Raw genomic sequence first — 57,671 nt, 5'->3', positions numbered from 1 at the left:
CCAGATCGACTACGACCGTGAAATGGCGCTGATCGCGACGGTCGACAACGAAGACGGCGTCGCGCAGACGCTCGGCGTGGTGCGCGCGGTGGCCGATCCCGACAACGAGACGGCCGAGTTCGCGGTGACGGTGCGCTCGGACCAGAAGGGGCGGCGCCTCGGCCAGCTGCTGATGCAGCGGATCATCGCGTATGCGCGGGCGCGCGATACGCACTGGCTGGTCGGTGAAGCGTTGCGCGAGAACGCCGCGATGATCGCGCTCGCGAAGGCCAGCGGCTTCACGATCACGCGGACCGACGATCCCGGCGTGGTGGGCTTCCGCATGGCGCTCGACGAAACGGCGGGGGCGGACCCGAAGTCCTCCGCGCAGAACCCGCCGGCGCGTTGAGCGGCTTACGTCGCGGGCCGCTCAACGCACGGCTTCATCGCCTCACGCCGCCAGCTTCTGCGTCGCCTCGTCGACTTGCGCGCGCGTAACCGACAACTCGTCGAGCCACTCCTGCGCATACACGGCGCCGGTTTCGCGTTCGAGCCGTGCGATCGTCGCGGCGCAGCGGATCGCGTCCTTCTGCGTCGAAATGAACGATTTCACGGACTCGCCGCCCTTGAACGCGTCGAACAGCGGCACGCGAATTTCGTCGGGCAGCGCACGGGTGGTCCATTGATACGGCTTGCCGTTGAACGTCAGCGACGGCGGCAGCACGCGCTCCTTGCGCGCGGCCGGAATCAGGCCGTAGGTACGCGCCGCTTCGCCGATCTGCTCGGGCGAAAACAGCTCGTCGGGCGTGATGTCGAACTGCTGGATGAAGGTCTCGATGCTTTGCATCGCGGCGGCGCGGTCGTCGCGGCGCTTCTGCGCGTGAGCGACGATGTCGCGCAGTTCGTCGGCTTCTTCGGCGGTGATCGTGAAGCTCGACTGCTTCTGCTGGAGTTCGGAAAAACGCTGGAATTCGGAGTCGGTCAGAAGTTTGGCCATTGCTCAATCGATGCGCGCGCATGAGCCCGTCATGCGGCGTTATTTTGGAAGGGCCGCCATTCTAAACCATGTGCGCGTGCGCGCCGCCGCGCGAGCCGTCGCCGCCCGCCTTGCCGCGCGACTTGCCGCGCAACTCGCCCATTACGCGGCCTGCTCGCGGAACATCGACAGCGCCTGCACCGTGTCGCGCAGAAGCGTGGTGGCTGCTTCGAGCGTCGGCGCGACATATTCGTCGATCCGCCGCAGATACGGGCAGGTGAGCACGGCGATCGCCTGTCCCGACGGCGCGAGGATCGGAAACGTCACGTCCGTGACGCCGAAGGTCTGCTGGCTGTCCTTCTGCCAGAAGCCCGCCGCGCGGATGCGCTCGCATGCCTGCTCCAGCGCGTCGCGATCGAGCGTGACTTCGCCTTTTACCTTCGTGTGCTCGGCAAGCATCTGCTGACGCTGCTCGAGGCTCTGGAACGCGAGCATCACGCGGCCCGAACCGGTGTCGATCAGACCGACCCGCGAGCCGAGCCGCACCGACATGCCCCACGTGCCCGGACCGTCGATCTGGGCGATCACCAGCAGGTTGCCACGGTCGTAGACGACGAGGTGGCACGACTGCTCGGCCGCGTCGGCGAAACGCTGCATCAGCGGCAGCGCTTCGGCGATCAGCCGGTTCATCGGCGGATGACGGTGCGCGAGCGCGAACAGCTTCAGGCTCAGCGAGTAGCGGTCGCCGGCCGCCGAGCGCACCACGTATTGGCGCGCGACGAGGCGTTCGAGCATCCGGTACATCTCGCTCGCGTTGCGGCCCAGCTGCCGCGTGATCTCGGCGCGCGTGAGTCCTTCCTTCTGCTCGGACAGCAGTTCGAGAATGTCGAGGCCTTTGTCCAGCGCGGGGGCGCGGTAGCGGTCGTCGTCTTTGTCTTCGGCGTCCATCATGAGGGGCGGGATATTGTCTGGAGTTCTTATTATCTGGCGCGCGCGGGCGAGTGCGTAGCGTTTCGCGAACTGATTGCCCGTTGTCCAGGGAAAACCCCGGGCATCCGTTGCGCACGGTTTTCTTGACTTGCAAAAATTCGAATATGAATAATACGTTTATTGGTGAATCATTGCACGTGCGAGCAGTGCGCGCCGCGTTTGCGGTATAGCCGGCCCGTCGCATGGTAAAAAGACCAGACTTTGGAGACAAGCTCATGTCGGCATCGATCGGATCGAGGATCGGGCAGCGGCGCCGTATCGGCCGCGGCTCGTTGCAGGTGAGCGGACTGGGGCTCGGCACGGCGCCGCTCGGCGGCCTGTATCGCGACCTGTCCGACGAGGAAGCCCATGCGACCATCGCCGCCGCCTGGGACGCGGGCGTGCGCTACTTCGACACCGCGCCGCACTACGGCAACACCAAGGCCGAGCATCGGCTCGGCGCCGCGCTGCGCCACTATCCGCGCGGCGAGTATGTGCTGTCGACCAAGGTCGGCCGCCGCTTCGTGCCGCGCACGTCGCCTTTCGACGACCGCGAAGGCTGGCAGAATCCGCTGCCGTTCGAAGCCATCTACGACTACACGCACGACGGCATCCTGCGGTCGTTCGAGGACAGCCAGCAGCGCCTCGGCATCATCGATATCGACATGCTGCTCGTGCACGACATCGGCCGCCTCACGCACGGCGACCAGCATCCGCACTACTGGCGGCAATTGACCGAAGGCGGCGGCTTCCGCGCACTGGAACGGCTGCGCTCGACGGGCGCGATCAAGGCGGTCGGGCTCGGCGTCAACGAAGGCGCGGTGATCCTCGACGCGATGGCCGAGTGCGATATCGATTGCGCGCTGCTCGCGGGGCGTTATACGCTGCTCGAGCAGACCACCCTCGACGACCTGCTGCCCGCCTGCGAGGCGCGCGGCGTCAGCATTCTGCTCGGCGGCGCGTTCAATTCGGGGATTCTGGCGCGCGGCGTCGAAGGCGATCTGAAGTTCAATTACGGCGCCGCGCCGCCCGAGGTGATCGAACGCGTCGCGCGGCTGGAGGCGGTGTGCCGCGCGCATCACGTGCCGCTCGCCGCCGCCGCGTTGCAGTTTCCGTATGCGCATCCGGCGGTCGCCACCGTGCTGACCGGCGCGCGCAGTGCCGACGAATTGCGCGAGAACGTCGCGTCGTTCGAGCAGCCGATCCCCGCGGCCTTGTGGTCCGCATTGCGCGAGGCCGGCCTGCTCGACCCCCGCGCGCCCGCGCCCGAGGACTGATCCGACCATGCCGATCGACGCTCACCAGCACTACTGGGACCCCGCGCGGGGCGACTACGAGTGGCTGACGCCGGAGCTGAAAATCCTCTACCGACCGTTCGGGCCAGGCGATCTGAAGCCGTTGCGCGAACAGGCCGGCATCGAGCGGACGGTGGTCGTGCAGGCCGCGCCGACGCTCGATGAAACCCGCTATCTGCTCGACATCGCGCGGCACGAGCCGTCGATCGCGGGCGTGGTTGGCTGGGTGCCGCTGCTGTTGCCGAACGCGCCCGATCTGATCGAGGCGCTTGCGCGCGAGCCGAAGTTCAAGGGCGTGCGGCCGATGCTGCAGGACCTGCCCGACGACGGCTGGATCGCGAACCCCGACCTCGTGCCGGCGATCGACGCGCTGATCGCGCACGACCTCGCGTTCGACGCGCTGATCTACGCGCGTCACGTGCAATACGCCGAGATCTTTGCTCAGCGTTTTCCGGCGCTGCGCATCGTGGTCGATCATGGCGCGAAGCCGCCGATCCGCTATGGCCAGGCGGGCTACCAGGTGTGGCGCGACGCGATCACGCGGCTCGCAGCATTCCCGCACGTGCACTGCAAGCTGTCCGGTCTCGCGACTGAGGCGTCGCCCGGCTGGACCGAAGAGACGCTTCGGCCCTACGTCGAGCATCTGCTGAACACGTTTGGCCCCGCGCGGCTGATGTGGGGCAGCGACTGGCCGGTGCTCGAACTGAACGGCGATTATCTGCTGTGGCATTCGGTGGCGACCACGTTGCTCGCGTCGTTGAGCGACGCCGAGCGCGACGCCGTGTTCGGCGAGAACGCCGCCGCGTTTTACCGGCTTTGATTTCGTTAGCAGCCCATTCAACTGGAGTCGTAGATGACACAAAGACTGGCCGGCAAAACGGCCCTGATCACCGCGGCGGGACAAGGCATCGGTCTCGCCACCGCCGAACTGTTCGCGCGCGAAGGCGCACGCGTGATCGCCACCGATATCCGTATCGACGGACTCGCCGGCAAGCCGGTCGAGGCGCGCAAGCTCGACGTGCTCGACGGCGCGGCGATCAAGGCGCTCGCCGCGGAAGTCGGCACGATCGACGTGCTGTTCAACTGCGCGGGCTTCGTGCACGCGGGCAGTATTCTCGAATGCAGCGAGGAGGATTGGGAGTTCGCGTTCGACCTCAACGCGAAGGCCATGTACCGTATGATCCGCGCGTTCTTGCCGGCCATGCTCGAGAAGGGCGGCGGCTCGATCATCAACATGTCGTCGGCGGCGTCGAGCGTGAAGGGCGTGCCGAACCGCTTTGCGTACGGCGCGTCGAAGGCCGCGGTGGTCGGGCTGACCAAGTCCGTCGCTGCGGATTTCGTCACGCGTGGTGTACGCTGTAACGCGATTTGCCCGGGCACGGTGTCCTCGCCGTCGCTCGAACAGCGAATCGCCGCGCAGGCACAGGCCCAGGGCGCGTCGCTCGATGCGGTGCAGGCCGCCTTCGTCGCGCGTCAGCCGATGGGCCGCATCGGCAAGCCGGAGGAGATCGCCGCGCTCGCGCTGTATCTCGCGTCCGACGAGTCGTCGTTCACGACGGGCCAACTCCATGTGATCGACGGTGGATGGTCGAACTGATTCTGATTGATTGACGAACCGAACACTACTGAACGTAAAGGGAAGTGCAACGATGAAACTGCTTCGTTATGGGCCGAAAGGCCAGGAAAAGCCGGGCCTGCTCGACGCGCAAGGCAAGATTCGCGATCTGTCGAAGGTGGTCGGCGATATCGACGGCGCTGTGCTCGGCGATGAAAGCCTCGCGAAACTGCGCGCGGTGGATCCGGCTACGCTGCCGGTCGTCGAAGGCAATCCGCGCGTCGGACCGTGCGTCGGCAAGATCGGCAAGTTCATCTGCATCGGCCTGAACTACGCGGATCACGCGGCGGAATCGAATCTGCCGGTGCCGGCCGAACCGGTCATTTTCAACAAGTGGACGAGCGCGATCAGCGGCCCGAACGACGACATCGAAATCCCGCGCGGCTCGAAGAAGACGGATTGGGAAGTGGAACTCGGCGTGGTGATCGGCAAGGCGGCGAAGTACGTGGACGAAGCGAACGCGCTCGAGCACGTGGCCGGTTATTGCGTCATCAACGACGTGTCGGAGCGCGAATGGCAGATCGAGCGCGGCGGCACGTGGGACAAGGGCAAGGGCTTCGACACGTTCGGCCCGATCGGCCCGTGGGTCGTTACGCGCGATGAAGTCGCCGATCCGCAGAACCTGAGCCTGTGGCTCGAAGTGGACGGTCATCGCTACCAGAACGGCAGCACGAAGACGATGATCTTCAGCGTCGCGAAGGTGGTGTCGTATGTGTCGCAGTGCATGAGCCTGCAGCCGGGCGACGTGATCTCGACCGGCACGCCGCCGGGCGTGGGCATGGGCGTGAAGCCGAACCCGGTGTTTCTGAAGCCGGGGCAGACGGTGCGTCTGGGTATCGAAGGACTGGGCGAGCAGACGCAGAAGACTTACGCGGCGGAGTAAGCGCGCTTTCTCTTCCCGTCATATCGCCGTGAGATGCAAAGCCGTTCCTGTTACGCGCAGGAGCGGCTTTTTTCATGCTACGCGGCCTTAATTTCCCCCCTCCTGCTCGCCATTCTCCCCAATCCTGTTCACGGTCCCCTGCGCAACCGCCACCAGCTTCTCGCGATTGCCTTCCATCACGAACACGCTGCACTGGCAGGTCGCCTGATGCCTGCCCGCATAGACGACGTTCGCGCGCGCGATCAGCGTGCCCTTCATCGCCGGGCGCAGATAGTTGATCTTGTACTCACCGGTCACGACTCGCGGACCGAGCGACAGCGCGCCCGCGAACGTCAACGCATTGTCGGCGAGATAGCTGATGACGCCGCCATGCACGAAGCCGTGCTGCTGCCGCAGTTCGTCGCGAATCGGCAGACACAGGGTGAGCTCGTCGCTGCCGGCGTGCATCAGCTCTGCGCCTAGCAGCATGCTGAACGGCTGGGCGTGCAGTGCGGCGCGCGCCCGGTCGAGTAGGTCGGTCATCGTGGTTCCTTCGTGCAGGGTCGGTGTTGTGCATCGGTGCAACAGAGCATCCGCGCGACGCGCGCCACGCGGTCCCTACCCACTCTAGGAAGTGCCGCTGCACTGCGCAAGGTGATTCCTCGCGACGAGCGGCGCATTGTTGCGCAAAACATCCTCAATCGCGACGATCGCCGATGAAACCTGCACGTAGAGCGCTTTTTGCGGGAATTGGTCTCAAGCCGTCAAACGGCCTGCCGTTAACCCTGGTGTAACCCCCCGTCATCCTTTGTTCCCAGGTGTCCACGATGTTCAGCAAGATCAAGGTCGCATCCGGCCTGCTATGTGTTCTGGCCGCGTTCTGCGTCTTTCAACTCGTCACGGTAGGGTTGGGCTTCTGGTCGCTGACCCGCACGCACGACGACGTTGGCGATCTGTCGAACATCGCGCTGAAGCAGGTCGACTCGGTCAACCAGACGACGCAGCGCCTGATGGACGCGCGCATCAACCTGTCGCGCGCCGGCACGCGCATGGTGCGCGGCGGCACCGAGCCCACCGACATCGTGCAGCACGCTCGCGAACAGCTCGTTGCCGCCGATCAGTCTTTCGCGGCCTTCATGAGCGCGCAGAAGACCAGCGACGAAAACAGCGCGCGCGCCACCGCGCTCGCCGAACGTTATAAGACGCTGCACGACGCGCTCGCGGAGCTCGTACAGTATCTCGACTCGAACAATATCCAGGCCTTCCTCGATCAGCCTACGCAGTCGTTTCAGGATGCCTATCTGACGGAAGTGCACAACTTCGTGCAGTTCGGCGACGCCGCGAGCCGCGCGTCGCTCGATTCGATCGATGCTCGCGTCGCGGCATTTCGCATCGTCAGCGTGGTGATTCTGCTCGTGCTGGTCGCCGGCACGCTCGCTGTCTATACGGCGCTGCGCCGCGGCGTCGTGGCACCGCTCGAGGAAGCGGGCCGCCATTTCGAACGCATCGCGCAAGGTCGTCTCGATCAGCCGATCGCCTCACGCGGCAGCAACGAAATCGGTCGCCTGTTCTCGGGCCTCGCGACGATGCAGGCGAGCGTCGCCCGCACCGTCAAGAGCGTGCGCGAATCCGCCGACTCGATCCATCTTGGTGCCAACGAAATCGCGACCGGCAACGCCGATCTGTCGGCGCGCACCGAAAACCAGGCGGCATCGCTCGAGGAAACGGCGTCGAGCATGGAAGAACTCACGGCGACCGTCCGGCAGAACGCCGACCATGCGCGCGAAGCCAACGCGCTGGCCGAGACCGCGCTCGACGCGACGTCGCGCGGCAGCGAAGTCGTCAACCAGGTGGTCGACAAGATGCGCGGCATCGCGCAGAGCTCGGACAAGATCGCAGAGATCATCTCGGTGATCGACGGCATCGCGTTCCAGACCAACATCCTCGCGCTGAATGCGGCCGTCGAGGCGGCGCGCGCGGGCGAGCAGGGTCGCGGCTTCGCGGTCGTGGCCGGCGAAGTGCGCGGGCTCGCGCAACGCAGCGCGCAGTCGGCGAAGGAAATCAAGACGCTGATCAGCGAGTCGGTCGCGGAGATTCAGGGCGGCTCGACGCTCGTCGAGCGTGCCGGTGAAGCGATGAGCCATGTGTCGGCATCGATCTCGCGCGTCACGCAGATGATGGCCGAAATCAGCGCGTCGTCGCTCGAGCAGAGCACCGGCATCGAGCAGGTGAACCAGGCGGTCGTGCAGATGGACGAGATGACCCAGCAGAACGCGGCGCTCGTGGAGCAGGCCGCGGCGGCGGCCGCTTCGCTGCATCAGCAGACCGAGCAGTTGAAACAGGCCGTTTCCGTGTTCGAAATTTCTGAAAGTGTGTTGCGCACGCAACAGCACGGGGCAGTGTTCGCAGCCAACGCGGAATTGGCATTATCCGGAATGCATGCGCTTTAAGGCGCTGACGCTTAAAAACGACGCAGAAAATAGAAAATGGCCCGCATAAAGCGAGCCATTTTGCATTAGACGCAGGGGCCTCTAGAGGCGCCTATCGTGACGTCCAAGTCTGTCTCAAAGTACCTGTGGTACTTAGATCGACTGGATGTTCGCAGCCTGCTTGCCCTTCGGGCCTTGCTTGACTTCGAACGACACTTTCTGGTTTTCCTGCAGGGACTTGAAGCCCGAAGACTGGATTTCCGAGAAGTGTGCAAACAGGTCTTCGCCGCCGTCGTCCGGGGTGATGAAGCCGAAGCCCTTTGCATCGTTAAACCACTTAACAGTACCTGTTGCCATTTTTAATCCAAATAAATGTTGTGTATTGCATCGCGACCGCAATTGCTCCAATGCAACGGCGAGCGCGAGGGGAGAGTTGTATCACGTCTTTATGACAGACGCCAATCAACCTGCATCCGGGTATTCCCCGGTTTTGATGTTTTTTCGCGCTTTGAGAAGGTCAGACGAGAACTTTTTTGCGCTTGGGGTTTACCAGCGGCATTAAATTCCTCCCGCGACGCGGCGGCGGACATTCGTCCATCCGTGCTGCTCTTTATTGAGATGATCAAGCGCTCAACGTCATCTATCGTTGTCCAAATTCGGCCAAGTTCACGCTCTCGTGTCGGCGTCCACGGGCAGCGCCGCATAGGCTGTGGCTAGATGATACGGCGTGGTTGACGGCATGTCGGCGCGCGCGATCTCGCCGCTCGACGTCTTGCATTCGAACCAACCGTGTTCATGCAAAAAGCATCGATGAAAACACGCGATCTGTTGCGGCAGCGCCGCACGCACGGCCGGATCGTCGTGACAGGCAAGTGCGCGCAGGTATTCCGTCTGCGCCCAGATCCGCTGGGTCGAGTCGCTGACATTGCCGGCCTCGTCGAGCGATGCGCACACGCCGCCGTTGTCTGGGTCCACGCCATGCTGCTGCGCGAAGGCGAAGGCGCGCGCCAACGCTTCGGCGAGCCCTGTGCCGGCGAACAGCGCGCCCGCCTGCCTGACCAGCCAGTACCACTCGAACTGATGTCCCGGCTCCAGACGGTTGCCGCTCGCGCCGATCGGCAATTCGGCGATGCAGCCGCTCGGCGTATGCACGAAGTGTCGCGCGACCGCGCCAGCGAGGCGGCGCAACGCGGCGCCGAAGACGTTGTCGCGGGTTGCTTCGCAGGCGGCGAGCCACGCTTCGGTCAGGTGCATCAGCGGATTCTGCAGCGGCTTGCCGATCACCTGCGAAAAGTCGACGTTGAGCGCGGCGTTGAACAGATCGCCGTCGGCCGCGAAGTTCGACTGGATTAGTGCGGTCGTGCTGTGCACGAGTTTCAGCGCGTCGAGGTTGTCTGAGCGCCGCGCGTATTCCGCGCACGCGAACACGACGAACGCGTGCGTGTAGAGGTCCTTGGTCGTGTCGAGCGGCACACCGAGCGCGTCGACGCTGTAGAACCATCCGCCGTGGTCAGCGTCCCGAAAGGTGTGCGTCAGCGAATCGAACAGCACGCGCGCGTGTTCCATGTCGCCCGCTTGCGCGAACGTGAACAACTGCCGCGCACACGCCATCGCCCGGTAGCGTTGCGGGGGCAGCGGCTCGCCTCCGGTGGCGTCGAGCGCTTCGTAGGGCAGCTGCAACGCGTGGTTGAAGCCGGGCCCCCGCCACATCGGCAGCACCACGTTCGCGAAGTGCTCGCGCAGCGAGGTCGCGACGGTGGTCGTCGATGCAGGGGGAAGGGTCGTGCTTGGCATGGTCGGTTGGGTCGGGCGCGCAACGTGCGCAATTTATCTGTATCGAGGCAGCGCTCAGGGCGGCGGTTCAGGATCGCGATCGCCGAGACCGTTGCGGTGTGCGGGCTAGCATAAAGCAAACGCCTCGCGCTGACACCTTGGGTCAAGCATCTGAAATGCTCGACGCCTATGAGGGGTGACAGACGCATCAGTCGCATCAGACGCGCCAGGTGCAAGAGCCGCGTGGAATGCGCAACGGCAGCCGCGCACGCTAAGCCACCGCTGCCGCTGATTTCAAATAAGGCGACGCGAGTTCGTGAAAGACTCGACCGGGCTCGAAAGCGCGCAAATCGTCGGGGAATGGCTTCGGCGCGGGCGGAGCGCCATGCGACAATGCTGGCTCTAAATATTCCAATGGCAATGACGAGCGGCATCCGGCGCCCCGTTCCCGGCGACGACCGCTTTTTCCTCTATGGCAGATTCCGCAGCATCCCCGCAGTCCAGGCCCCGGCGCGTCGCTTCGAAGAAGCAGCGCCAGGGCGCCGTCTCTACCGAAACCGAAAACAAGCTGGCACGCGCGGCGCGCTCGGCGCAACGCCTCGCACAACTGAGCAGCGTCGCGCGCGACGACAGCACCCTTGACCTGTTCCCTGACGATCCGACCCGTGCGACCGTCGAGGCGATGAACATCGACTTCCGCCAAGGCACGCTGCACGGCTTCGAATTGCCGGACGTGGTGCTGCAGGCGGTCGGTGCATTCGATGAACACGTGGCGCTCGACAAGACTGCGCGCCGCGCACCGCGTGCAGCGAAGCTGGATGCGTCGATGCCGGTGAACGAGCAGTTGAGCGGATTTGACGTCGAGCCGGTGGTGGTGGCTGCGGATGCGCCCGCAAGCACGTCCGCGAATGGCGCTCCCGACCATGCGGCGCCGAACGCCGAAGCAAACCCCGACGACAAGCCCGTGGTGATGTCGCGTGAGCCATCCGCGCCGCTCAGCTCGGCGATGGCCGCCGCGACTGTCGCGCGCAGCGTGACCGCGTTGCGCCAGGCGGCCGAAGCGGAATCGGCGGCGACGGCGGGCGCAGGCAAACCGCAGCAGCGTTTCGCCGCGACCTTCGCGAAAGCCGCGACGGCATCGCGCGATGCGGCCGCGGCGGCAACCCCGGCCTCACCTGCAACTTCGGCGTTGACCGATGGCAGTAGCGCGACCCAGTCCGCCAGCGAGTCCGCGACGCGTCCGCAGTCCACGTCGTCCGAGGCTGTAACCGCGAAACAGGACGACAGGCCCGCGACCGCCACGCCCTTGACGACACCCCGACCCGTGTCTGCGGACAACCCCGCCGGATTCGCCACTTCGTGGCGTGACGGGCGCCGCACCGACGCGGCCGCCGCCGCGCTACGCTCGGAGCCGGAACTCGACCGCGCGCGTGCCACGGCGTTCGCCGATACCGTCGATGCGCTCTACGGCGTGATCGCTGATCAACGCCGCGCCGCGACCGATCATTCGCGGCGCGTGAAATGGATGCTGTCGATCGTGGTCGGCGCGCTGCTGGTGACCGTCGCGATCGGCATCGCGCAGACGCTGCTGCTGATGCGCCTCACGCGCGAGACGACGGCCCAGCAACACCGCATCGAACAGATGATGCAGAACCAGCAGGCGGCGATGGTGAGCCTGCTCGACGCGCATACGGCGATGGCCGCGACGACGAATGCCGCGTCGGTGCCCGCCGCAACGACCCCAGCGACGCCCCCCACGGCGCCCCTACAGTCCGGCGCGACGCCGGCGCACGCGAGACACGCCCGCACTCCGCACGGTGGTCGGCCGCCCAATCGCTAAATCGGGGACGTTGTCGCGATACAACGTGTGACAGTCCCAAGAGAATGCGACTAGGCGCTACACCAAAAATTTGCTGCATTGCACTAGCTTTTTCCTAGGGAAAACCCTAGAATCATGGCTAAGGGAAAACCCTAGCAATGCAGTCACTAACCGGGAGTCGCCATGAGCTACATCTTTGCACTGTTCCAAAAGGTCAGCGACCTCTTTGCGTCGCCCCACCTGCCGCTGGATTCGGACTACTCGTACGCAGCGCGTGCCCGTGAGGCAGAGCGTGTGCGCCGCGCGCAGTCGACGCTGTTCGGCATCAAGCTGTCGGACTAAGTCCAGCCGTTCCGTCCTGGGCGCGACACAACGCGCCGGGGCGCGCACCTCGGGTGCGCTTTTCATTGAGCCACTATTCGCGAAAAGCGAATCGTGGCTTTTTGTTTTGGCGCGCGGTTATCGCGGCGCACCATTGCGACGAACAGGCTGTATCACCGTAGGACCGTGCGCCCGTCCGACTCCTTCCGAAATATTTCGGGCCCGAAATGAATGTAACGAGCTTTCGCGCTGATTCAGCGACTCGAACCACAGCGTCGCTTCGTAAGCCTTGTTGAATGAAGCTCGAAAGCGAAATCGCGCGGCCGTCATCCGTCCCCATCTATGAAATGCACGCTTACAAGTGCTCACGTCTTCATGCGAATCGGGCCGCTAAAGTGGGTGTCAAGCGTACGGCGTCTGGTTCGGCTCACGAGCGAAGCGAATCAAGCGAATCGCCCGACCCGAACAAAACCGGACGCTGGCCTGGAATAAAACTTTGACGGGAGGTCATCATGAAAACCATTGGCAAGGCATCGCGCACGCTTATCGCAACGCTGCTCGCGGGCGGCGCACTCATCGCGGCCGGTAGCGCATCCGCGCAAGAGCGCGTGATCGTCGAGCACGGCCCGGCGCCGGTCGTGTACGGTCAACCGCACATGACGCCGGTCGGCGTGTCGATCAACATCGGCTGGCACGGCGATCGTTACTGGGACGGCCATCGCTACTGGGAGCACGACGAGTGGATGCGCCATCATCCGCGCGACTACGATCCGCACCACCACGGCGACGATCGCGACGATCACCGCCCGCCGCCGCGCTACTAATGCGCGCCTGACGGCGCCGCAACAGGCGGCGTGAGTCCACGAAGCCGGTCTTCCCGCCACGGGAAGGCCGGCTTCGTCGCATCCGGGCTTACGAGTCGGACCGTGGTATTGGGCGTGCTGCGCTATGCTTCGGGGCTTTCATCGACGGCAGCGGGAGCGCGTGTGGACAAGACACTGCAGGACATAACGATAGGGGTGGTGGGCACCGGACTGATGGGCGTCGGCATCGCGACGCAGGCCGCATTGCACGGATACCGGACCATCGTTCACGACGTCGATCCGACGCGGCTCGCGAGCGTCGCGCTGAAAGCGCAGGCCGTGCTCGACGAGCTGATCGACCTGGGCCGTATCGATGATGCTGCCAAACAGGCGGCGCTCGCGCGCCTCGAAACGCATGCGCAGCTCGACGCGGTCGCAGACGCGCGCTTCGTGATCGAGGCGATTCCCGAGGTGCTCGAACTCAAGCATCGCCTCTACGCGACACTGACCGGCCTGCTCGCCGACGATGCGATCCTCGCGAGCAACACCAGCGGCTTTCCGCCCGACCAGCTCGCCACACCGCTGCGCGCGAAAGAGCGCTTCGTGATCGCGCATTTCTGGAACCCGCCGCACATGATTCCGCTCGTCGAAGTCGTGCCGGGCACCGAGACCGCGCCCGAAGTCGTGCAGCAAACCGCCGGGCTGATGAGCGCGATCGGCATGGAGCCGGTCGTGCTCGCGAAGGCGATTCCGGGCTTTGTCGGCAATCGGCTGCAGTTCGCGGTGCTGCGCGAGGCGTTGCACATCGTGCGTTCGGGGGCGGCAACGCCCGAGGTCGTCGATCGTGTGATGAAGGCTTCGCTGGGACGCCGTTGGGGCATCGTCGGACCGTTCGAGGGCGCGGACATGGGCGGACTCGACACCTTCGTCGACATCGCGTCGCACCTGATGCCGCAACTTGCCAAGGACGAGGACGTGATCGATCTGCTGCGCGCGCAGGTCGACGCGGGGCGTGTCGGCGTGCGCAGCGGTGCGGGTTTTCATGACTGGGACGAAGCGCGCATCACGCGCGTCAAGGAAGGGCGCAAGCGCGTGATCGGGCGCGGCTAGTGCGGTATAAATAGCCCCTCCGTGCCCGCCTTCCGGCCGCTTGTCGCGCTAACCCACACGAGTTACGAGCGAACCTGCGTCAACCTCAAGTCAACCCCAAGCCACGTCATGTCCCACTACTTCTACGATCCCGCCGTCGGTCACGGCCTGCCGCACGATCCTTTCAAGGCGATCGTCGCGCCGCGGCTGATCGGCTGGATTTCGTCGCGCGATGCCGAAGGCACGCTCAATCTCGCGCCCTACAGCTTTTTCGGCGCGTTTGCGACCTTTCCGCCGATCATCGGTTTTTGCAGCGAGGGCCGCAAGGACAGCCTCGTCAACATCGAGGCGACCGGCGAATTCGTGTGGAACCTCGCCACCCGGCCGCTCGCCGAGCAGATGAACCGCTCGTCGGCGCCGGTTGCGCCGCACGTCGACGAGTTCGCACTGGCCGGGCTCACGCCCGCACCGGGCCGCAACGTCGCGGTGCCGCACGTGGCCGAATCGCCGGCCGCGCTCGAATGCAAGCTGCTGCAGATCGTGCGTCTGCATGACGTCGACGGCAAGCCGATGGATAACTATCTGTCGCTCGGCCAGGTGGTCGGCGTGCACGTCGACGACGCGTATCTGAAGGACGGCCTGTTCGACACGCACGCCGCGCAGCCGATCATGCGCGCGGGTTATCGCGCCGACTACGCGCAGATCGGCGAGATGTTCCAGATGATCCGGCCAACGGCCTGAGCCTGCCACGCGCTACCTTCACTGATCGGCTCCACTGGCCTGCTTGATGCTTGCAAGCGGCGCTCCACCGCGCCGGTATCGATGCCGGCTCACCTTCCTGGAGCGCGATCATGTCCACCGCATTCGCCACGCAATTCAGCCATATCCGTCCGCAGGACACGTCGTACGTGGATCAGGGCTTGCGCGACTTTTTCCTTTACCGCGATCTGGGGATCGCCGGGGCGACCGGCGGCAAGGTGCTCGCGCAACTCGTCAAGGCGAATCACGCACCAGAGCAAGGCACCGGCTGGCACCGTCATGAGGCCGATTTCCACATCGTGATCATGCTGAAGGGCTGGGCGCGCTTCATGTACGGCGACAAGGAGACGCTCGTCGCGGCCGGCGATTGCGTGCATCAGGCGCCGGGCATCGTCCACTTTCTGTTCGACTATTCGGAAGACATGGAGTATCTGGAGATCGTGTCGCCGGCCGACTTCAGATCGATCGACGCCGAGCCGCCGTGCGAGGTGCCCCCTGCGACGCCGTGGCGTGACGCGACGGTTTGAAGAAGGCCTCACGGCTCGCGAAACGCTCATAGCGAGGCGATAACCGTTGCGGCCCGCGCGTCAAGACGGAGTGGTCGCGCGGGCATGGCTCAGGATGTCGCGGGCGGCCGCCTACGTGTGGACTCAGCGGGCGTTTGCGCCGCCGAGTCGCTGCTGCCGTTGGCGCCCCCGCTCCCACCCACGGGCGCATCCACTTCCACCCCGACGACCGCGGCCGCTACCGGCGCGGCCGCCGTGACTTCGGCTGCGGTCGCCGCTGGCACCGGCTGGATCGGACGCGCGCGCGAATTGACGAGCACCGCGCGCGGTTCGTTGTCGTAAATCACGGCCCGCACGCGCGGATAAATGTGCTGCTCCCAGCGACGCCCGCTGAACACGCCGTAGTGGCCGACGCCCGTTTGCACATGATGCGTCTTCAGATACGGCCGCAGACGATCGCACATGTCCTGCGCGGCGAGCGTCTGACCGACCGCGCAGATATCGTCCTTTTCGCCCTCCACGGTCAGCAACGCGGTGCGCCGAATCTTCGACGGCTCCACCAGACGCCCTTCGACTTCGAGCGCGCGTAACGGCAGCGCATGCTGCTGAAAGACTGTGTCGACCGTTTCCAGGTAGAAGTCGGCGGTCAGATCCATCGTCGCGAAGTATTCTTCATAGAAGGTGCGAATCGTGTCGGCCTTCTGCGGATCGCCCTTGCCGCGCTCGTAGTACATCGTTTCGAACGAGTCGGCGTGGCGGCCCGGATTCATCGCCATGAACGCGGCCAACTGCACGAAGCCCGGATACACGCGACGCTGCGCGCCGGCGAAGCCGAACGGCACCGCGCTGATCAGGTTGCGCTCGAACCACTCGATCGGCCGGCTTTTGGCCAGTTCGTTGACGCGCGTCGGATTGATGCGCGTGTCGATCGGGCCGGCCATCAGCGTCATGCTGGCCGGCTGCGCGGGATGGTCGTCGGCGGCCATCAGCGCGACGGCGGCGAGCGCCGCGACGGTCGGCTGGCAGACCGCGAGCAGATGCGTGCCGGAACCGATCTCCGCGGTGAAGTCGATCACGTGTCGCACGAATTCGCCGAAGCCGAAGCGGCCATCGCTGAGCGGCACGTCGCGCGGGTTGTGCCAGTCGGTGATATAGACGTCGTGCTCGGCCAGCATCGTGCGCACGGTCGCGCGCAGCAGGGTCGCGAAGTGGCCCGACATCGGCGCGATCATCAGCACGCGCGGCTGCGGCGTCGACAGCACGGCGTCCTTGCGAAAGTGCAGCAGCGAGCAGAACGGCGTGCGCGCGACAACTTCCTCGACCACGGCGACCGGCTCGCCTTCCGTGACGACGCAGTCGATGCCGAACGGCGGCCGCTTCGGCGTGAGCCCGCCGAGCATCAGCAGTTCGCAGGCTGCGCGCAGCGAGCGGCCGTGCGGTGTCTGCGCGAACGCGGACCACGCATCGAGCGAGTGGTTCGCCAGGGCCGCGCCGTGCCGCATTGGTAGCAACATGTCGGCACAGGCCTGATAGGCGGGATAGGCGAACAGATTCATACTTTCACACGAATGCACCACAAACAAAGGAGCCCGAATAAAAGCAAGTGATGCGCCAGGCGCTTGCACGCATTGCCCCGCATGTCGTCTCACGTCGTCGCATGTGCTGGCGCATCGGCACATCCCTTGCATGCGAAGGCGAAATGGGCCGGTCTTGCCGTGCTTTGGTGCGTGCACGCACGGTGGCGTGCATGGGCCGGCCAGGCGCGGCGTGATGCCCGATCTGGAGGAGACCCGTATGGGGAATACTACGCTTACGATTAGCAGCAGGAATTATTCTTCGTGGTCGCTGCGCGGCTGGCTGCTGGCGAAGTTCAGCGGCTTGCCGTTCGAAGAGATCGTGGTGCCGATCGACGACCCCGCGACGCGCGCCGAACTACTGTTGCTGTCGCCGTCCATTCTGGTGCCGTGCCTCGTGCATGACGACGTCAAGGTCTGGGACACGCTGGCGATCGCCGAATATCTGAACGAGCTGAAGCCGCAAGCCGCGCTGTTGCCGCACGAAATCCGCGCCCGCGCGCATTGCCGCTCCATCTGTGGCGAGATGCATTCGGGGTTCGCGTCGTTGCGCTCGGCGTTGCCGATGAACCTGAAGGCGCATTTCCCAGGTTTCAAGGTGTGGGCACGCGCGCAATCGGATATCGAGCGGATCGTGACGATCTGGCGTGAATGTCTGAACGAATATGGCGGCCCGTTCCTGTTCGGCGAGCGGACCGCGGCGGACGCGATGTACGCGCCGGTGGTCACGCGCTTCGTGACCTACGACGTGCAACTCGATCCGGATATCGTCGAATACGGGCAGCGCATCATGGCACTGCCCGAAATGCGCGAGTGGATCGCGCTCGCGCGTCAGGAGGTGGAGGAAATCGACGAACTGGACGTCGAGTTCTGAGCGCGGCGGCGTCGTCCGCCGCCGCTCGCCGCCGTCCGCATCGAGCAGACCCGTTAGCCGCGCTCGCCTTCGAGCTTGAACACGCTGACCAGCTGCGCGAGCCGCGCAGCCTGCTCGCGCAACTCGGCCGCCGCGGCCTCCGCGTCGCCGACGATCGTCGCATTCTGCTGCGTCGCCTCGCCGATCTGCGTGACCGCCAGATTGACCTGCTCGATGCCGCCCGACTGTTCGCGCGACGCGACGTTGATCTCGCTCATGATCGCGCGGACCTGACCGACCTGGGTGACGATTCCCTGCATCGTCGCGCTCGCCTCTTCGGCGATGCGAAAACCGCTGTCGACGTTCGCGCTCGACGCCGCGATCACCCCCTCGATCTCCTTCACCGCCGCCGCGCTGCGCTGCGCGAGCGCGCGCACTTCGGACGCGACGACCGCGAAGCCCTTGCCGTGCTCGCCCGCGCGCGCCGCTTCGACGGCCGCGTTCAGCGCGAGGATGTTGGTCTGGAAGGCGATGCCCTCGATCACCGTCGTGATCTCGGCGATCTTCTGCGACGAGCGGCCGATCTCGCCCATCGTCGACACCACGCGCTCGACCGCGCGGCCGCCTTCGAGCGCGGCGTCGGCGGCGTGCGTGACGAGTGTGTTGGCCTCGGTCGCGTGATCGGCGTTCTGCTGCACGGTCGACGTGATCTGCTCCATGCTCGTGGCGGTTTCCTCGAGGCTGCTCGCCTGGCTCGCGATGCGCAGCGCGATGTTGCCGCTGCCGGCGGCGATTTTCTCGGTGCCCGCCGACATGTCGGCCGACGCGTTGCGCACCTGCGCGACGATGCGCGCGAGGCCCTCGCCAATGCCATCGATCGCCTGCATCAGGCGGCCGATCTCGTCGGCGCGCGCGCGTCCGTGCCGCGCCACGCGCACGCTCAGATCTCCCGCGGCAAGGCGCTCGGACGCGCGCGCGGCTTCGTCGAGCGGACGGCTGACGAGCCGCCGCACCGCGACGAGGAACACGATCGCGAACAGGCCGACCAGCGCGAGGCCAAGCAGCAGGAACGCGTTGCGGGTGCGCACGACGTCGGCCATCACTTCGTCGCGCGGCGCGACGCCGCCGACGAGCCACTGCCACTCCGGCACCGTAACGAACGACACGAACTTGTCGCGCGCGTCGCCCTCGTTAAGCGTGGCGTCGGCCGAGCGGTAGTCGAACTCGCCCTGTTTCATGTCGAGCATGCGCTGATACGGCGCGTTCGCGTCGTCGGCTTTCTGGCCCGCGGCGGCCGGATGCACGAGCAGCTTGCCGCGCTCCGCGCCGCTCGACGCGTCGAGCACGAAGTAGTAGCCGCTCGCGCCGATCTTCAGCGCGCGGATGCCGTCCTGGACCGACTGGATCTCCTTGTCCACGTCGACGCCGACGAAAAGCGCGCCAATCACGCGGCCGCTCGCGTCGGCGATCGGCCGGTACTGCGTGATCATGCGCTTGCCGAACAGCGCGGCGAGGCCGGTGTACGAGCGGTTCGCGAGCAATGGCGCATACGCCGGCCCCTTACGGTCGAGCAGCGTGCCCACCGCGCGGGTGCCGTCCTGCTTCTTCAGCGACGTGGTCACGCGCACGAAGTCGTCGCCGTTGCGCGCAAAAACGGTCGCGACCGCGCCGCTGCGTTCGAGAAACTGGTCGGGAATCGTGAAGTCGAGGTTCAGCACCTTGTCGCCGGCTTTGAAAGTCGGCGTCGCGGTGCCGCCGATGTCGACTTTCTGCGTGTCGTCGAGCGAGAAGTCGGTGGGCAGGAAGCTCGCGAATAGCGCCATCGACCGATCGACCTCGGCCGACAGCGCCTTGTCGAACAACGCGATCATCGCGGCGATCGAGCGATCCTTTTCGGCGATGCGCGCGAGCACCTGATCACGCACCTGGTCGCCGGCCGCGCGGGCGAGCGCCCACGCGAAGGTGCTGAAAATCAACGCGACCAGCACGCAGGAGAGCACGGCAAGCCGTGCGCCGACGCTGGCGCGGCGCGAGAAGAGAGAGTTCATGGGCAGGCGTGAAAAGGGGACAGGCGATACGCGTCGGGCGTGGCCGCGAACGGCATCGATTTACTGGTTTACGGCGCGGGAGGCGAGGGGCTTTAGGATGGGTGAAAGCAATTCGTAATAGAACGAAGGGGGCCAGAACGGGCCCCCAACAGAAGGACGACGCGGAATGCTGGAAGGTATCGTTGCGCGGCTCAGCGCACCGGATCCACGATTCGGCCGGGCGCGCTTCGCCACGTCCTCAGCAGCAGTGCATTGGTGACCACACTGACGCTCGAAAACGCCATCGCCGCGCCCGCGAGCATCGGATTGAGCAGGCCGAACGCGGCCAGCGGAATGCCGATCAGGTTGTACACGAAGGCCCAGAACAGGTTCTGCTGGATCTTGCGCCAGGTTCTGCGCGAGATGTCGATCGCATCGGCGACGAGCGCCGGGTCGCCGCGCATCAGCGTGATGCCGGCTGCGTGCATGGCGACGTCGGTGCCGGTCGCCATCGCGATGCCGATGTCAGCGGCGGCGAGCGCTGGCGCGTCGTTGATGCCGTCGCCCGCCATCGCGACGATGCCGGCGTGGCGCATCTTCAGGTCGCGGATTACGCGGGCTTTGTCGTCGGGCAGCACTTCGGCGTGGAATTCGTCGATGCCGAGCGCCCGCGCGACGCTCGCCGCGCTGCCGCGGTTGTCGCCGGTCACGAGCACGCTGCGGATGCCCATCTGCGCGAGCCGCGCGACGGCCGCGCGCGCGGTCGGCTTCACCGTGTCGCCGAAGCTGATCAGCGCGAGCGCTTCGGGGGCGTGCGGCGCGCGCGACATCAGCCACGACACCGTGTTGCCCGCAGCTTCGAGTTCCTTGGCGCGGTCGGCGAGCGCGGTCGGCAGAGCAATGTCGAGCTCGCGCAGCCAGCGTGTGCTGCCGAGGGCGAGGGTGCGGCCGTCGACGTCGGCTTCGACGCCCCGGCCGGCGACGGCGCGAGCGGCGCTGGCGTTCGGGCCGCCCTTGTCGGCGCCGCCCATTTGCCCGCACTGAGCCTCGTGCGCGCGCACCATCGCCCGCGCCAGCGGATGATCGCTATGCCGCTGCACCGCCGCCGCGAGCGCGAGCGCTTCGTCGCGGCTCACGCCGCCAACCGGCTCGAATGCCGTGACCGATGGCTGGCCGAGTGTCAGCGTGCCGGTTTTGTCGAACGCGACGATCGATACGCGATGCGCGATTTCCAGCGCTTCCGCATCCTTGATCAGCACGCCGTGGCGCGCGGCGACGCCGGTGCCGGCCATGATCGCGGCGGGCGTCGCGAGTCCGAGCGCGCACGGGCAGGCGATCACCAGCACCGCGACCGCGTTCAGGATCGCGGTTTCCGCGCCCGCGCCGGCGATGAGCCAGCCGATCAGCGTCAGCGCGGCAAGCGCGAGGATCGCCGGCACGAAGACTTCGCTGACCCGGTCGACGAGGCGCTGGATCGGCGCCTTCTCGGCCTGCGCGCTTTCGACGAGCCGGATGATGCGCGCGAGCGTCGTTTCCGCGCCGATCGCGGTGGTCGTCACCACGAGCGCGCCTTCGCCATTGATCGAGCCGGCCGTGACGACGTCGCCGGACTGCTTCGGCACCGGCAGACTTTCGCCGGTGATCAGCGCTTCGTCGATATGCGTACGGCCTTCGAGCACCGCGCCGTCGACCGGCACGCGCTCGCCCGGCCGCACGACCACGACGGTGCCGACGCGCACCTGCGCGAGCGGCACCTCGCGTTCGCCGGCGCCGTCGCGGATGCGCGCGCGCTCGGGGCGCAGCGCGTTGAGCGCGCGGATCGCGTCGGTGGTCTGGCGCTTCGCGCGCGCTTCGAGCCATTTGCCGAAGCGCACCAACGTGATCACGACCGCCGATGCCTCGAAGTACAGATGCATCGTGTCGCCCGGATGCGTCGCGAGTTCGTAGACGCTGATGCCGTACGCGGCCGAGGTGCCGAGCGCGACCAGCAGGTCCATGTTGCCTGCGCCGGCGCGTACCGCGCGCCAGGCGGCGCGATAGAAGCGCGCGCCGAACACGAACTGCACGATCGACGCGAGCACGAACTGCGGCCATGCCGGCAGCATCGCGTGGAGGCCGAACCATTCGCCGAACATCGGTGCGACGAGCGGCAGCGTCAGCAGCGCGGATGCGACGACGCTCGCGAGGTCGCGGCGGGTTTGAATCTGCTTGCGGTCGACGGCGGGGGCGGGCGGCGTGGCGACGGTGTCGACGTCGGCGGTCGCGGGGTTGGCTGCCGTCGCTTCGGCCGGAGCGGCTGGAGCGGGCGGCGCGCTCAGCGTCGCTTCGTAGCCGGCTTTCCTGACGGCTGCGATCAGCGCGCCAGGATCAGCGGATGCATTGTTTTGCGGATGTACGGTGGCGGTTTCGGTCGCCAGATTGACCGACGCGCGCGCGACGCCTGGCACCTTCGCGAGTGCTTTTTCGACCCGCAACGCGCAGCCCGCGCAGGTCATGCCGCCGATCTCCAGCTCGGTGGTTGGCGGCGTGATGGCGGGGGCTGCCGCGGTTTGCGTCGCGGTTTGCGCGGCAATCTCGGCGCTCGCAACCGGGGTTGCATCGTATCCCGCCTTGCGCACCGCATCTGCAAGTTGCTGAGGCCCCAGCGTTGCATCGCTTTCCACTCGGGCGCGCTCGGTCGCCAGATTCACCGACGCGCGCCCCACCCCCGGCAGTTTGGTCAGCGCCTTTTCGACGCGGCTCGCGCACGACGCGCAAGTCATCCCGCCAATGTCGAGTTCGACGACGCGCGCGGGTGAAGAGGAGGCGGCAGCGTCGGCGGGGCGCTGCGGGTTGGCAAGGTCGGTCATGGCAAGGCTCGTGGCGGCATTGGGCCGCGTCATGAATCCAGTATCGACCTTCCAGTAATGGGAAGGTCAAGCCCGGATCATCCGGCCGCCGTCAAAACGCCGGCGGCGCATCCAGCATCGCCTGCCCCACCGCCTTCTGTTGATCGCCGTCGCGCGCGAGCAGCGTTTGCGCCGCGCCGCGCCGGTCTTCGGCCGCCTTGTTCTGCCCGAGCTTCCACTTGCCGACCAGCCGCGTCACCTCGATCTCGATACCGACGATCGCGCCGAGCATCTGCGCGATGTAGTCGGCCGGCGCGTCGCCCATCTTCCACGGCACCGGCTCGCCGGCTTCCATCTTGCGCGTGAGTCGCGCGACGAGGCCGCGCACGAACGATTCATCGTCACGCACCACAATCCTGCCATGTGCATGCACGACCATATAGTTGTAGGTCGGCACCTGTTTGTGCGTTTCGTGTTTGCTCGGATACCAGGTCGGCGAAATATAGGCGGTCGGCCCCTGGAAGATCACGAGCGCTTCAGGACGGGTCGAGACTTCCTGCCAGACCGGGTTCGCTCGCGCGACGTGCGCGCGCAACACCAGACGTGACGAATCCGCCGCGTCCGCCTGCGCCTCGAACGGCAGATGATTCGCGTCGAGCCCATTGGGGCCGTTCGTAATCAGCGCGCCGAACGGGTGCTCGGCGATCAGGCGGTGAAGAACCTCTGGACGGTTCTCTTCGAAATGGGCGGGCATGTACATTGAAACGCTCCGAATGCGGGACGACGAAAGAGTGGGGGAATCGGAAAGCAGGTGGATCGACGAATCCTTGAATCGAAAAAGCATGACGCGCTCGCGCGAGCCGTTGGCGCGGGAACATAATGTGGCAACGACGCCGATTGTTCCATCGGTGAGCCGCCTGCGCGCCGACAGCCGCAATTCCATGCTTTGTGCTTGCCTGGCTAGCAAGGATACGATACAACGCGATGTTGTCGGAATCGCAATCCGCGGACTGGCTGCGCAGTGTTTCGGGAGAACCGCGCATGTACCTGGCACTGCACACCGGCATCTCCCATAGGGCTGCACGCTCCGCACTCTGAACGAATGATAAAAAATCTCCAAGAATTGTTTTTGCTTCAACGAACCTGCGCATCGCTCGCGGGTCTCGCACTGCTGGCCAGCTGTGCGTCGACCCCCACCGCGACGCAACAAAGCACCGGCTGGATCAAGGACGAAGTCGCCGACTCGTACGTATTCGGCTATCCGCTCGTGCTGATGAGCGCCGCGCGCGACGCGGCGGTCGGCACCGAGCCGGGCCAGGCGCCTTTCAACACGCTGCGTCACGCGCAGGCGTTTCCGCCGATCGGCGCGGCCAACCCGCCGCAGCCGAGCCTCGACACGCTCGACTCGACCGGCTGGCTCGACCTTGCCGCCGAGCCGGTGATCCTGGCGCTACCCGATTCGCACGGCCGTTACGTCGATGCGCGCGTGCTCGACATGTGGACCAACGTCGCATGGTCGACGGGACCGCAGTTCGCCGCGGGCACGGGCGCCGCGAAGGGCCTGCGCGCGCAGACGATCGCATTCGTCGCACTGGGCTGGAAGGGCGAGCTGCCGAAGGGCGCGACGCGTGTCGAAGTGCCGACCCGCAACGCATGGGTCAGCGTGCGCATCCAGTCGAACGGCGCGCGCGATCTGAACGCGGTGCGCAAGCTGCAGCACGCGATCCGGCTGGAGCCGCTGAGCGTGTTCGTCGGCGACGCGGAGCCGGCGGTGCCGCCGCGCAGTTACGCGAGCGGCGTCGCGGCCCCGAGCGGCACACCGGCGCAGCAGGTCGCCGCGCTCGACGCGAGCGGCTTCTTCAACCGTCTTGCCGACGCGTTGCCCGACAGTCCGCCTACACCGGCCGATCCGCACGCGCTCAAATTTCTCGCCGACCTCGGCGTCACGCCAGGCGATCCAGTGAAGCTGCCGAAGTCATCCGATGTGCTCGCGGCCGGTCTCGCCGACGGTCGCGATCGCGTCGCGGCGCCGCCGTCGAATCTGCTGAGCGCGAACGGCTGGAGCTGGTTCGGCGACGCCGTCGGCAACTACGGTCCCGACTATGGGCTGCGCGCGTATGCGGCGAGCACGCAGTTGGGCATCGGTACCAAGGAAGACGAAGTACGCGCGTTCGTCACGCAGGACAGCGACGGCAACACGCTGAACGGCGCGAATCGCTACGTGATTCACTTCGCGGCGAACCAGTTGCCGCCGGTGCGCGGCTTCTGGACGATCACCGCGTACACGAAGGATGGCGCGCTGAGCGAGAACGCACCGTCGCGGCTCGCGGTCGGCGATCGCAATGGCGCGCGCCGCAATCGCGATGGTTCGCTCGACGTGATCGTGTCGTCGACGCGCAGCCGGACCGGCAACTGGCTGCCCGCACCGCGTGCGGACATGCAACTGGTGCTGCGCCTGTATGCGCCGAAGCCGCAAGCCACCGACGGCAGCTGGCAGCCGCCGCCGGTCGTGCGCCAATGACGTGAACGGCGCGCGGGCAAACCGCGCGCCGTCCGGTCTCGTTATCTAACGCTCGCTTGAATTCGCATCGCTGGAAAGCGAATCGGTCAGCAGCACGAATCGTAAAGGCAGGCCTGACATTCCTGTCTAACGATTGATTCACGACTTATACTGCCGCTTGCGGGATCTCTGTTTTTCGCGGCGGGCTTGCCGCCGCATTCATCCAGACCGAGCATGGCAAGCCTCAATAAAGCATCGTTAGCCTCTTCCATACAGACCGTGCGCGAAGTCGCCCAGTCGCACCGTACGCGTCGGATTCTCATAGGCCTGCTGATCTTCGTCGTCGTGTTCGGCCTGCTCGGCTTTTTCGCGGCGCCGCCGCTGATTCGCCACATCGCGAGCCAGCAACTGAGCAAGCAGCTCGACCGGCCGGCGTCGATCGGCCGCATCGCGCTCAACCCGTACACGCTGCGTTTCGAGGCCGACAACGTGCATATCGGCGAGCGCGGCGGCGCGGGCGATTTCATCGATATTTCGCGGCTCATCGTGAAGCCGTCGTGGAGCTCGCTGTTTCGCGGCGCGCCGATCGTCGACGAGGTGCAGGTCGATTCGCCGCGCTTTCATATCGTTCGCCTCGATGAGCAGCACTTCAATTTCAGCGACCTGATCGAGAAGTTCGCGAATCAGCCGGCCAAGCCGAACAGCAAGCCGACGCAGTTCGCCGTCTCCAATATCCGCGTCGAAAACGGCCAGATCAGATTCGACGACCGCCTGCTCGGCACGAGCCACGTGATCGATCAATGGAAGCTCGGCATTCCGTTCATCGCGACGCTGCCGTCGAAGACCGATATCTTCGTCGAGCCGCTGCTGCGCGCGCGCATCGACGGTGACAGTCAGCTCGCGATCGACGGCAAGACCAAGCCGTTCGCGGCGTCGCGCGAGTCGGAGGTGTCGCTGCGCTTCGACGATCTCGACGTGCCGAAGCTGGTGTCTTACGCGCCGTCGAAGCTGCCGGTGATCGTGCAGTCGGGCAAGCTTTCCACCGACCTGAAGCTGAACTTCGAGATGTCGAACGACACGCCGTCGCTGCGCGTGGCCGGCACCGTCGACCTGAACGACGTCGACGTGCAGGATCAGGGCAAGGCGCCGTTTTTCGCGGCGCGCGCGGTGCACGTGGCGGCGGCATCGCTCGAGCCGTTGAAGAACGTTTATCACTTCGACGATATCCGCATCGACGCGCCGAGCGCGAGTCTCGCGCGCGACAAGGACGGCGTATTGAGCGTCGAGCGTATGTTCGCGTCGGCGCCGGAAAAAGCGGCGGCAAAGGGAACCCCAGGAACCCCGGAAACCCCGGAAACCGCGAACGCGAATGCCAAAACCGCCGCCGCCGAAAAAGCGGCTCCGCCGTTCGACGTCGCGATCAAACGTTTCACGCTCAACGACGGCACGGTGAACGTCCACGACGAAGCCGCGTCGCGTCCAGTCGAAGCCGGTCTGCAAAATCTCGCGCTCACGCTGACCGATTTCTCGACGCTCGCGTCGGCGCCCGCGCACTACACGCTGAACACGAACCTGAAAGACAGTGGCGGTTCGCTCGCCGCCGACGGCACCGTCGGCCTCGCGGCGAAGACCGCGAGCGCGAAGCTCGATCTGAAGTCGCTGAAACTGCCGCCGTTGCAGCCGTATCTGGACACCGCGACGTCCGCGCAGGTGCTCGACGGAGCGTTGTCCGCGACGACGAATATCGACGCGAACTGGTCGAAGTCGCCGATGGCGCTGACGGTCGCGGACACCCAGCTGGACATGCAGGGTGTGAAGCTCGCGGCGCGCGGCGACAAGACGCCGGTGATCTCGCTCGCGCAGGGCAACGTGGTGGTCAAGCAGGTCGACGTCGCGGCGCGCACGGCCGACGTGACGAGCGTCGACGCAACCGGCCTCGCGGTCGACGCGCAGCGCCTGAAGGACGGCAGCATCAATCTGAATGCGCTTGCGGGGGCGCATCAACAGGCGACGGAGCGCACGGCGATTCACGCGGCGAAAAAAGCGCAGGCCGAAGGACCCGCATGGCGCTACAAGATCGGCGAACTGACGCTCAAAGACGCAACCGCCAATTTCACCGACAACACCACGCCGCAGCCAGTCAAACTGAGCTTTACGCCGGTGCAGCTTAAGGTGCAGCAGATCAGCGACGACCTGAGCCGTCCGCTGCCGGTCGACCTGCAGGCGACGTTGAACAGGAAGGGCACGCTGGCCGTGAAGGGCGACGTGACAGCGACGCCGCTGAAGCTGGACATCAAGATCGACGCGAACCGGCTCGACGCGGCCGCGTTCGAGCCGTACTTCGGCAGCAAGCTGAATGCATCGCTTGCGAGCGCACTGCTGAACGCGAACGGCAATCTCGCGGTCTCCCAGGCGAAGTCGCTGAAGGCGAACTATCACGGCGACATGGCGCTCGTCGACGTGCGCATGCTCGACAAGGCGACGTCCGACCCGTTCGCGGGCTGGGGCACGCTCGCGCTGTCGAACCTGAAGGCCGACTACGACGAGCACGGCACCGTGGTCGATGCGGGCCGCGTGACGTTCTCGAAGTTCTATGGACGAGTGCTGCTCGACGCGCAAGGCAAGCTGAACCTGAAGGATGTGGTCGCGCACGAGGGCGGTACATCGCAGTCGCTGACGCGCGACAAGAGCGGTTCGCACCCGATTCCGCTGACGCCCGAGGCGGTCTCGGAAGCGGTCGCGGCGTCGGCGCCGGTCGCGGCATCGGCTGCCGCGCCGGGCAAAGCGGCGGCTACACCCGCCGCCCCCGCAACGGCCGCGACGCCGCCGCAAAGCCCGGTCAAGCTGCACTTCGGGCAACTGGTGTTGCAACAGGGCCGCGTGACCTACACCGACAACTTCATCAAGCCGAACTACACGGCGAACCTCGTCGACATTCAGGGCACGATCGGCGCGTTCGGTACGGAGTCGACCACGTCCGCGCCGGTCGACGTCGCCGCGAAGCTCGCGGCCAACGGTCCGCTGACGATCCGCGGCACCGTCAATCCGCTGATCGCGAAGCCGGCGCTCGATCTGACCGCGACCGCGCACGACATCGAGCTGACCAACCTGACGCCGTATTCGGCGAAATACGCGGGCTATCCGATCACGAAGGGCAAGCTCAACGTCGATCTGCATTACCAGCTCGCGAACGATCAGCTGAACGCCAACAACCACCTGTTCATCGATCAGCTGACGTTCGGCGACCACATCGACAACGACACCGCGACCAAGCTGCCCGTGCGTTTCGCGATCTCGCTGCTGAAGAACTCGCGTGGCGAGATCGACGTGAACCTGCCGGTGTCGGGCTCGCTGTCGAACCCCGAGTTCAGCATCGGCGGGCTGATCTGGCATGCGGTGCTCAATCTGCTCGAGAAGGCGGTGACCGCGCCGTTCACGCTGATCGCGCACGCGTTCGGCGGCAATGGCGAGGACCTCGGTTACGTCGAATTCGCGGCCGGCTCGGCCACGCTCACCGACGCCGACAAGGAGAAGCTCGACACGATCGTGAAGGCGCTCGCCGACAAGCCGTCGATCCGCATCGACCTGATCGGCCGCGTCGATCCGAAGGTCGACGAGCCGGCGCTGCGCACGCTGTACGTCGATCGGATGGTCAAGCGGCAGAAGATCAAGGACACGGTGGGTAATGGCGAGAGCGTCGATCCGTCGACTGTCACGGTCGATCAGAAGGACTATGACAAATATCTGATCAAGGCTTACAAGTCGTCCGACTTCAAGAAGCCAACGAACTTCATCGGCATGACGAAGACCCTGCCCGACGACGACATGAAGGGCGCGCTCGCGGCCAACGCGCCGATCGACGACGCAAGCCTGCGGCAACTCGCGCAGCAGCGCGCGCAGAGCGTGCAACAGTACCTGGAAGGCAAGATCGACAGCAGCCGCGTGTTTATCGTCGCGCCGAAGATGAACGCCGACGACATCAAGGACAAGGGTGCGACGACGCGGGTCGATTTCGGCTTGAAGTGATGAGGGATTCGCGGCGCGCGAGCCCTGACGTTCAGTGAGCCAAAAAAAAGCCCGACCTGAGGTCGGGCTTCAAAGTCGGCTGCGCCCTCCACAGGACGCAGCCCCTGCAAAACAGCGAGGCTGTTTGCGTTGCCGCCTGGCTTAAGCAGCCAGCAGCGAGCGCAGCACGAACGGCAGAATCCCGCCGTGCTTGTAGTAGTCGACTTCGATCGGCGTGTCGATACGCAGCAGCACCGGAACGCGCTTGTCGCCGTCCTTGCCGTGGATCACGAGCGTGACTTCCTGTTGCGGCTTGAAGTCGTCGCCGAGGTCTTCGATGTCGTACGTTTCTTCGCCGGTGATGCCGAGCGACTGCACGCTATCCGAGCCCTTGAACTGCAGCGGCAAAACACCCATGCCGACGAGGTTCGAACGGTGGATCCGCTCGAAGCTGCGTGCCACCACAGCCTTCACGCCCAGGAGTTGCGTACCCTTGGCCGCCCAGTCGCGCGAAGAGCCCGTGCCGTACTCTTCACCCGCGAACACGACGGTCGGCGTGTCGGCGCCGATGTACTTCATCGCCGCGTCGTAGATCGACAACTGTTCGCCGCTCGGCTGGTGAATCGTCAGGCCACCTTCAACGCGCGTGCCGTCCGCCTTCGCCGGGATCATCAGGTTCTTGATCCGGACGTTCGCGAAGGTGCCGCGCATCATCACGTCGTGGTTGCCGCGGCGCGAGCCGTAGCTGTTGAAGTCGGCCTTCTGCACGCCGTTTTCCTTCAGCCAGCGGCCTGCCGGCGAGTCTTCCTTGATCGAGCCTGCCGGGCTGATGTGGTCGGTCGTGACCGAGTCACCGAAGATGCCCAGTGCGCGCGCGCCCTTCACCGGCGCGATGCTGGACGCCGGCGTCATCGAGAAGTCCTTGCCGAAGAACGGCGGCTCGGCGATATAGGTCGACTTCGGCCAGTCGTAGACCTGACCTTCTTCGCCCTCGATCTTGCTCCACAGGTCGCCCTTCTTCGTGAGCTGCGCGTAGTTCTTGCGGAACGCGTCGGCATCCATCGCGTACTTCAGCAGCGCGTTGACTTCTTCGCTGGTCGGCCAGATGTCGCCGAGGTAGATGTCCTTGCCGCCCGTGCCCTTGCCGACCGGCTCGGTCATCAGGTCGCGCGTGATGTTGCCGGCGATCGCGTACGCGACGACGAGCGGCGGCGACGCGAGGAAGTTCGCGCGGATGTTCGGGTGGATACGCGCTTCGAAGTTACGGTTGCCCGACAGCACCGCTGCCGCGACGATGTCGTTCTTCGTGATCGCGTCGTTCAGTTCCGGCGTCAGATCGCCCGCGTTGCCGATACAGGTCGTGCAGCCGTAAGCGGCCAGCGTGAAGCCGAGCTTGTCGAGGTACTTGAGCAGGTCGGTCTTCGTCAGGTACTCGGTGACGATACGCGATCCTGGAGCGAGCGACGTCTTGATGTGCGGCGCGACCGTCAGGCCAGCCTCGACGGCCTTCTTCGCGAGCAGACCGGCGGCGAGCAGCACGCTCGGGTTCGACGTGTTCGTGCACGACGTGATCGCGGCGATCAGCACGTCGCCGTTCTTTACGTCGACGCCGTTGCTCGTCGTGTATTGCGCGTCGAGATCGGCGGCTTTCTTCGCGAAGCCGTTTTCAGCGACCGGCTTCGAGAACAGGTCGGTGAAGGTCGACTTCACGTGGCCGATCTCGATGCGGTCCTGCGGACGCTTCGGGCCAGCCAGCGACGGCGCGACCGTGGCGAGATCCAGCGTGACGACCTTCGTGTAGTCGATGTCGCCGTCAGCCGGAATGCCGAACAGCTCCTGCGCCTTGAAGTAGTTTTCGAACGCCGAGATTTCCGCGTCCGTGCGGCCCGTGCCGTGGAAAAAGTCGATGGTCTTTTCGTCGACCGGGAAGAAGCCCATCGTCGCGCCGTATTCCGGCGCCATGTTGCCGATCGTCGCGCGGTCCGGCACCGACAGCGAGCGCGTGCCTTCGCCGAAGAACTCGACGAACTTGCCGACGACCTTCTCCTTACGCAGCAGTTCGGTGATCGTCAGCACGAGGTCGGTCGCGGTCACGCCTTCGATCAGCTTGCCCTTCAGATGCACACCGACGACGTCCGGCGTCAGGAAGTACACCGGCTGGCCGAGCATGCCGGCTTCCGCTTCGATACCGCCCACGCCCCAGCCGACCACGCCGATGCCGTTGATCATCGTCGTGTGGCTGTCCGTGCCGACCAGCGAATCCGGGTAGTACACGGTGTCCGCGCCGTCGGCCTTCTTGTGCACGCCGCGCGCGAGGTACTCGAGGTTCACCTGGTGAACGATGCCGACGCCCGGGGGCACGACCTTGAACGTATCGAACGCCTGCATGCCCCACTTCATGAACTGGTAGCGCTCGTTGTTGCGCTGGAATTCCAGCTTCATGTTCAGGTCGAGCGCATTCTTCTCGCGGAAGTGGTCGATCTGCACCGAGTGGTCGACGACGAGATCGACCGGCACCAGCGGCTCGATCGATTTCGGGTTCTTGCCGACGGCCTTCGCGACGCCGCGCATGGCGGCGATGTCGGCGAGCAGCGGCACGCCGGTGAAGTCCTGCAGCACGACGCGCGACACGACGAACGGGATTTCGTCGACGCGAGCCGCGGTCGGCTTCCAGTTCGCCAGTTGCGTGACGTGTTCTTCGGCGATCTTCTTGCCGTCGTAGTTGCGCAGCACCGATTCCAGCACGATACGGATCGAGACCGGCAGGCGGTCGATCTTGAGGTTCAGAGCCTTGCCGAGTTGCGGCAGGGAATAGAACTTGCCTTTGCCGGAACCGCTGTCGAATTCCTTGAGCGTTTTGTGGAGGTTGTGGGCCATGGTGTTTTCCTTGGTTTGGATCGCGGAACTACAGTACTCAACCTAGATGACGTAGAGATCGACGTATTCATTGACCGGCGTCGCTTCGAGCTTGGCCTGGTCGAGCGATACGTCGAGAATCGCCAGTTGCTGCCTGACCGGAAAGCGCCGCGCGAGGTTGGTCTTGAACTTCTCGACCAGCAACGGAATTCCGTCTTCACGACGGCGCTTGTGACCGATCGGGTATTCGACTACGACTTCACCGAACTTCGACCCGTCGTCGAATTCGATCGTCAGGGCATTGGCGATCGAACGCTTGTCCGGGTCGTGATAATCCTTCGTGAACTGCGGGTCTTCGACGCATTCCATTTTCGCGCGCAACGCATCGATACGCGCGTCCTGCGCCACTGAATCTTCGTAGTCGGCAGCCGTCAGACGGCCGAATATCAGGGGCACCGCGATCATGTACTGGATGCAATGATCGCGATCGGCCGGATTGTTCAGCGGGCCCTTTTTATCGATGATGCGAATCGCCGCCTCGTGCGTGCGAATCGTGATGCGGCGAATGTCTTCAACGCGCCGGCCTTGAGCCGCGAGCTGCGCATGCAGCGCGAGCGCGGCTTCCACGGCGGTTTGCGCGTGGAACTCGGCCGGAAAAGAGATCTTGAACAGCACGTTTTCCATCACGTACGAGCCGTACGGACGCTGGAACCGGAACGCGTTGCCGTTGAACAGCACGTCGTAGAAGCCCCACGTTTTCGCGCTGAGCACCGACGGATAGCCCATCTCGCCGGTTTTTGATATCAGCGCGAGGCGCACGGCGCGCGAGGTCGCGTCGCCGGCGGCCCACGATTTGCGCGAACCGGTGTTCGGCGCATGGCGGTAGGTGCGCAGCGCCTGCCCATCGACGAGCGCCTGCGATACCGCGTTGATCAGTTCGTCGCGTGTGAGGCCGATCAACTGGCCGACCACCGCGGTCGACGCGAGCTTGACGAGCAGCACATGATCGAGCCCGACCTTGTTGAAAGAGTTCTCGAGCGCGATGCAGCCTTGAATTTCGTGCGCCTTGATCATGGCGATCAGGACGTCTTTCATCGTCAGCGGCGCTTTGCCGGCTGCGATGGCAGTGCGCGAGAGCCAGTCGGCCGTCGCGAGAATGCCGCCCAGGTTGTCGGACGGATGCCCCCATTCGGCGGCGAGCCAGGTATCGTTGAAATCGAGCCAGCGGATCATCGCGCCGATGTTGAAGGCGGCCTGAACCGGGTCCAGCTGGAACGACGTGCCCGGCACCTTCGCGCCGTTGGGGACGATCGTGCCTGCCACGATCGGTCCCATCAGCTTGGTGCAGGCAGGGTAGGTAAGCGCCTCGAGTCCGCAACCGAGCGTGTCGATCAGGCAATGACGCGCCGTTTCCAGCGCAAGCGCGCTGTCGATCCGGTAATCCAGCACGTAGTCGACGATATCGACCAGGACGTCGTCCGGGGCGGGTCGCACGTTGGAGATTGGGGCGGACACGGGAGCTTCCCTGGCGGCGAAAATCAGTTGCCGGTCTTGTTGATCGCGTTCGATTGCGTTGCAGCCGGCGCGCCTTGTTCCATCGCGACCGTCTTGCACTCGTCGGCCAGACGCGAGCTGTCCTTGTCCTGGAACAGCATGGCCTTCGTCGGGATCACGACGAGGTCCATACCGGTGGCTGCGTCGTGGAAGCGGTCGGCGCCCGTTGTGGTCGTCTCGCGCGGCAGGTTGTAGTTCTTGTTCGCCCAGTGAACCGTGACGACCTGGTCACGCTTCATGTCGCCTTTCATTTCGAAAGCCAGGCCGTCCTTGCACGACCACTTTTCAGAACCCTCCGGGATCGGATCGACCTTCGCTTCCTTTTCCGGATTCGCCTTGCGCTTGATCAGGCGGCGCGGCTCCGGGCGCTTGGCGACAGCCTTCTTCGTGGTTGTAGTGGCCGTGTCCGCAGCGGCGGCGTCAGTCGCGACGGTCAGCACCGTCGTGGCCAGGGCGCCAATCATGGCGGCGATCATCAGCTTTTTCATGGAGAAAACCTTTCTATCTAAAATCAGTTAAACAGTGCGCGGACGACCGGTCCGGCGGCCGCGCTGGTTGAACTGCACGCGCTGTGGAGCGCGCAGCGACCGCTATTTTCTCCTATTTAGCGGCACGTACTTCAAATTCTCGGGTCCGGTGTAGTTCGCGCTCGGACGAATGATCTTGTTGTCGACGCGCTGCTCGATGATGTGCGCGCTCCATCCTGCCGTGCGCGAGATCACGAACAGCGGCGTGAACATCGCGGTCGGCACGCCCATCATGTGGTACGACACCGCGCTGAACCAGTCGAGGTTCGCGAACATCTTCTTCGCGTCCGCCATCACCGATTCGAGCCGCTCGGCGATCGAGAACAGCTTCATGTTGCCGGCCTTGTTCGACAGGTTCTTCGCGACTTCCTTGATGACCTTGTTGCGCGGGTCGGAGATCGTGTACACCGGATGACCGAAGCCGATCACGACTTCCTTGTTCTCGACGCGGCGGCGGATGTCGGCTTCCGCTTCGTCAGGTGTCTCGTAGCGCGACTGGATTTCGAACGCGACTTCGTTGGCGCCGCCGTGCTTCGGGCCGCGCAACGCGCCGATCGCGCCAGTGATGGCCGAGTAGACGTCCGAGCCCGTGCCCGCGATCACGCGGCCCGCGAACGTCGACGCGTTGAACTCGTGCTCCGCGTACAGGTTCAGCGACACGTGCATCGCGTCGACCCACGCCTTCGACGGCTCGACGCCGTGCAGCAGATGCAGGAAATGGCCGCCGATCGAATCGTCGTCGGTTTCGACCTCGATGCGCTTGCCGTTGTGCGAGTAGTGGTACCAGTACAGCAGCATCGAGCCGAGCGAGGCCATCAGCTTGTCGGCGATATCGCGCGCGCCGGGCAGGTTGTGATCGTCCTTCTCGGGCAGCACGGTGCCGAGCACCGATACGCCGGTGCGCATCACGTCCATCGGATGCGCGGCGGCGGGAATCCATTCGAGCGCGGCCTTCACGTTGGCGGGCAGGCCGCGCATCGACTTCAGCTTCGTTTTGTAGGCGCTCAGTTCAGCCTGGGTCGGCAGCTTGCCGTGAACCAGCAGATAAGCGATTTCTTCGAATTCGCACGCGCCGGCGAGGTCGAGAATGTCGTAGCCGCGATAGTGCAGATCGTTGCCGGTCTTGCCGACCGTGCACAGCGCGGTGTTGCCCGCGGTCACGCCGGACAGCGCGACGGATTTTTTCGGCTTGAAGCCGCTCTGCGTCTGGTTGCCGCCCGTTTCCCCAGCGGCTTGCGTCGTCTCGCTCATCTTCCGCCTTCTCCTTTGTGCCGGCTCACCGCTGCCGTTTGAAAAACGCGTCGCTTATGTCGCCGACTATCCGTTAGCGCCCACTTGCCCAAAAAGCGGCGCGGCTTCTGGCGGAACAGCGCGGCCGGTGGTCTGCGCGCGGCGCAGCACCGACCAGTAATAGCGGTAGCTCGCCCGGTCGTGCAGCGTATCACCGTGACGCGTCGGGCCCCAATGCGCGGACTGCGCGGCCAGCAAGATTTCGGTGGCCGTCGCGATTTCTTCGTCGCGTGGCGCGAAAGCGGCGACGATCGCCTCGATCTGCGCCGGATGGATGCTCCACATGCGCGTGTAGCCGAACTCGTTGCGCGCCCGCTGCGCGTCGTTCGCGACCACGTTCATGTCGCGCACTTCGGTGCTGACGTTGTGCGACGGCACCTTGCCGTACGCATGGCAGGCCGCCGAAATCTCGAGCTTTGCTCGCCGCACGAGCGGATGATCGAATTGGCCAGGGGAGCGCATCGCGCTATCGGGGATCGCGCCGTCGTGCGCGGAGACGAAGTCCATCAGGCCGAAGCTCAGCGCCTCGACGCCCGGCAGCGCGGCCAGTTCGAACACGCGCGTGAGCGCGCCGTGAGTTTCGACCAGCAACTGCACCGGCACCGGCTGCGCGATGCCGAGTTCGCGCCGCGTCGCTTCGATGAACGCGATCATTTCGGCGGCATCGTGGACGTTGCGGATTTTTGGCAGCGTGATGTAAGCGGGTGCTCGCTTTGCGGCGCGCAGAATCAGGCGCACGTCGTCGCGCCAGTGCGCGTGAGCGAAGTCGTGGATGCGCACGCCGACGCGGCCGAAGCGGTCATGCTCGCTACCCAGCAGCGATGCGACCAGTTCCGCGTGCTCGGCCTCGCGGCCGACCTGCGCGCCGTCTTCGCAATCGAGCGTGATATCGAACACCGGGCCGAGTTGCTGCTGTAACGCGAGCGACTTCAGCATCAGCTTTTCGCTGCCCGCGTAGTGATCGCAGGCAGGCAGCACGGCGGGCGGCGCTTCGCCCTCAAACAGCACTTCGGCGGGTGTGAGAACGCGCATCTTCGGCGTGTAGGGCGTGGTGAGGATTAGGAATGTCGGATTCGGTCGTGCTCTGCGAAAGCGCCGTCGGGCAACGGCAAAGCACGTTCGAATCAGAGGCGAATGGCGATGATCGCACGGCCATCCGCACGAAAAAAACCGGAACCCGCCGCGCTGACGCTTCGGAGTTCCGGTTCATCCGCATCAGGTGCTTAGCCGAGCAGGTGCTGAACGCCGTCGCGCTCTTCCAGCAGTTCTTGCAGCGTGCCGTCCATCTTTTCGCGCGAGAACGCGTCGATTGCCAGACCTTCGACGCGCTTGTACTCGCCGTTTTCGCAAGTCACGGGCACGCCGTAGATGATGTCTTCGGGGATGCCATACGAGCCGTCCGACGGAATGCCCATCGTGACCCACTTGCCGTTCGTGCCGAGCACCCAGTCGCGCACGTGGTCGATTGCAGCGTTAGCCGCCGATGCCGCCGACGACAGGCCGCGCGCTTCGATGATCGCCGCGCCGCGCTTACCGACGGTCGGGATGAACGTGTTGCGGTTCCATTCTTCGTCGTTGATCAGCTTGGTCAGGTCCTGGCCTTCAGCCGTGGCGACACGGAAGTCCGGGTACATGGTCGGCGAGTGGTTGCCCCACACTGCGAGCTTTTCGATCGACGCGACCGGCTTGCCCGACTTGGCGGCCAGTTGCGACAGCGCGCGGTTGTGGTCGAGGCGCAGCATTGCGGTGAAGTTCTTCTTCGGCAGATCCGGTGCCGACTTCATGGCGATGTACGCGTTCGTGTTGGCCGGGTTGCCGACCACCAGCACCTTCACGTCGCGGCTGGCGACGTCGTTCAGTGCCTTGCCCTGAACCGTGAAGATTTCGGCGTTGGCCGACAGCAGGTCCTTACGCTCCATGCCCTTCGAACGCGGACGCGCGCCGACGAGCAGGGCGACATCGGCGTCCTTGAACGCGACCTTCGGGTCGTCCGTGATCACGACGCCCGACAGCAGCGGGAATGCGCAATCATCCAGTTCCATCACGACGCCTTTGACGGCGGCTTGCGCTTGCGGCAGATCGAGCAGTTGCAGGATCACCGGCTGGTCCTTGCCGAGCAGGTCGCCATTGGCGATGCGGAACAGCAGGGAGTAAGCGATTTGACCTGCGGCGCCGGTGACGGCAACGCGCTTTGCGGGCTTAGCCATTGAGAAATCTCCAGGACGATGCGTTAGACGCTAGGGAAAACGCCATTCTATATGCGCGTTCAGCGAAGCGTTATGAAACACGGCGGAATTCACCGTTCGCGTGCGGACTCGGAATGTGCCGAGACCGGGCGGCGCGCTGCGGCAAGACCGCCGTGCCGGAAACCTGTACTGCCGAGCGGGAAGGGATGGCCCGAAGCTCACGCCAGGCCGGGGCCGCAACTGCACGGTGCGGGCTCCTGCGCACAGCGCGTTTCGGCAAGCGTCTGGCCAGCGGGTGCAACACGGATACAGCGCGCGAATGCAACGGATGGCGGCGAATCGAAACCAGGACTGCGTAGGGGACGGCATGGTGCAGAGTGGCTGCCGGAGCGTTGCGGCACTGCATCAGACAGCCGCCGCAAAAACCCGCAAACCCTTGCTCGACAAGGAGTGTAGGAGTCGAAACAGACAAAGTCAACAGTATCTTATGTCTTATATAAGACATATCTATCGAGGGGAAAACCCTAGACGTCCCCCAGCCCTTTGTGATGAAATGCGCGCATGAATTCGAACCCGGCGAATCCTGTGAACCCGAATGGCCAGGGGGCCGCGGGCGAAGGTGTATCCGCTGTTTCTCCCGCCGCGTCGCCTACTTTCAGCCCTTTGTATCAGCAGATCAAGGGCTTGATTACGCAGAGCCTCGAAAGCGGCGAATGGAAGCCGGGTGAGATCATTCCTAGTGAAGTCGAACTGGCCGCGCGTTTCAAGGTGAGCCAGGGCACCGTGCGCAAGGCGATCGACGAACTCGCCGCCGATAACCTGCTGGTGCGCCGCCAGGGCAAGGGCACCTTCGTTGCGACGCACAACGAAGAACGCGCGCAGTTCCGCTTCCTGAGATTGCTCGCCGACGACGGCGCTGAGCATCCGCACGTGAGCCGTCTGCTCGAATGCCGGCGCCTGCGCGCATCGGCGGAAATCGCCCGGCAGCTCGATCTGAAGCCGGCCGATCCGGTCGTGCTGATCAAGCGTTTGCTGCAGTTCGACGGCGAAGTCACCGTGCTCGACGAGATCTGGTTGCCCGGCGCCGTGTTCCGCGGGCTCACGCTCGAACGGCTGTCGGAGTACAAGGGTCCTCTCTACGCAATGTTCGAGGCGGAATTCGGCACCCGCATGATTCGCGCGACGGAAAAAATCCGCGCGGTCGCGGCGGAGCCTTCCGTGGCGGACCTGCTGCAGGTGCCAGCGGGTTTTCCGTTGCTCTCGGTCGAGCGGGTGTCCTATACCTATGGGGACCGGCCGGTCGAAGTCCGGCGAGGTTGGTATGTCACAACCGGGTATTACTATCAAAACGATCTGAGCTGAATCAGGTTGGAGCGAGGCACGGCGTCCCACACGCGTGCCGATCGGAGGGCGCTTTCATTGCGCGCTCAGCAAAGGACCCACGGTGGTTTTCGCTGCAGCGCGATATAAAAAGGCGCTAAAATTGCGGATTAGTGTGACTACATAGTAGGGGTCTAGCATGGTAGAAGCCGTAAAAAAACCGAGGCCGGAATTCCGGAACATCGGTATTGGGCAAATCTTGACGGCATACCGTCTCCCGCTGGCGGGGCGCGTGTCGATTCTGCATCGCGTGAGCGGTGCCTTGTTGTTTCTCTTCCTTCCGTTCCTGCTGTTCCTCTTCGATCAGAGCCTGACCTCCGAACTGAGCTTCGAAGTCTTCAAGGGTTTCCTCTCCAACATCATCGTCAAGCTCATCACGCTGGTTCTCGCGTGGGCTTTCCTGTTCCACTTCTGCGCCGGCATCCGTCACCTCGTGATGGATACGAATCATGATGCGGTGTCGAAAGAGAAGGGCAAGTCGACCTCCATCGTCGTGATCGTCGTATCGTCGCTGCTCACCATCGCATTCGCGGCAAAACTGTTCGGAGCATTCTAAAAAATGTCAGCCAATAACCGAATCGGTTCGAAGCGTCTCGTCGTCGGCGCGCATTACGGTCTGCGCGACTGGCTCGCGCAACGCGTCACCGCCTGCGTGATGGCGGTCTATACGGTGATTCTGCTCGCGTGGTTCTTCCTCGCGCGTGACTTCTCGTACGACGGCTGGGCGTCGATCTTCGCGACGCAGTGGATGAAGCTCGCCACGTTCGTCACGCTGCTCTCGTTGTTCTACCACGCATGGGTTGGTATCCGTGACATCTGGATGGATTACGTGAAGCCCGTTGGCACGCGTCTCGTCCTGCAGGCGCTGACGATCCTCTGGCTGCTCGCATGTGCGGGCTACGCTGCGCAGATTCTCTGGAGAGTATAAAAGCATGGTTGCAATCAAGAATTCTCTGCCGCGTCGCAAGTTTGACGTGGTCATCGTCGGCGCGGGCGGCTCGGGGATGCGCGCGTCGCTGCAACTGGCGCGCGCCGGTCTGTCGGTCTGCGTGCTGTCCAAAGTGTTTCCGACGCGTTCGCACACGGTCGCGGCCCAGGGCGGCATCGGCGCTTCGCTCGGCAACATGAGCGAAGACAACTGGCACTACCACTTCTACGACACGATCAAGGGCTCCGACTGGCTCGGCGACCAGGACGCGATCGAGTTCATGTGCCGTGAAGCACCGAACGCCGTCTACGAACTCGAACACATGGGCATGCCGTTCGACCGTAACGCCGACGGCACGATCTATCAGCGCCCGTTCGGCGGCCATACCGCGAACTACGGCGAAAAGCCGGTGCAACGCGCCTGCGCGGCGGCTGACCGTACCGGTCACGCGCTGCTGCACACGCTGTACCAGCAGAACGTTGCTGCCAGGACGCAATTCTTCGTCGAATGGATGGCGCTGGACCTGATCCGCGACGCCGACGGCGACGTGCTCGGCGTGACCGCGCTGGAAATGGAAACCGGCGACGTCTACATCCTCGAAGGCAAGACCACGCTGTTCGCCACGGGCGGCGCGGGCCGGATCTTCGCGGCATCTACCAACGCGTTCATCAACACCGGTGACGGCCTCGGCATGGCGGCCCGTTCGGGCATCGCGCTGCAGGACATGGAATTCTGGCAATTCCACCCGACCGGCGTGGCCGGCGCGGGCGTGCTGATCACCGAAGGCGTGCGCGGCGAAGGCGGTATTCTGCGTAACTCGAACGGCGAGCGTTTCATGGAACGCTACGCGCCGACGCTGAAGGATCTGGCGCCGCGCGACTTCGTTTCGCGTTCGATGGACCAGGAAATCAAGGAAGGCCGCGGCGTGGGTCCGAACAAGGATCACGTGCTGCTCGACCTGTCGCACATCGGCGCCGAGACGATCATGAAGCGTCTGCCGTCGATCCGCGAGATCGCGATGAAGTTCGCGAACGTCGACTGCATCAAGGAGCCGATCCCGGTCGTGCCGACCATCCACTACCAGATGGGCGGTATTCCGACGAACATCAACGGCCAGGTCGTCGGTACGCCGAGCGGCCACGAAGAGGTCGTCAACGGCTTCTACGCCGTGGGCGAATGCTCGTGCGTGTCGGTGCACGGCGCGAACCGTCTCGGCACGAACTCGCTGCTCGACCTCGTGGTGTTCGGCCGTGCCGCCGGCAACCACATCGTCAAGCACGTGAAGGAACTGAAGGAACACAAGCCGTTGCCGGCAGATGCAGCCGACTTCGCGCTGTCGCGTCTGGCGAAGCTCGATAACTCGTCGTCGGGCGAGTACGCCCAGTCGGTCGCGAACGACATCCGCGGCACGATGCAGAAGCACGCTGGCGTGTTCCGTACGTCCGCACTGCTGGCCGAAGGCGTCGAAGCCATCCGCGAAGTGGCGGCACGCGTCGACAACATCCATCTGAAGGACAAGTCGAAGGTCTTCAACACGGCCCGTGTCGAAGCGCTGGAAGTGGCAAACCTGATCGAAGTGGCACGCGCCACGATGGTCTCCGCCGAAGCGCGCAAGGAAAGCCGTGGTGCGCACGCGCAAAACGACTTTGAACATCGCGACGACGAAAACTGGCTGCGCCATACGTTGTGGTTCAGCGAAGGCGATCGCCTCGACTACAAGCCGGTTCACATGAAGCCGCTGACCGTCGAATCGGTTCCGCCGAAAGCGCGTACCTTCTAAGGCACAAGTCAAAGGAATTCAGAGAAATGGCCAAGCGTACATTTGAAATTTACCGCTACGATCCGGACAAGGACGCCGCACCGCGCATGCAAACGTATGAAGTCGAAATCGACTCGCACGAACGCATGCTGCTCGACGCGCTCGTCAAGCTGAAGGCGCTCGACGAAACGCTGTCGTTCCGTCGCTCGTGCCGCGAAGGCGTGTGCGGTTCGGACGCAATGAACATCAACGGCAAGAACGGCCTCGCGTGCCTGACGAACCTGAACGACCTGCCGCAGAAGATCGTGCTGCGTCCGCTGCCGGGCCTGCCCGTCGTGCGTGACCTGATCTGCGACTTCACGCAGTTCTTCAACCAGTATCACTCGATCAAGCCGTACCTGATCAACGATACGCCGCCGCCGGAAAAGGAACGTCTGCAGTCGCCGGAAGAACGCGACGAGCTCGACGGCCTGTACGAATGTATTCTGTGCGCGAGCTGCTCGACGTCGTGCCCGAGCTTCTGGTGGAATCCGGACAAGTTCGTCGGCCCGGCCGGTCTGCTGCAGGCCTACCGCTTCATCGCGGATAGCCGCGACCAGGCAACCGGCGAGCGCCTCGATAACCTGGAAGACCCGTACCGTCTGTTCCGTTGCCACACGATCATGAACTGTGTCGACGTTTGCCCGAAGGGCCTGAACCCGACCAAGGCAATCGGCAAGATCAAGGAATTGATGGTTCGCCGAGCTGTCTAGTATCAATGAGCCCCGCGCTCCCTGGCGTGTGCCGCCCCCCAGAGGGCGGTCCGTGCGCCTGGGCGCGGCGCGGGGCGTACCGACATGACCGAAACATCGCATCAGTCCGACCCTCTCCGCCGCGCGCGTCTTCGCTGGCGCGCCCGTCGGGGCCTGCTGGAAAACGACCTGATTTTCGAGCGTTTTTTCAGCCGATATGAGCATGACCTCAGCGATGCCGACGTGGGCGCACTCACGCGCCTGCTCGAGCTGAGCGATAACGACCTGATGGACTTGCTGCTCGCGCGCAAGGAACCAGAAGGCGATCTAGCCGACCCGGACGTGGTCCGGGTTCTGGAGTTGCTGCGCAACGCTTGAGCGCCGCCAGTCCGTTGTTCCAGGCGTGCAATTATCGAAACCCTGTATCCATACTTCGATTGAGGATGTGCTATGACCCCGTCAGATGTTAAAGCCACGCTATCGTTCAGCGACAATTCGCCGAGCGTCGAAATGCCGATTTACAAGGGCACGATTGGCCCGGATGTAATCGACATTCGCAAACTGTACGGCCAGACCGGCAAATTCACGTACGACCCGGGCTTCATGTCAACGGCGGCGTGCAATTCGGCGATCACCTACATCGACGGCGACAAGGGCGAACTGCTCTACCGCGGCTACGCGATCGACAACCTCGCGCAAAACGCCGACTTCCTCGAAACCTGCTACCTGCTGCTGAACGGCGAGCTGCCGAACCAGAAGCAAAAGACCGAATTCGTCAGCACCGTCACGAACCACACGATGGTGCACGAGCAGATGCAGTTCTTCTTCCGCGGCTTCCGTCGCGATGCACACCCGATGGCGATTCTGGTCGCCGCGGTCGGCGCGCTGTCGGCGTTCTATCACGACTCGCTCGACATCAATAATCCGCACCACCGCGAAGTGTCGGCGATCCGCATGATCGCGAAGCTGCCCACGCTCGTCGCAATGGCGTACAAGTACAGCATCGGCCAGCCGTTCGTTTATCCGAAGAACGACCTGTCGTACAGCGCGAACTTCATGCGCATGATGTTCTCGAACCCGTGCGAAGAGTACAAGGTCAACGACGTGCTGGTGCGCGCGCTCGACCGTATCCTGATCCTGCACGCGGACCACGAGCAGAACGCGTCGACGTCGACCGTGCGTCTCGCCGGTTCGTCGGGTGCGAATCCGTTCGCGTGTATCGCAGCGGGTATCGCGTGTCTGTGGGGCCCGGCGCACGGTGGTGCGAACGAAGCCGCACTGAACATGCTGGAAGAAATCGGCTCGGTCGACAACATTCCTGAGTTCATCAAGCAGGTGAAGGACAAGAACTCGGGCGTGAAGCTGATGGGCTTTGGCCACCGCGTGTACAAGAACTACGATCCGCGCGCGAAGCTGATGCGCGAAACCTGCCACGAAGTGCTCGAAGAACTGGGTCTGCACGACGACCCGCTGTTCAAGCTCGCAATGGCGCTGGAAAAGATCGCGCTCGAAGACGAATACTTCGTGTCGCGCAAGCTGTACCCGAACGTCGACTTCTACTCGGGCATCGTGCAGCGCGCGCTGGGCATTCCGACGTCGATGTTCACGTGTATCTTCGCGATGGCGCGTACGGTCGGCTGGATCGCGCAGTGGAACGAAATGATCGCCGATCCCGAGCAGAAGATTGGCCGTCCGCGTCAGCTGTTCATCGGCGAGACGCTGCGTGAAGCGAAGCCGATCGCTCAGCGCTAATCGCTGATCGGCATCGATATGCGCGCGTCGTCGCGGCATTCGTGCCGCGACGACGCGCGAAATCGGAGTGAATGAAACGCCTCAACGGGTCTACCGTTGGGGCGTTTTTATTTCCGCAGCCGCTGTGGGTCGCGCATGCGCCGGAACGGCGTCGCTGGCCTTCGCGTTTGCCGGGTAACCTCGATACAGGTATCGCCACTACCATCCAACTCCATGTTTTTTATCGGTTTTTTCGACGATCGAGCAGCCCATCGCGGTGCTCTGCGTGGCATAATCGATCGACACAGTCAGCCCGCAGTCATTACTACCCCCGCATACCATGGCACAGACTCTCTACGACAAATTGTGGAACACGCACGTGGTCCACACGGAAGACGACGGCACCACGATTCTCTATATCGACCGTCACCTGCTGCATGAAGTGACCAGCCCGCAGGCGTTCGAAGGCTTGAAGATGGCCGAGCGTCCGGTGTGGCGCATCAGCGCGAACCTGGCCGTGTCCGACCACAACGTGCCGACCACGGACCGCAGCCACGGCATCGCCGATCCGGTCTCGAAGCTGCAGGTCGACACGCTCGACGCCAACTGCGACGCCTTCGGCATCACGCAGTTCAAGATGAACGACCTGCGTCAGGGCATCGTCCACATCATCGGACCGGAGCAGGGCGCCACGCTGCCGGGTATGACGATCGTCTGCGGCGACTCGCACACGTCCACCCACGGCGCGTTCGGCGCGCTCGCGCACGGCATCGGCACGTCGGAAGTCGAGCACGTGCTGGCCACGCAAACGCTGCTGCAGAAGAAGAGCAAGAACCTGCTCGTGAAGGTCGAGGGCCAACTGCCGCGCGGCTGTACGGCGAAGGACATCGTGCTCGCGATCATCGGCAAGATCGGCACCGCCGGCGGCACCGGCTACGCGATCGAATTCGGCGGCTCGACGATCCGTTCGCTGACGATGGAAGGTCGCATGACGGTGTGCAACATGGCGATCGAAGCGGGCGCGCGCGCCGGCATGGTCGCCGTCGACGACATCACGGTCGAATACCTGAAAGGCCGTCCGTTCTCGCCGCAGGGCGTCGAATGGGATCACGCGGTCGAGTACTGGAAGCAGTTCAAGTCCGACGACGGCGCGCATTTCGATCGAGTGGTCGAGTTGAATGCCGCCGAAATCGTGCCGCAGGTCACCTGGGGCACGTCGCCGGAAATGGTCACGCCGGTCGACGGCCGCGTGCCGGATCCGGAGCGCGAGAAGGACCCGGTCAAGCGCGACGCGATGGAGCGCGCGCTCAAGTACATGGCGCTCGAGCCGAACGCGCCGATCGAGTCGATCAAGCCGGATAAAATCTTCATCGGGTCGTGCACCAACGCGCGCATCGAAGACATTCGCGCCGCGGCTTACGTCGTGAAGAAGCTCGGCCGCCGCGTCGCGCCGAACATCCGTCTGGCGATGGTCGTGCCGGGCTCGGGTCTCGTGAAGGCGCAGGCGGAGCGTGAAGGCCTCGACAAGGTCTTTACCGACGCGGGTTTCGAATGGCGCGAGCCGGGCTGCTCGATGTGTCTCGCCATGAACGCAGACCGGCTCGAGCCGGGCGAGCGCTGCGCGTCCACGTCGAACCGGAACTTCGAAGGTCGTCAGGGCGCCGGTGGCCGCACGCACCTGGTGAGCCCCGCAATGGCCGCGGCTGCAGCCATCGAAGGGCATTTCGTCGACATTCGCAAGCTTGGATAAATCGCATGATGAAGAACATGAATCGCATCACTCTATTGCGCCGCTTCGCACTCGGCACGCTCGCCGGGCTTCTGCTCGGTCTGGCCGGCTGCAACACGGTGCACGGATTCGGCGAGGACATGTCGCACCTCGGCAATTCGATCAGCAATCACGCTGAGAAATAAGCGGTTTTGATTTTTGCCGGCGATGCGCCACGGGGGTTTTCAGCCTGCCAGTCGCATCGCCCGGTCCTGAACAGGCGCAAGCGTCATGGATAAATTCATCGTACACACCGGCGTCGTGGCGCCGCTCGATCGCGAGAACGTCGACACGGACGCGATCATCCCGAAGCAGTTCCTGAAGTCGATCAAGCGTACGGGTTTCGGTCCGAATGCGTTCGACGAATGGCGCTACCTCGACCACGGCGAACCGGGTCAGGACAACTCGAAGCGTCCGCTGAATCCGGACTTCGTGCTGAACCAGCCGCGCTACCAGGGCGCCTCGGTGCTGCTCGCGCGCAAGAATTTCGGCTGCGGCAGTTCGCGCGAACACGCGCCTTGGGCGTTGCAGCAGTACGGTTTTCGCGCGCTGATCGCGCCGAGCTTCGCCGATATCTTCTACAACAACTGCTTCAAGAACGGCGTGCTGCCGATCGTGCTGACCGAACAGCAGGTCGATCATCTGTTCAACGAAACGTATGCGTTCAACGGCTTCGAGCTGACGATCGACCTCGAAGCGCAAGTCGTGCGCACGGCCGACGGTGGCACCGAATATCCGTTCGAAGTCGCGGCGTTCCGCAAGTACTGCCTGCTGAACGGTTTCGACGACATCGGCCTCACGCTGCGTCACGCGGACAAGATCCGCCAGTTCGAGGCGGAGCGTCTCGCGAAGCAACCGTGGCTGAACAATCGCCTCGTCCGTTAAGCGAACCCGTGAGGGCGTAGGGGCCTGAGGTCCGTGCGCCCGTGTCGGTTTGCGCCAGAAAGACCTGAACAAATCATCAAGGAATTCGCATGAAGATCGCAGTGTTGCCGGGCGATGGCATCGGCCCCGAAATCGTCAAGGAGGCCGTCAAGGTCCTGAACGTGCTTGGCGAGAAGTTCGAACTCGAAGAAGCGCCGGTCGGTGGCGCGGGCTACGAAGCGAAGGGCCACCCGCTGCCCGATTCGACGCTTGCGCTCGCGAAGGAAGCCGACGCGATCCTGTTCGGCGCGGTCGGCGACTGGAAATACGACAAGCTCGAACGCGCGTTGCGCCCCGAGCAGGCGATTCTCGGTCTGCGCAAGCACCTGGAGCTGTTCGCGAACTTCCGTCCGGCGATCTGCTATCCGCAACTCACGGGTGCGTCGTCGCTGAAGGAAGAGATCGTTTCGGGTCTCGACATCCTGATCGTGCGCGAACTGAACGGCGACATCTACTTCGGCGCGCCGCGCGGCGTGCGCTCGTCGCCCGACGGCTTGTTCGCCGGCGCGAAGGAAGGCTTCGACACGATGCGCTATTCGGAACCCGAAGTGCGCCGCATCGCGCACGTCGCGTTCCAGGCAGCACAAAAGCGCGGCAAGAAGCTGACCTCGGTCGATAAAGCCAACGTGCTCGAAACGTCGCAGTTCTGGAAGGACGTGATGATCGACGTGTCGAAGGAATATGCGGACGTCGAGCTGTCGCACATGTACGTCGACAATGCCGCGATGCAGCTCGTGAAGGCACCGAAGTCGTTCGACGTGATCGTGACCGGCAACATGTTCGGCGACATCCTGTCCGACGAGGCGGCCATGCTGACCGGCTCGATCGGCATGCTGCCGTCGGCATCGCTCGACAAGAACAACAAGGGCTTGTATGAGCCGTCGCACGGTTCCGCGCCGGATATCGCCGGCAAGGGCGTTGCGAATCCGCTCGCCACGATCCTCTCCGCCGCAATGATGCTGCGCTATTCGCTGAACAAGGCGGAGCAGGCCGATCGCATCGAAACCGCGGTGAAGAAGGTGCTCGAACAGGGCTATCGCACCGGCGACATTCTCACGCCGGGTTGCAAGCAGGTCGGCACCGCCGCGATGGGCGATGCCGTGGTGGCCGCGCTGCTGTAAAACGCGTGTGACGCGTGCGCTTGCAGAGCGCGCGCGCGGTAGTCAGGTCATCAAATATTGGCCTTTAAAATGCGGATCGGCCCTGAAACAGGCCGATTCGCGCGTCATACGGCGAAGAACGCCGCCAGTTTTCCGTTTTCGTGTATATTGCTGTGATGGCTCAGATCTCCCAAATCTCCTCGATTTCCAAATTGCACGGCACAACGGCCCGTGCGATCGAGTTCGCCATTACCATCAAAACCATTACCCCGAAAACGATCACGAAGCGCTGATCGTCCGTCGTGTCCGCCCATCTTCCCCGCGCGGTCACTGCGGGCAAAGATGCGGGGAAGTTTCCATTCGAAGGGTATGAAGTCATGAACGTAGGTCTCGTAGGTTGGCGCGGCATGGTCGGCAGCGTCCTGATGCAACGCATGCAGCAGGAAGGCGATTTCGACTTGATCGAACCGGTGTTTTTCAGCACCAGCAACGCGGGTGGCAACGCGCCGTCGTTCGCCAAAAACGAGACCAAGCTCAAAGATGCGACAAGCATCGAGGACCTGAAGAAGTGCGACGCGATCATCTCCTGCCAGGGTGGTGATTACACGAACGAAGTGTTCCCGAAGCTGCGCGCGGCAGGCTGGAACGGCTACTGGATCGACGCGGCATCGTCGCTGCGCATGAAGGACGACGCGGTGATCATTCTCGACCCCGTCAACCTCGACGTGATCAAGAACGCGCTCGTCAAAGGTCAGAAGAACTTCATCGGCGGCAACTGCACGGTCAGCCTGATGCTGATGGCGCTGGGCGGTCTGTTCCGCGAAAACCTCGTCGACTGGATGACGGCCATGACTTACCAGGCCGCATCGGGCGCGGGCGCGCAGAACATGCGCGAACTGCTGTCGCAGATGGGGACGCTGCACGGCGCGGTGAAGAACGAACTGGCCGACCCTGCTTCGGCGATTCTCGACATCGACCGCCGCGTGCTCGAAGCGATGAACAGCGACAGCATGCCGACCGACAACTTCGGCGTGCCGCTCGCGGGCTCGCTGATTCCGTGGATCGACAAGGATCTCGGCAACGGCATGTCGAAGGAAGAGTGGAAGGGCGGCGCGGAAACCAACAAGATTCTCGGCAAGCCGGCCATGGGCACGCCGGGTTCGATTCCGGTCGACGGTCTGTGCGTGCGGATCGGCGCAATGCGCTGCCACTCGCAGGCGCTCACGATCAAGCTGAACAAGGACGTACCGCTCGACGAAGTGAACAGCATCCTTGCGTCGGGCAACGACTGGGTCAAGGTCGTGCCGAACGAGCGCGAAGCGTCGATGCGCGATCTGTCCCCGGCAGTCGTCACCGGTACGCTGACGGTGCCGGTCGGACGCGTGCGCAAGCTCGCGATGGGCGGCGAATATCTGTCGGCCTTCACGGTCGGCGATCAGCTGCTGTGGGGCGCGGCTGAACCGCTGCGTCGTATGCTTCGCATTGTGCTCGACAAGTGAAGTAAACTACGCGCTCACGACGCGTAGACTACTCAAGAAGCGTCGCGCTTGCGCGGCGCTTTTTTCATTGTGTGCTCCGATCATCTTGTCTCTTTCCACTCGCAAAAAAAGGCTGCGCGCTGACGCGCCAGGAGTCCCGATGAACTTTCGACGCTCCGCTCTTCGGGCTATGTCCATTCGTCAAAAGAAGTTGCGATTCATCAGCCGTCCGGCGGCGTTGGCCGCTAGTGCGGCTTTCGCCCTCGCGCTGCTCTGCGGTGGCGCGGGCAATGCGCTTGCCGCGCCGGCCAGCACTACGAGCGCGCCGGATGCCGCTTCCGCTGTCAGTTCCACTACCGCTGTCGTTGCTATCGCCGCGGGCACTCAATACACGGTACACGCAGGGCAGTCGCTGAACGACGTCGCGATCGCTATCACGCAGTCGCATGACCGGGCGGTACTCGCTCGCGCGACGCACGCACTGTTCGATACGAATCCGAACGCGTTCATGAATCACGATCCGAGCCGGGTGCGTGTAGGAGCGGTGCTGATCGTGCCAGCGCTCGATGCGTCAGGAGCCTTGGCGGCATCGTCGACTGGGGTCACGGCCGGGGCGTCGGAGTCAACGGCGGCGGCGCCTGCTTCCGCGTCGACGGCGGCGGCTGCTGACAGCGCGGCGAGTGCAGTCGCGCAGGTCAACGCCGCCGCCGCGAGTGCGGCCAGCGCTGCAGCTCAAGCGACCACCTCAGCAGCCGCATCCTCGGTCTCTAGCGCGGCCGTATCGACGGGCGCCGCGGCGGGCGGCCTGGTTTCGTCCGCGCCAGTGGCCGGTTCGGCGCCCGTGGCGTCGAGTGGCACGCAGGCATGGGCAGGATCGGTTCAACCGTCGGCGAGCGCGCCTGCTGGGCAAGCGCCGTCGGCGGCGGGCACAGCCGCGCAGGCGGCTTCGCAGCCGCATCCGCAGGTGTCGAGTCTGCAGCAATTGCTGGCGCTGAAAAACCGCGTGCTGATGGAGTTGCAGAAGCACGGCATCGGCGGGGTGCCGGTGGCTTCGGGCCCAACGCCGACGAGCGCTGCGCAGCCGGCAGCGGCAGGTTCCGCGGCGATCGTGCCAGTGGCACCGCAGCACGCGAATGTCGTGACGTCGCCGTCGAATCAGGGCGGCGTGTCTCGGCGCGATCTGAGCATCGCGGCGGCGGTGGGCGCGGCACTGATCGTTCTGCTCGCTGCTATGCGCATGGGTCGCCGCAAGCGCGAAAAGGAAGCCGCGGCGCGGGCTGCCGAGGCAACTGATGGGGAAATGGCGAGATCGGTGCGTGAGGCCGATTCGCGCGAAGGCAGCGCGGTGACAGCGCACGCGGCGGTCACGGAAGGAGCGGACACGCGAGATCAGGAGGTTGCGCGGCAGGCAGCAGCGGCAGCAGCAGGGCATGCGGCTGCGGAACGTGCGGCAGCCGAGCAGGCAGCGGCAGAAAGCGCGGCGGCGGAGCGGGCAACTGCGGAGCGCGCGGCGGCGGAGGAGGCAGCGGCGGAACACGCGGCGACACAACAGGCAGCAGCCGAGCAAGCTGCGGCGGAAAGCGCAGCAGCCGAACGCGCAGCAGCCGAACACGCAGCCACCGAGCAAGCAGCCACCGAGCAAGCAGCCACCGAGCAAGCAGCAGCACACACCTCCGCAGAACGTGCGGAAACGAAACGCGCATCAGCAGAAAGCGTCGCATCCGAGCGCGCGGCAGAAGAGGAGGCCGCACAGCAAGGCGGCACACCCGAACCCACCGCACCGACGGCGCCACTCGCCAGCATCCCGCCATTCAGCGCAAGCGAACCGTCTACCGAACCACCGGCGCTCGCATCGGCCCACGACGACACACTGCGCTCGGCGGCCACGGCCGCCAATCTCGCCGCCGCTGCAGAGCTCGGCGCGGACGCATTGCCGCTGGGACCGCTCGAACCGGTCGTCGGCGCGACGCAGGACGAGAACGCGCATCACCTGCAATGGGACGAGGAGTCCACGGAAAGCCCGGCGACAGATAAAGCGACCGGCACGACCACATCCCCGAGCCCAGGCCCAGCAGAAACGCCCTCGACCGCACCGCACGCCGCGACGGCCGAACCGCAGTCCCCCTTGAACGTTCCACCCCCAGTGATCGATTTCACGCAACACCAGATCGAACCGCGCGCCACCACGTCGTTCGGTCAGCCGTTTGGCGACATCCCCGTGCCGGCGCAACCCGCACCGTTCGCACCGACCGAATTTCCGCGCGACGCCGTCGACGCGTTTGGCAGCCTGAACATGCCGCTGCCGCCGCGGATCGAAGTACCCACTTTCAGCGAAGCTGAGCGTTCCACGTCGCTGTCGACGCAACCGGTCGCATCGCCCGACACGACCGCGCAGCAGGCATTCGGCGTCCACGGCACGGACGACGACGCGCCGCACATCGCCGACCAGATCGCCGCCGGAACGGCAGGCCACGGCGCCGTCGCGGGCCTCGGCGCGGCCGGCTTCGGCGCGCTGAAGCTCGACTTCGACCTCGAGTTGCCGCCGAGCCCGGCGCAGCCGTTGCAGGCCTTCACGCCGGCCGATCTCGGCCGCATCGCGCGCAACAAGCTGGAATTGGCCTCCGAGTACATCGAGCTCGGCGATCTGGCGGGCGCCCGCGCGCTGATCAACGAAGTGATCGAAGCGAACGATCCAGCTACGCGCACCGAAGCCCGCGCGTTGCTTTCGACTCTTGCACCGCTGTCGTGAAGCGCATCGCATTGGGCGTGCAGTACGACGGCGCCGCGTTCGCCGGATGGCAGTCGCAGCCGCATGGCAACACAGTGCAGGACGAGCTTGAACGGGCGTTGCGCGAATTCGCGCGCACGCCCGTGCAGACGATCGTAGCCGGCCGCACCGACCGCGGTGTGCACGGCTTGGGCCAGGTCGTGCATTTCGACACCGAACTCGATCGCGTCGACATTTCCTGGGTGCGCGGTCCGAACGCGTTTCTGCCGAAGACGATCGGCGTGCAATGGGCCAAGCCGATGCCCGACGATTTTCATGCGCGGTTTTCGGCGTTCGAGCGCACCTATTACTACGTGCTGTACGTCAGTCCGGTTCGCTCGCCGATGCTCACGACGCGCGCCGGCTGGGTGCACACGCCGCTCGACGTCGACGCGATGCGCTCGGCCGCCGAGCACCTGATCGGCGAGCACGACTTTTCGGCGTTTCGTTCGTCGCAATGCCAGTCGAAGACGCCGTTCAAGCATCTGTACCAGATCGACGTCAAACGGCAAGGTAACTTCGTGCATTTTCGCTTTCGCGCGAACGCTTTCCTGCATCACATGGTGCGCAACGTGATGGGCTGTCTGATCGAAATCGGCAGCGGCCGCCGCCCGGCCACGTGGATGGCCGAGGTGCTCGCGAGCCGCAGCCGCGATTGCGCGGCACCGACCTTCATGCCCGACGGCCTGTATCTCGCGCAAGTGGGCTATCCTGAGCAATTCGGCGTGCCCGACCCGGCGACGGGCAGCGTGCCGTGGAGCAGCGTATGGACCGAGCAACCGGAAACATGAAAGCAACAGAGAACCCTGCCAACCAGGCCGACGCCACCGCCTCGCAAAGCGCGCCGCACCGCACGCGCATCAAGCTGTGCGGACTGTCGAAACCCGCCGACATCGCGCACGCGATCGACCTCGGCGCCGACGCGATCGGCCTCGTGTTCTACCCGCCGAGCCCGCGCTCGGTCAGCGTCGCGCAAGCGGTCGAACTCGTGCACGATGTGCCGCCGTTCGTGTCGGTCGTCGGTCTGTTCGTCAACGCGACGGCGGAATGGGTCCACGAAGTCGCGAGCAACGTGAACCTGACGCTGTTGCAGCTCCATGGCGACGAGACGCCGGAGCAGTGCGAGTCGCTCGCCGGCGTTGCGGGTTTGCCTTGGTTGCGTGCTTTAAGGGTGGCGGCGGATACTCGATCGGCCGATTTGGTAAAATCGGCCTTCAACTATTCAGCAGCCAGTGGTCTTCTGTTCGACACCCATGTCGAAGGCTACGGCGGCGGCGGGAAGGTTTTCGATTGGTCACTTATTCCAGCAGAGCTCGCGCATCGGGCCGTTTTGAGTGGTGGGTTGAACACGCAAAACGTCAGTGATGCGATCCATCGCGTGCGCCCGTACGCGGTCGATGTCTCGAGCGGCATCGAAGTACCGGGCGCCCGGGGCGTGAAGGATCACGCCCGGATGGCGGCGTTCGTACGCGCGGTGCGCGCCGCGGACGCTGAATGATTCAGGCTCGCGGGCGCTTTCCGATGAAAGCCGCGAGCCATCCTGAGAAGAGTGATCGCCATGTACAACTTGCCTGACGAAAGAGGCCACTTCGGCCAGTTTGGCGGCGTGTTCGTCGCCGAAACGCTATTTTCCGCACTCGACGAGCTGCGTGAAGCGTACGAGAAATATCAGAAAGACTCTGAATTCGTCGCCGAATACGAGCGCGAACTGAAGTATTTCGTGGGCCGCCCGTCGCCGATTTATCACGCACAGCGCTGGAGCGAATTGCTCGGCGGCGCGCAGATTTATCTGAAGCGCGAAGACCTGAATCACACCGGCGCGCACAAGATCAACAACGTGATCGGCCAGGCGCTGCTCGCAAAGCGTATGGGCAAGCCGCGCGTGATCGCGGAAACCGGTGCCGGTCAGCACGGCGTGGCCACGGCGACGATCTGCGCGCGTTTCGGCATGGAATGCGTGGTCTACATGGGTGCCGAGGACGTGCGCCGCCAGGCCGCCAACGTCTATCGCATGAAACTGCTCGGCGCGACGGTCGTGCCAGTCGAGTCGGGCTCGCGCACGCTGAAGGACGCGCTGAACGAAGCGATGCGCGACTGGGTCACCAACGTCGAAAACACGTTCTACATCATCGGCACGGTCGCGGGTCCGCATCCGTATCCGATGATGGTGCGCGACTTCCAGCGTGTGATCGGCGACGAATGCCGCGAGCAGATGCCAGAACTCGCCGGTCGCCAGCCGGATGCCGTGATCGCGTGTGTTGGCGGCGGTTCGAATGCGATGGGTATCTTTTATCCGTATATCGACGACAAGTCCGTGCAGTTGATCGGTGTCGAGGCGGCTGGCGACGGTATCGAAACGGGTCGTCACGCTGCATCGCTGATCGGCGGTAGCCCTGGGGTGTTGCACGGCAACCGTACGTATCTGCTGCAGGACGAAGACGGCCAGATCATCGAGACGCATTCGGTGTCGGCGGGTCTCGACTATCCGGGCGTCGGTCCCGAGCATGCGTGGCTAAAAGAGAGCAACCGCGCGCAATACGTCGGCATCACCGACGAAGAGGCGCTGAAGGGGTTCCACGATTGCTGTCGCATCGAGGGCATTATTCCTGCGCTGGAGTCGAGCCACGCGCTCGCGTACGCTACGAAGCTCGCGCCGACTTTGTCGAAAGACAAGATTCTGCTGGTCAACCTGTCGGGCCGCGGCGACAAGGACATGCACACGGTCGCCGAGCGATCGGGCATCCAGTTCTGAGCCGCGACGATGCGAGACGAGTTCGACGAGCCGCAGCCGGCGATTGAAACCGCGAATCCGGACGCCGAGATATCGGTGGCCGAGGCATGTGCGCCAGTATTGGCGCAGGTGCCGGCCGGCATTCAACTGTTGAACCGCGATTTTCTGACCGATGTAGCGAACATTCCCGATGGGTCGATCGACCTGATCGTCTGTGATCCGCCGTATGGACTGGGCAAGGACTATGGCAACGACTCGGACATGCGCACGGGCGAGGAATTTCTGGTCTGGACGCGTGGCTGGCTCGAGCTTGCCGTGCCGAAGCTCAAGCCAACGGGGTCGCTCTACATTTTCTGCACCTGGCAGTACGCGCCGGAAATCTTCAGTTTCCTGAAGACGAAACTCACGATGGTCAACGAGATCATCTGGGACCGGCGCGTGCCGAGCATGGGCGGCACCACGCGTCGCTTCACGTCGGTGCACGACAACATCGGGTTTTTCGCGGTGTCGAAGGATTATTTCTTCGATCTCGATCCCGTCCGCATTCCGTACGATGCAGTCACGAAGAAGGCGCGTTCGCGAAAGTTGTTTGAAGGAAGCAAGTGGTTGGAGCTTGGCTATAATCCGAAGGATGTCTGGTCGGTCTCGCGTCTGCATCGGCAGCATGCCGAGCGGGTCGCGCACCCGACCCAGAAACCTCTGGAAATCGTCGAGCGGATGGTGCTGTCCAGTTGCCCGAAGGGCGGTCGCGTGCTCGACCCGTTCATGGGCAGCGGCACCACCGCCGTCGCTTGCGTCCGTCATCAGCGCGAATTCGTCGGCTATGAGATCAACGAGAGCTATTGCGCGATAGCGCGCGAGCGCGTCAGCGCCGCCGCTACGCCTGCTGCGCCGCGTCGGACCCGAGCTAAGCCGAAAGTGCAGCCATCGACCGAAGTGCAGTGAAAAGCGCGAAATGCGCTGCTAAGTTCGCTGAACAGCGCGCTGCGATAAGTGCGCAGTAGCCCTAATTCGAGAATACTTCCATGTCCCGTATCAAGAACACGTTTGCCGCGCTGTCCGCCCAAGGTAAGAAAGGCTTGATCCCGTTCATGACCGCTGGCGACCCGGACCCGGCTCGCACGGTCGAATTCATGCACGCGCTCGTCGCCGGCGGCGCCGATGTGATCGAGCTTGGCGTGCCGTTTTCCGACCCGATGGCCGACGGTCCGGTGATCCAGCAGTCGTCTGAACGCGCGCTCGCGAAGGGCGTGTCGCTGCGCGGCGTGCTGGCCGACGTCAAACGCTTCCGCGAAACCGACGACAAGACCCCGGTCGTGCTGATGGGCTATGCGAATCCGATCGAGCGGATGGGCGCCGAGGCCTTCGCGAAAGCCGCCCAGGAAGCCGGTGTCGATGGCGTACTGGTGGTCGACTATCCGCCTGAAGAGTGCGCCAACTTCGCCGAACAGATGCAATCCGCCGGTATCGATCCGATCTTTTTGCTTGCACCGACTTCAACCGACGACCGGATCGCCGAAGTTGGTCGGATCGCCAGCGGCTACGTCTACTATGTGTCGCTGAAAGGGGTCACCGGCGCCGCAAATCTGGACGTTTCCAGCATCGCGAGTAAAATCCCGGCCATCAAGTCTCGCGTTCCCCTGCCGGTGGGCGTCGGTTTCGGCATTCGCGATGCGCAAACGGCGCGTGCAGTGGGCGAGGTGGCCGATGCGGTCGTGATCGGCAGCCGTATTGTTCAATTGCTCGAACAGGCAGCGCCCGACAACGCTGCCGAGACGCTCACGCGTTTCGTTGCCGAAGTGCGCGAGGCGCTCGATAGCGTCGCGACAGCCCGATAACAGTTATTTTTGTCGCGGTAACGTGAGCGGCGGGCTCGTCCCGCCGTTCGCGCGACTGCTGACCCAGAAGGATTCCCTATGAGCTGGCTCGATAAGCTGCTGCCGCCAAAAATCAAACAAACCGACCCGAAGAACCGCAAGGGAATTCCGGAAGGCCTGTGGATCAAGTGCCCGTCGTGCGAAGCCGTGCTGTATCGCAACGACGTCGAGGCCAATCTGCATGTTTGCCCGAAGTGCGACCATCACATGCGCATTGGCGCGCGTGAGCGGCTCGATAGCCTGCTCGATCCGGAAGGCCGCTACGAAATCGGCCAGGAAATCGTTCCGGTCGACGCGCTGAAGTTCAAGGACAGCCGCAAGTATCCCGAGCGCCTGAAAGAGGCGATGGACGACACCGACGAGACCGACGCAATGGTCGTGATGGGCGGCGCGATTCACACGCTGCCGGTCGTCGTGGCGAACTTCGAGTTCTCGTTCATGGGCGGCTCGATGGGTTCGGTGGTCGGCGAGCGTTTCGCGCGCGGCGCGCAGAACGCGCTTGAACAGAAAGTGCCGTTCATCTGCTTCACCGCTTCGGGCGGCGCGCGGATGCAGGAAAGCCTGCTGTCGTTGATGCAGATGGCGAAGACCACCGCAATGCTCACGAAGCTGGCCGAAGCCAAACTGCCGTTCATCTCGGTGTTGACCGACCCGACGATGGGTGGCGTGTCCGCGAGTTTCGCGTTCCTCGGCGACGTCGTGATCGCCGAGCCGAAGGCGCTGATCGGCTTTGCCGGTCCGCGCGTCATCGAACAGACCGTGCGCGAGAAACTGCCGGAAGGTTTCCAGCGCGCCGAGTTCCTGCTGCAGAAGGGCGCGGTCGACATGATCGTCGATCGTCGCAAGCTGCGCGAAGAGATCGCGCAATTGCTGGCGCTGTTGAGCCATCAGCCGGCGGACGCGGTCGCTTAAAGGCCTGCAAGCTCCGCAATTGCTGCTGTTTCGCCGCGGTGTCGAAAACGCGGCGCAGAGCACCGAAGCAATCGAAAATAGCGCGCCGCGTGAGCAATCAAGCGGCGCGCTGTCATTTCCGGGATAATTACGGTCGCCTGCGATGCGGCGACGGTTGAACCCGAAGCTGTGGCGGCTCAAGGTGCGGGTT

At 64.3% G+C, this 57,671-nt stretch carries 49 protein-coding genes (1 of these 49 cut by a window edge); 34 read left to right on the top strand and 15 right to left on the bottom strand.

Going from position 1 to position 57,671, the window contains the following annotated elements:
* Positions 1-388: the 3' portion of a GNAT family N-acetyltransferase gene (locus L0U84_RS34330; RefSeq protein ID WP_233856517.1), read on the top strand. 2,072 nt of this gene lie to the left of the window's left edge; 388 of the gene's 2,460 nt are visible here — the last part of the coding sequence; its start codon lies off the left edge, out of view; it ends in the stop codon at positions 386-388.
* Between the two features lie 42 nt (positions 389-430).
* On the opposite strand, the gene L0U84_RS34325 is transcribed toward L0U84_RS34330, so the two are convergent.
* Together L0U84_RS34325 and L0U84_RS34320 are read right to left on the bottom strand one after the other, a co-directional pair.
* Complete coding sequence (locus L0U84_RS34325; protein WP_233856515.1) at positions 431-976, bottom strand: hypothetical protein; 546 nt, start codon at positions 974-976, stop codon at positions 431-433.
* A 141-nt stretch (positions 977-1,117) separates the two neighbouring features.
* A complete protein-coding gene (locus L0U84_RS34320; RefSeq protein WP_233856945.1) occupies positions 1,118-1,903 on the bottom strand; it encodes an IclR family transcriptional regulator in 786 nt (261 codons plus the stop codon).
* A 257-nt stretch (positions 1,904-2,160) separates the two neighbouring features.
* On the opposite strand from L0U84_RS34320, the gene L0U84_RS34315 reads away from it, so the two are divergent.
* Genes L0U84_RS34315 through L0U84_RS34300 form a run of 4 tightly spaced genes read left to right on the top strand, consistent with a single transcriptional unit; the run spans position 2,161 to position 5,717 of the window.
* Positions 2,161-3,201, top strand: a complete 1,041-nt coding sequence (locus tag L0U84_RS34315) for an aldo/keto reductase (RefSeq protein ID WP_233856513.1) — start codon at positions 2,161-2,163, stop codon at positions 3,199-3,201.
* 7 nt (positions 3,202-3,208) lie between these two features.
* A complete protein-coding gene (locus tag L0U84_RS34310; protein WP_233856511.1) occupies positions 3,209-4,039 on the top strand; it encodes an amidohydrolase family protein in 831 nt (276 codons plus the stop codon).
* 33 nt (positions 4,040-4,072) lie between these two features.
* A complete protein-coding gene (locus L0U84_RS34305; RefSeq protein WP_233856502.1) occupies positions 4,073-4,816 on the top strand; it encodes an SDR family oxidoreductase in 744 nt (247 codons plus the stop codon).
* 52 nt (positions 4,817-4,868) lie between these two features.
* Entirely contained in the window at positions 4,869-5,717 is an 849-nt protein-coding gene (locus tag L0U84_RS34300) for an ureidoglycolate lyase (protein ID WP_233856500.1), read from the top strand.
* A gap of 87 nt (positions 5,718-5,804) precedes the next feature.
* Here the strand turns inward: L0U84_RS34300 and L0U84_RS34295 are convergent, their stop codons facing one another.
* Positions 5,805-6,239, bottom strand: a complete 435-nt coding sequence (locus L0U84_RS34295; protein ID WP_233856498.1) for a PaaI family thioesterase — start codon at positions 6,237-6,239, stop codon at positions 5,805-5,807.
* A gap of 284 nt (positions 6,240-6,523) precedes the next feature.
* Between L0U84_RS34295 and L0U84_RS34290 the strand changes: the two genes are divergently transcribed.
* Positions 6,524-8,146 (top strand): methyl-accepting chemotaxis protein, encoded by a 1,623-nt coding sequence (locus tag L0U84_RS34290; RefSeq protein WP_233856496.1) that lies wholly within the window; start codon positions 6,524-6,526, stop codon positions 8,144-8,146.
* Between the two features lie 132 nt (positions 8,147-8,278).
* Here the strand turns inward: L0U84_RS34290 and L0U84_RS34285 are convergent, their stop codons facing one another.
* Positions 8,279-8,482, bottom strand: coding sequence for a cold-shock protein (locus L0U84_RS34285; RefSeq protein WP_085488605.1), 204 nt, complete (start codon positions 8,480-8,482; stop codon positions 8,279-8,281).
* Between the two features lie 309 nt (positions 8,483-8,791).
* A complete protein-coding gene (locus L0U84_RS34280) occupies positions 8,792-9,919 on the bottom strand; it encodes an AGE family epimerase/isomerase (protein WP_233856494.1) in 1,128 nt (375 codons plus the stop codon).
* Positions 9,920-10,370: 451 nt separating this feature from the next.
* On the opposite strand from L0U84_RS34280, the gene L0U84_RS34275 reads away from it, so the two are divergent.
* The 6 genes from L0U84_RS34275 (at position 10,371) to L0U84_RS34250 (ending at position 15,216) form a co-directional block, all read left to right on the top strand.
* Positions 10,371-11,738 (top strand): hypothetical protein, encoded by a 1,368-nt coding sequence (locus L0U84_RS34275; RefSeq protein ID WP_233856492.1) that lies wholly within the window; start codon positions 10,371-10,373, stop codon positions 11,736-11,738.
* 162 nt (positions 11,739-11,900) lie between these two features.
* A complete protein-coding gene (locus L0U84_RS34270; protein ID WP_168991371.1) occupies positions 11,901-12,059 on the top strand; it encodes a hypothetical protein in 159 nt (52 codons plus the stop codon).
* A gap of 491 nt (positions 12,060-12,550) precedes the next feature.
* Entirely contained in the window at positions 12,551-12,862 is a 312-nt protein-coding gene (locus L0U84_RS34265) for a hypothetical protein (RefSeq protein ID WP_233856490.1), read from the top strand.
* Between the two features lie 213 nt (positions 12,863-13,075).
* Positions 13,076-13,951, top strand: coding sequence for a 3-hydroxyacyl-CoA dehydrogenase family protein (locus L0U84_RS34260; protein ID WP_233856943.1), 876 nt, complete (start codon positions 13,076-13,078; stop codon positions 13,949-13,951).
* Positions 13,952-14,059: 108 nt separating this feature from the next.
* Positions 14,060-14,671 carry a flavin reductase family protein gene (locus tag L0U84_RS34255; protein ID WP_233856488.1) on the top strand — a complete coding sequence of 204 codons (612 nt, stop codon included), beginning with the start codon at positions 14,060-14,062 and terminating at the stop codon, positions 14,669-14,671.
* A 110-nt stretch (positions 14,672-14,781) separates the two neighbouring features.
* Positions 14,782-15,216, top strand: coding sequence for a cupin domain-containing protein (locus L0U84_RS34250; RefSeq protein WP_233856486.1), 435 nt, complete (start codon positions 14,782-14,784; stop codon positions 15,214-15,216).
* Positions 15,217-15,305: 89 nt separating this feature from the next.
* On the opposite strand, the gene L0U84_RS34245 is transcribed toward L0U84_RS34250, so the two are convergent.
* A complete protein-coding gene (locus L0U84_RS34245) occupies positions 15,306-16,751 on the bottom strand; it encodes a polyhydroxyalkanoate depolymerase (protein WP_233856484.1) in 1,446 nt (481 codons plus the stop codon).
* Positions 16,752-16,989: 238 nt separating this feature from the next.
* Between L0U84_RS34245 and L0U84_RS34240 the strand changes: the two genes are divergently transcribed.
* Positions 16,990-17,643 carry a glutathione S-transferase family protein gene (locus L0U84_RS34240; RefSeq protein WP_233856482.1) on the top strand — a complete coding sequence of 218 codons (654 nt, stop codon included), beginning with the start codon at positions 16,990-16,992 and terminating at the stop codon, positions 17,641-17,643.
* Positions 17,644-17,696: 53 nt separating this feature from the next.
* Here L0U84_RS34240 and L0U84_RS34235 read toward each other — a convergent pair whose 3' ends face one another.
* The 3 genes from L0U84_RS34235 to L0U84_RS34225 all read right to left on the bottom strand — a co-directional run bounded on the left by L0U84_RS34235 (position 17,697) and on the right by L0U84_RS34225 (position 23,237).
* On the bottom strand, positions 17,697-19,670 hold the full coding sequence (locus L0U84_RS34235) for a methyl-accepting chemotaxis protein (RefSeq protein WP_233856480.1): 1,974 nt from the start codon (positions 19,668-19,670) through the stop codon (positions 17,697-17,699).
* Positions 19,671-19,861: 191 nt separating this feature from the next.
* A complete protein-coding gene (locus L0U84_RS34230; RefSeq protein ID WP_267939989.1) occupies positions 19,862-22,498 on the bottom strand; it encodes a heavy metal translocating P-type ATPase in 2,637 nt (878 codons plus the stop codon).
* Positions 22,499-22,589: 91 nt separating this feature from the next.
* A complete protein-coding gene (locus L0U84_RS34225) occupies positions 22,590-23,237 on the bottom strand; it encodes an FMN-binding negative transcriptional regulator (RefSeq protein ID WP_233856478.1) in 648 nt (215 codons plus the stop codon).
* Between the two features lie 342 nt (positions 23,238-23,579).
* On the opposite strand from L0U84_RS34225, the gene L0U84_RS34220 reads away from it, so the two are divergent.
* Together L0U84_RS34220 and L0U84_RS34215 are read left to right on the top strand one after the other, a co-directional pair.
* On the top strand, positions 23,580-24,998 hold the full coding sequence (locus tag L0U84_RS34220; RefSeq protein WP_233856470.1) for a DUF1254 domain-containing protein: 1,419 nt from the start codon (positions 23,580-23,582) through the stop codon (positions 24,996-24,998).
* A gap of 213 nt (positions 24,999-25,211) precedes the next feature.
* Positions 25,212-29,003, top strand: a complete 3,792-nt coding sequence (locus L0U84_RS34215) for a DUF748 domain-containing protein (protein ID WP_233856468.1) — start codon at positions 25,212-25,214, stop codon at positions 29,001-29,003.
* A gap of 141 nt (positions 29,004-29,144) precedes the next feature.
* On the opposite strand, the gene acnA is transcribed toward L0U84_RS34215, so the two are convergent.
* The 6 genes from acnA to L0U84_RS34185 form a co-directional block, all read right to left on the bottom strand.
* Complete coding sequence (gene acnA / locus L0U84_RS34210; protein ID WP_233856466.1) at positions 29,145-31,859, bottom strand: aconitate hydratase AcnA; 2,715 nt, start codon at positions 31,857-31,859, stop codon at positions 29,145-29,147.
* A gap of 42 nt (positions 31,860-31,901) precedes the next feature.
* Complete coding sequence (locus L0U84_RS34205) at positions 31,902-33,353, bottom strand: bifunctional 2-methylcitrate dehydratase/aconitate hydratase (RefSeq protein ID WP_233856464.1); 1,452 nt, start codon at positions 33,351-33,353, stop codon at positions 31,902-31,904.
* A gap of 23 nt (positions 33,354-33,376) precedes the next feature.
* Entirely contained in the window at positions 33,377-33,880 is a 504-nt protein-coding gene (locus L0U84_RS34200; protein WP_233856462.1) for a hypothetical protein, read from the bottom strand.
* A 102-nt stretch (positions 33,881-33,982) separates the two neighbouring features.
* On the bottom strand, positions 33,983-35,170 hold the full coding sequence (gene prpC / locus L0U84_RS34195; RefSeq protein WP_233856460.1) for a bifunctional 2-methylcitrate synthase/citrate synthase: 1,188 nt from the start codon (positions 35,168-35,170) through the stop codon (positions 33,983-33,985).
* Positions 35,171-35,236: 66 nt separating this feature from the next.
* The gene (locus L0U84_RS34190; protein ID WP_233856458.1) at positions 35,237-36,241 is read right to left on the bottom strand and encodes an HpcH/HpaI aldolase/citrate lyase family protein; all 1,005 of its coding nucleotides are present in this window, start codon (positions 36,239-36,241) and stop codon (positions 35,237-35,239) included.
* A 191-nt stretch (positions 36,242-36,432) separates the two neighbouring features.
* The gene (locus L0U84_RS34185; RefSeq protein ID WP_008923191.1) at positions 36,433-37,416 is read right to left on the bottom strand and encodes a malate dehydrogenase; all 984 of its coding nucleotides are present in this window, start codon (positions 37,414-37,416) and stop codon (positions 36,433-36,435) included.
* 540 nt (positions 37,417-37,956) lie between these two features.
* Here L0U84_RS34185 and L0U84_RS34180 point away from each other — a divergent pair.
* The 19 genes from L0U84_RS34180 to accD all read left to right on the top strand — a co-directional run bounded on the left by L0U84_RS34180 (position 37,957) and on the right by accD (position 57,481).
* Positions 37,957-38,757, top strand: a complete 801-nt coding sequence (locus L0U84_RS34180) for a GntR family transcriptional regulator (protein WP_129961771.1) — start codon at positions 37,957-37,959, stop codon at positions 38,755-38,757.
* Between the two features lie 157 nt (positions 38,758-38,914).
* Positions 38,915-39,331, top strand: a complete 417-nt coding sequence (gene sdhC / locus L0U84_RS34175) for a succinate dehydrogenase, cytochrome b556 subunit (protein WP_233856456.1) — start codon at positions 38,915-38,917, stop codon at positions 39,329-39,331.
* Positions 39,332-39,334: 3 nt separating this feature from the next.
* Positions 39,335-39,703, top strand: coding sequence for a succinate dehydrogenase, hydrophobic membrane anchor protein (gene sdhD / locus L0U84_RS34170; RefSeq protein WP_129961769.1), 369 nt, complete (start codon positions 39,335-39,337; stop codon positions 39,701-39,703).
* A 4-nt stretch (positions 39,704-39,707) separates the two neighbouring features.
* The gene (gene sdhA / locus L0U84_RS34165; protein ID WP_233856454.1) at positions 39,708-41,483 is read left to right on the top strand and encodes a succinate dehydrogenase flavoprotein subunit; all 1,776 of its coding nucleotides are present in this window, start codon (positions 39,708-39,710) and stop codon (positions 41,481-41,483) included.
* A 26-nt stretch (positions 41,484-41,509) separates the two neighbouring features.
* Positions 41,510-42,214, top strand: a complete 705-nt coding sequence (locus L0U84_RS34160) for a succinate dehydrogenase iron-sulfur subunit (protein WP_129961767.1) — start codon at positions 41,510-41,512, stop codon at positions 42,212-42,214.
* An 84-nt stretch (positions 42,215-42,298) separates the two neighbouring features.
* Complete coding sequence (locus tag L0U84_RS34155) at positions 42,299-42,571, top strand: FAD assembly factor SdhE (protein ID WP_018424116.1); 273 nt, start codon at positions 42,299-42,301, stop codon at positions 42,569-42,571.
* Between the two features lie 72 nt (positions 42,572-42,643).
* Positions 42,644-43,945: a citrate synthase gene (gene gltA / locus L0U84_RS34150; protein ID WP_233856452.1), complete on the top strand. Its 1,302-nt coding sequence runs from the start codon at positions 42,644-42,646 to the stop codon at positions 43,943-43,945.
* A gap of 319 nt (positions 43,946-44,264) precedes the next feature.
* Complete coding sequence (gene leuC / locus L0U84_RS34145; RefSeq protein ID WP_233856450.1) at positions 44,265-45,674, top strand: 3-isopropylmalate dehydratase large subunit; 1,410 nt, start codon at positions 44,265-44,267, stop codon at positions 45,672-45,674.
* Between the two features lie 5 nt (positions 45,675-45,679).
* A complete protein-coding gene (locus tag L0U84_RS34140) occupies positions 45,680-45,838 on the top strand; it encodes an entericidin A/B family lipoprotein (protein ID WP_008924055.1) in 159 nt (52 codons plus the stop codon).
* Between the two features lie 85 nt (positions 45,839-45,923).
* On the top strand, positions 45,924-46,577 hold the full coding sequence (gene leuD, locus L0U84_RS34135) for a 3-isopropylmalate dehydratase small subunit (protein WP_018424120.1): 654 nt from the start codon (positions 45,924-45,926) through the stop codon (positions 46,575-46,577).
* An 89-nt stretch (positions 46,578-46,666) separates the two neighbouring features.
* Complete coding sequence (gene leuB / locus L0U84_RS34130; RefSeq protein WP_233856449.1) at positions 46,667-47,737, top strand: 3-isopropylmalate dehydrogenase; 1,071 nt, start codon at positions 46,667-46,669, stop codon at positions 47,735-47,737.
* Between the two features lie 356 nt (positions 47,738-48,093).
* Complete coding sequence (gene asd, locus L0U84_RS34125) at positions 48,094-49,215, top strand: aspartate-semialdehyde dehydrogenase (protein WP_129961762.1); 1,122 nt, start codon at positions 48,094-48,096, stop codon at positions 49,213-49,215.
* Between the two features lie 169 nt (positions 49,216-49,384).
* Positions 49,385-51,943 carry a FimV/HubP family polar landmark protein gene (locus tag L0U84_RS34120; protein WP_233856447.1) on the top strand — a complete coding sequence of 853 codons (2,559 nt, stop codon included), beginning with the start codon at positions 49,385-49,387 and terminating at the stop codon, positions 51,941-51,943.
* Entirely contained in the window at positions 51,940-52,752 is an 813-nt protein-coding gene (truA, locus tag L0U84_RS34115; protein WP_233856445.1) for a tRNA pseudouridine(38-40) synthase TruA, read from the top strand. Before L0U84_RS34120 ends, truA begins: the two co-directional genes overlap by 4 nt.
* Positions 52,749-53,459, top strand: coding sequence for a phosphoribosylanthranilate isomerase (locus L0U84_RS34110; RefSeq protein ID WP_233856939.1), 711 nt, complete (start codon positions 52,749-52,751; stop codon positions 53,457-53,459). The genes truA and L0U84_RS34110 overlap by 4 nt, the downstream gene beginning before the upstream one ends.
* A 60-nt stretch (positions 53,460-53,519) precedes the next feature.
* Positions 53,520-54,713 carry a tryptophan synthase subunit beta gene (trpB, locus tag L0U84_RS34105; RefSeq protein ID WP_233856443.1) on the top strand — a complete coding sequence of 398 codons (1,194 nt, stop codon included), beginning with the start codon at positions 53,520-53,522 and terminating at the stop codon, positions 54,711-54,713.
* 9 nt (positions 54,714-54,722) lie between these two features.
* A complete protein-coding gene (locus L0U84_RS34100; RefSeq protein ID WP_233856441.1) occupies positions 54,723-55,637 on the top strand; it encodes a DNA-methyltransferase in 915 nt (304 codons plus the stop codon).
* Between the two features lie 80 nt (positions 55,638-55,717).
* The gene (gene trpA / locus L0U84_RS34095) at positions 55,718-56,530 is read left to right on the top strand and encodes a tryptophan synthase subunit alpha (RefSeq protein ID WP_233856439.1); all 813 of its coding nucleotides are present in this window, start codon (positions 55,718-55,720) and stop codon (positions 56,528-56,530) included.
* A gap of 78 nt (positions 56,531-56,608) precedes the next feature.
* A complete protein-coding gene (gene accD / locus L0U84_RS34090) occupies positions 56,609-57,481 on the top strand; it encodes an acetyl-CoA carboxylase, carboxyltransferase subunit beta (protein WP_233856437.1) in 873 nt (290 codons plus the stop codon).
* The last annotated feature ends 190 nt before the right edge of the window (positions 57,482-57,671 follow it).

It is taken from the genome of Paraburkholderia sp. HD33-4 (assembly GCF_021390635.1).
GTDB lineage: Bacteria > Pseudomonadota > Gammaproteobacteria > Burkholderiales > Burkholderiaceae > Paraburkholderia.
This window is presented reverse-complemented; position numbering and strand designations above follow the sequence as displayed.

Excerpts from the sequence above, each read along its gene's own strand:
- L0U84_RS34325 (WP_233856515.1), bottom strand. The coding sequence starts at position 976 with ATGGCCAAACTTCTGACCGACTCCGAATTCCAGCGTTTTTCCGAACTC.
- L0U84_RS34320 (WP_233856945.1), bottom strand. The coding sequence starts at position 1,903 with ATGGACGCCGAAGACAAAGACGACGACCGCTACCGCGCCCCCGCGCTG.
- L0U84_RS34315 (WP_233856513.1), top strand. The coding sequence starts at position 2,161 with ATGTCGGCATCGATCGGATCGAGGATCGGGCAGCGGCGCCGTATCGGC.
- L0U84_RS34310 (WP_233856511.1), top strand. The coding sequence starts at position 3,209 with ATGCCGATCGACGCTCACCAGCACTACTGGGACCCCGCGCGGGGCGAC.
- L0U84_RS34305 (WP_233856502.1), top strand. The coding sequence starts at position 4,073 with ATGACACAAAGACTGGCCGGCAAAACGGCCCTGATCACCGCGGCGGGA.
- L0U84_RS34300 (WP_233856500.1), top strand. The coding sequence starts at position 4,869 with ATGAAACTGCTTCGTTATGGGCCGAAAGGCCAGGAAAAGCCGGGCCTG.
- L0U84_RS34295 (WP_233856498.1), bottom strand. The coding sequence starts at position 6,239 with ATGACCGACCTACTCGACCGGGCGCGCGCCGCACTGCACGCCCAGCCG.
- L0U84_RS34290 (WP_233856496.1), top strand. The coding sequence starts at position 6,524 with ATGTTCAGCAAGATCAAGGTCGCATCCGGCCTGCTATGTGTTCTGGCC.
- L0U84_RS34285 (WP_085488605.1), bottom strand. The coding sequence starts at position 8,482 with ATGGCAACAGGTACTGTTAAGTGGTTTAACGATGCAAAGGGCTTCGGC.
- L0U84_RS34280 (WP_233856494.1), bottom strand. The coding sequence starts at position 9,919 with ATGCCAAGCACGACCCTTCCCCCTGCATCGACGACCACCGTCGCGACC.
- L0U84_RS34275 (WP_233856492.1), top strand. The coding sequence starts at position 10,371 with ATGGCAGATTCCGCAGCATCCCCGCAGTCCAGGCCCCGGCGCGTCGCT.
- L0U84_RS34270 (WP_168991371.1), top strand. The coding sequence starts at position 11,901 with ATGAGCTACATCTTTGCACTGTTCCAAAAGGTCAGCGACCTCTTTGCG.
- L0U84_RS34265 (WP_233856490.1), top strand. The coding sequence starts at position 12,551 with ATGAAAACCATTGGCAAGGCATCGCGCACGCTTATCGCAACGCTGCTC.
- L0U84_RS34260 (WP_233856943.1), top strand. The coding sequence starts at position 13,076 with ATGGGCGTCGGCATCGCGACGCAGGCCGCATTGCACGGATACCGGACC.
- L0U84_RS34255 (WP_233856488.1), top strand. The coding sequence starts at position 14,060 with ATGTCCCACTACTTCTACGATCCCGCCGTCGGTCACGGCCTGCCGCAC.
- L0U84_RS34250 (WP_233856486.1), top strand. The coding sequence starts at position 14,782 with ATGTCCACCGCATTCGCCACGCAATTCAGCCATATCCGTCCGCAGGAC.
- L0U84_RS34245 (WP_233856484.1), bottom strand. The coding sequence starts at position 16,751 with ATGAATCTGTTCGCCTATCCCGCCTATCAGGCCTGTGCCGACATGTTG.
- L0U84_RS34240 (WP_233856482.1), top strand. The coding sequence starts at position 16,990 with ATGGGGAATACTACGCTTACGATTAGCAGCAGGAATTATTCTTCGTGG.
- L0U84_RS34235 (WP_233856480.1), bottom strand. The coding sequence starts at position 19,670 with ATGAACTCTCTCTTCTCGCGCCGCGCCAGCGTCGGCGCACGGCTTGCC.
- L0U84_RS34230 (WP_267939989.1), bottom strand. The coding sequence starts at position 22,498 with ATGACCGACCTTGCCAACCCGCAGCGCCCCGCCGACGCTGCCGCCTCC.
- L0U84_RS34225 (WP_233856478.1), bottom strand. The coding sequence starts at position 23,237 with ATGTACATGCCCGCCCATTTCGAAGAGAACCGTCCAGAGGTTCTTCAC.
- L0U84_RS34220 (WP_233856470.1), top strand. The coding sequence starts at position 23,580 with ATGATAAAAAATCTCCAAGAATTGTTTTTGCTTCAACGAACCTGCGCA.
- L0U84_RS34215 (WP_233856468.1), top strand. The coding sequence starts at position 25,212 with ATGGCAAGCCTCAATAAAGCATCGTTAGCCTCTTCCATACAGACCGTG.
- acnA (WP_233856466.1), bottom strand. The coding sequence starts at position 31,859 with ATGGCCCACAACCTCCACAAAACGCTCAAGGAATTCGACAGCGGTTCC.
- L0U84_RS34200 (WP_233856462.1), bottom strand. The coding sequence starts at position 33,880 with ATGAAAAAGCTGATGATCGCCGCCATGATTGGCGCCCTGGCCACGACG.
- prpC (WP_233856460.1), bottom strand. The coding sequence starts at position 35,170 with ATGAGCGAGACGACGCAAGCCGCTGGGGAAACGGGCGGCAACCAGACG.
- L0U84_RS34190 (WP_233856458.1), bottom strand. The coding sequence starts at position 36,241 with ATGCGCGTTCTCACACCCGCCGAAGTGCTGTTTGAGGGCGAAGCGCCG.
- L0U84_RS34185 (WP_008923191.1), bottom strand. The coding sequence starts at position 37,416 with ATGGCTAAGCCCGCAAAGCGCGTTGCCGTCACCGGCGCCGCAGGTCAA.
- L0U84_RS34180 (WP_129961771.1), top strand. The coding sequence starts at position 37,957 with ATGAATTCGAACCCGGCGAATCCTGTGAACCCGAATGGCCAGGGGGCC.
- sdhC (WP_233856456.1), top strand. The coding sequence starts at position 38,915 with ATGGTAGAAGCCGTAAAAAAACCGAGGCCGGAATTCCGGAACATCGGT.
- sdhD (WP_129961769.1), top strand. The coding sequence starts at position 39,335 with ATGTCAGCCAATAACCGAATCGGTTCGAAGCGTCTCGTCGTCGGCGCG.
- sdhA (WP_233856454.1), top strand. The coding sequence starts at position 39,708 with ATGGTTGCAATCAAGAATTCTCTGCCGCGTCGCAAGTTTGACGTGGTC.
- L0U84_RS34160 (WP_129961767.1), top strand. The coding sequence starts at position 41,510 with ATGGCCAAGCGTACATTTGAAATTTACCGCTACGATCCGGACAAGGAC.
- L0U84_RS34155 (WP_018424116.1), top strand. The coding sequence starts at position 42,299 with ATGACCGAAACATCGCATCAGTCCGACCCTCTCCGCCGCGCGCGTCTT.
- gltA (WP_233856452.1), top strand. The coding sequence starts at position 42,644 with ATGACCCCGTCAGATGTTAAAGCCACGCTATCGTTCAGCGACAATTCG.
- leuC (WP_233856450.1), top strand. The coding sequence starts at position 44,265 with ATGGCACAGACTCTCTACGACAAATTGTGGAACACGCACGTGGTCCAC.
- L0U84_RS34140 (WP_008924055.1), top strand. The coding sequence starts at position 45,680 with ATGATGAAGAACATGAATCGCATCACTCTATTGCGCCGCTTCGCACTC.
- leuD (WP_018424120.1), top strand. The coding sequence starts at position 45,924 with ATGGATAAATTCATCGTACACACCGGCGTCGTGGCGCCGCTCGATCGC.
- leuB (WP_233856449.1), top strand. The coding sequence starts at position 46,667 with ATGAAGATCGCAGTGTTGCCGGGCGATGGCATCGGCCCCGAAATCGTC.
- asd (WP_129961762.1), top strand. The coding sequence starts at position 48,094 with ATGAACGTAGGTCTCGTAGGTTGGCGCGGCATGGTCGGCAGCGTCCTG.
- L0U84_RS34120 (WP_233856447.1), top strand. The coding sequence starts at position 49,385 with ATGTCCATTCGTCAAAAGAAGTTGCGATTCATCAGCCGTCCGGCGGCG.
- L0U84_RS34110 (WP_233856939.1), top strand. The coding sequence starts at position 52,749 with ATGAAAGCAACAGAGAACCCTGCCAACCAGGCCGACGCCACCGCCTCG.
- trpB (WP_233856443.1), top strand. The coding sequence starts at position 53,520 with ATGTACAACTTGCCTGACGAAAGAGGCCACTTCGGCCAGTTTGGCGGC.
- L0U84_RS34100 (WP_233856441.1), top strand. The coding sequence starts at position 54,723 with ATGCGAGACGAGTTCGACGAGCCGCAGCCGGCGATTGAAACCGCGAAT.
- trpA (WP_233856439.1), top strand. The coding sequence starts at position 55,718 with ATGTCCCGTATCAAGAACACGTTTGCCGCGCTGTCCGCCCAAGGTAAG.
- accD (WP_233856437.1), top strand. The coding sequence starts at position 56,609 with ATGAGCTGGCTCGATAAGCTGCTGCCGCCAAAAATCAAACAAACCGAC.